56 protein-coding genes and 1 pseudogene (1 of these 57 cut by a window edge) are annotated in these 55,864 nt (G+C 63.6%); 23 read left to right on the top strand and 34 right to left on the bottom strand.

Translation table 11 applies throughout. The annotated features are described in order from the left end of the window. From HNQ95_RS20645 to HNQ95_RS20630, 4 genes are all read right to left on the bottom strand, one after another. Positions 1-498, bottom strand: partial view of a type II and III secretion system protein family protein gene (locus HNQ95_RS20645; protein WP_067965729.1) — the 5' end (the start) only. The gene continues 1,023 nt to the left of window position 1, outside the view; 498 of the gene's 1,521 nt are visible here — the first part of the coding sequence; its start codon is at positions 496-498; its stop codon lies beyond the left edge, outside the window. Next, on the bottom strand, positions 495-1,310 hold the full coding sequence (gene cpaB / locus HNQ95_RS20640; RefSeq protein WP_067965731.1) for a Flp pilus assembly protein CpaB: 816 nt from the start codon (positions 1,308-1,310) through the stop codon (positions 495-497). The genes HNQ95_RS20645 and cpaB overlap by 4 nt, the downstream gene beginning before the upstream one ends. Positions 1,311-1,437: 127 nt before the next feature. Next, positions 1,438-1,959, bottom strand: a complete 522-nt coding sequence (locus HNQ95_RS20635; RefSeq protein WP_067965732.1) for an A24 family peptidase — start codon at positions 1,957-1,959, stop codon at positions 1,438-1,440. 175 nt (positions 1,960-2,134) lie between these two features. Continuing rightward, positions 2,135-2,308 carry a Flp family type IVb pilin gene (locus tag HNQ95_RS20630; protein ID WP_083948712.1) on the bottom strand — a complete coding sequence of 58 codons (174 nt, stop codon included), beginning with the start codon at positions 2,306-2,308 and terminating at the stop codon, positions 2,135-2,137. A gap of 364 nt (positions 2,309-2,672) precedes the next feature. On the opposite strand from HNQ95_RS20630, the gene HNQ95_RS20625 reads away from it, so the two are divergent. The 14 genes from HNQ95_RS20625 to HNQ95_RS20560 all read left to right on the top strand — a co-directional run bounded on the left by HNQ95_RS20625 (position 2,673) and on the right by HNQ95_RS20560 (position 15,785). Beyond that, complete coding sequence (locus HNQ95_RS20625; RefSeq protein WP_067965734.1) at positions 2,673-3,098, top strand: pilus assembly protein N-terminal domain-containing protein; 426 nt, start codon at positions 2,673-2,675, stop codon at positions 3,096-3,098. Between the two features lie 203 nt (positions 3,099-3,301). Continuing rightward, positions 3,302-3,811, top strand: coding sequence for a TadE/TadG family type IV pilus assembly protein (locus HNQ95_RS20620; protein WP_246340914.1), 510 nt, complete (start codon positions 3,302-3,304; stop codon positions 3,809-3,811). A gap of 74 nt (positions 3,812-3,885) precedes the next feature. Then, complete coding sequence (locus HNQ95_RS20615) at positions 3,886-4,482, top strand: TadE/TadG family type IV pilus assembly protein (RefSeq protein ID WP_246340911.1); 597 nt, start codon at positions 3,886-3,888, stop codon at positions 4,480-4,482. A gap of 106 nt (positions 4,483-4,588) precedes the next feature. Next, positions 4,589-5,827: a phosphopentomutase gene (locus HNQ95_RS20610; protein WP_067965739.1), complete on the top strand. Its 1,239-nt coding sequence runs from the start codon at positions 4,589-4,591 to the stop codon at positions 5,825-5,827. Next, positions 5,820-6,710 (top strand): bifunctional DNA-formamidopyrimidine glycosylase/DNA-(apurinic or apyrimidinic site) lyase, encoded by an 891-nt coding sequence (gene mutM / locus HNQ95_RS20605; protein ID WP_154385933.1) that lies wholly within the window; start codon positions 5,820-5,822, stop codon positions 6,708-6,710. Before HNQ95_RS20610 ends, mutM begins: the two co-directional genes overlap by 8 nt. A 50-nt stretch (positions 6,711-6,760) precedes the next feature. After that, positions 6,761-7,534, top strand: a complete 774-nt coding sequence (locus HNQ95_RS20600; RefSeq protein WP_154385934.1) for an enoyl-CoA hydratase — start codon at positions 6,761-6,763, stop codon at positions 7,532-7,534. A gap of 134 nt (positions 7,535-7,668) precedes the next feature. Next, positions 7,669-7,935 carry a 30S ribosomal protein S20 gene (rpsT, locus tag HNQ95_RS20595; protein ID WP_067965745.1) on the top strand — a complete coding sequence of 89 codons (267 nt, stop codon included), beginning with the start codon at positions 7,669-7,671 and terminating at the stop codon, positions 7,933-7,935. An 835-nt stretch (positions 7,936-8,770) separates the two neighbouring features. Then, a complete protein-coding gene (dnaA, locus tag HNQ95_RS20590) occupies positions 8,771-10,306 on the top strand; it encodes a chromosomal replication initiator protein DnaA (protein ID WP_067954401.1) in 1,536 nt (511 codons plus the stop codon). Positions 10,307-10,508: 202 nt separating this feature from the next. Continuing rightward, complete coding sequence (gene dnaN, locus HNQ95_RS20585) at positions 10,509-11,627, top strand: DNA polymerase III subunit beta (protein WP_067954407.1); 1,119 nt, start codon at positions 10,509-10,511, stop codon at positions 11,625-11,627. 49 nt (positions 11,628-11,676) lie between these two features. Beyond that, positions 11,677-12,828 carry a DNA replication/repair protein RecF gene (gene recF, locus HNQ95_RS20580; RefSeq protein ID WP_182575145.1) on the top strand — a complete coding sequence of 384 codons (1,152 nt, stop codon included), beginning with the start codon at positions 11,677-11,679 and terminating at the stop codon, positions 12,826-12,828. A 52-nt stretch (positions 12,829-12,880) separates the two neighbouring features. Next, complete coding sequence (locus HNQ95_RS20575) at positions 12,881-13,639, top strand: molybdopterin-synthase adenylyltransferase MoeB (RefSeq protein ID WP_154385935.1); 759 nt, start codon at positions 12,881-12,883, stop codon at positions 13,637-13,639. Positions 13,640-13,642: 3 nt separating this feature from the next. Beyond that, a complete protein-coding gene (locus HNQ95_RS20570; protein WP_154385936.1) occupies positions 13,643-14,125 on the top strand; it encodes a GNAT family N-acetyltransferase in 483 nt (160 codons plus the stop codon). Beyond that, a complete protein-coding gene (locus tag HNQ95_RS20565; RefSeq protein ID WP_182575141.1) occupies positions 14,122-15,375 on the top strand; it encodes an aconitase X in 1,254 nt (417 codons plus the stop codon). The genes HNQ95_RS20570 and HNQ95_RS20565 overlap by 4 nt, the downstream gene beginning before the upstream one ends. After that, a complete protein-coding gene (locus HNQ95_RS20560; protein WP_067954414.1) occupies positions 15,372-15,785 on the top strand; it encodes an aconitase X swivel domain-containing protein in 414 nt (137 codons plus the stop codon). Before HNQ95_RS20565 ends, HNQ95_RS20560 begins: the two co-directional genes overlap by 4 nt. Positions 15,786-16,005: 220 nt before the next feature. On the opposite strand, the gene HNQ95_RS20555 is transcribed toward HNQ95_RS20560, so the two are convergent. Next, the gene (locus HNQ95_RS20555) at positions 16,006-17,007 is read right to left on the bottom strand and encodes a 2-hydroxyacid dehydrogenase (RefSeq protein WP_067954416.1); all 1,002 of its coding nucleotides are present in this window, start codon (positions 17,005-17,007) and stop codon (positions 16,006-16,008) included. A 160-nt stretch (positions 17,008-17,167) separates the two neighbouring features. Between HNQ95_RS20555 and HNQ95_RS20550 the strand changes: the two genes are divergently transcribed. After that, entirely contained in the window at positions 17,168-17,725 is a 558-nt protein-coding gene (locus HNQ95_RS20550; RefSeq protein WP_182575142.1) for an SH3 domain-containing protein, read from the top strand. An 80-nt stretch (positions 17,726-17,805) separates the two neighbouring features. Here the strand turns inward: HNQ95_RS20550 and irrA are convergent, their stop codons facing one another. Continuing rightward, positions 17,806-18,204 (bottom strand): iron response transcriptional regulator IrrA, encoded by a 399-nt coding sequence (gene irrA / locus HNQ95_RS20545; protein ID WP_371746543.1) that lies wholly within the window; start codon positions 18,202-18,204, stop codon positions 17,806-17,808. A gap of 273 nt (positions 18,205-18,477) precedes the next feature. Here irrA and fabA point away from each other — a divergent pair, with 273 nt between their 5' ends. From fabA to HNQ95_RS20525, 4 genes are all read left to right on the top strand, one after another. Then, a complete protein-coding gene (gene fabA, locus HNQ95_RS20540; RefSeq protein ID WP_067954422.1) occupies positions 18,478-18,996 on the top strand; it encodes a 3-hydroxyacyl-[acyl-carrier-protein] dehydratase FabA in 519 nt (172 codons plus the stop codon). Positions 18,997-19,027: 31 nt separating this feature from the next. Next, the gene (gene fabB / locus HNQ95_RS20535; RefSeq protein WP_154385938.1) at positions 19,028-20,251 is read left to right on the top strand and encodes a beta-ketoacyl-ACP synthase I; all 1,224 of its coding nucleotides are present in this window, start codon (positions 19,028-19,030) and stop codon (positions 20,249-20,251) included. A gap of 10 nt (positions 20,252-20,261) precedes the next feature. Then, positions 20,262-21,074, top strand: coding sequence for an enoyl-ACP reductase FabI (fabI, locus tag HNQ95_RS20530; RefSeq protein WP_067954426.1), 813 nt, complete (start codon positions 20,262-20,264; stop codon positions 21,072-21,074). Positions 21,075-21,271: 197 nt separating this feature from the next. Beyond that, positions 21,272-22,810: a putative bifunctional diguanylate cyclase/phosphodiesterase gene (locus tag HNQ95_RS20525; RefSeq protein WP_154385939.1), complete on the top strand. Its 1,539-nt coding sequence runs from the start codon at positions 21,272-21,274 to the stop codon at positions 22,808-22,810. Between the two features lie 59 nt (positions 22,811-22,869). Here HNQ95_RS20525 and HNQ95_RS20520 read toward each other — a convergent pair whose 3' ends face one another. The 12 genes and pseudogenes from HNQ95_RS20520 to rimP form a co-directional block, all read right to left on the bottom strand. After that, positions 22,870-23,886 carry a class I SAM-dependent methyltransferase gene (locus HNQ95_RS20520; protein ID WP_154385940.1) on the bottom strand — a complete coding sequence of 339 codons (1,017 nt, stop codon included), beginning with the start codon at positions 23,884-23,886 and terminating at the stop codon, positions 22,870-22,872. Between the two features lie 64 nt (positions 23,887-23,950). Beyond that, positions 23,951-24,367: a hypothetical protein gene (locus HNQ95_RS20515; protein WP_154385941.1), complete on the bottom strand. Its 417-nt coding sequence runs from the start codon at positions 24,365-24,367 to the stop codon at positions 23,951-23,953. Positions 24,368-24,494: 127 nt separating this feature from the next. Next, entirely contained in the window at positions 24,495-26,636 is a 2,142-nt protein-coding gene (gene pnp / locus HNQ95_RS20510; RefSeq protein WP_154385942.1) for a polyribonucleotide nucleotidyltransferase, read from the bottom strand. Between the two features lie 368 nt (positions 26,637-27,004). Next, a complete protein-coding gene (rpsO, locus tag HNQ95_RS20505; protein ID WP_154385943.1) occupies positions 27,005-27,274 on the bottom strand; it encodes a 30S ribosomal protein S15 in 270 nt (89 codons plus the stop codon). A 163-nt stretch (positions 27,275-27,437) separates the two neighbouring features. Next, positions 27,438-28,352: pseudogene (gene corA / locus HNQ95_RS20500) on the bottom strand (magnesium/cobalt transporter CorA); the annotation flags it as partial. A gap of 36 nt (positions 28,353-28,388) precedes the next feature. Further along, a complete protein-coding gene (locus tag HNQ95_RS33745; RefSeq protein WP_246340913.1) occupies positions 28,389-28,532 on the bottom strand; it encodes a hypothetical protein in 144 nt (47 codons plus the stop codon). Positions 28,533-28,593: 61 nt separating this feature from the next. Further along, positions 28,594-29,541: a tRNA pseudouridine(55) synthase TruB gene (gene truB / locus HNQ95_RS20495; protein ID WP_067954437.1), complete on the bottom strand. Its 948-nt coding sequence runs from the start codon at positions 29,539-29,541 to the stop codon at positions 28,594-28,596. 1 nt (position 29,542) lies between these two features. Next, positions 29,543-29,950: a 30S ribosome-binding factor RbfA gene (gene rbfA, locus HNQ95_RS20490; protein WP_067954438.1), complete on the bottom strand. Its 408-nt coding sequence runs from the start codon at positions 29,948-29,950 to the stop codon at positions 29,543-29,545. Between the two features lie 114 nt (positions 29,951-30,064). Continuing rightward, positions 30,065-32,743, bottom strand: coding sequence for a translation initiation factor IF-2 (gene infB, locus HNQ95_RS20485; protein ID WP_154385945.1), 2,679 nt, complete (start codon positions 32,741-32,743; stop codon positions 30,065-30,067). After that, complete coding sequence (locus HNQ95_RS20480) at positions 32,740-33,390, bottom strand: RNA-binding protein (RefSeq protein WP_067965752.1); 651 nt, start codon at positions 33,388-33,390, stop codon at positions 32,740-32,742. The genes infB and HNQ95_RS20480 overlap by 4 nt, the downstream gene beginning before the upstream one ends. A gap of 32 nt (positions 33,391-33,422) precedes the next feature. Beyond that, positions 33,423-35,015, bottom strand: a complete 1,593-nt coding sequence (gene nusA, locus HNQ95_RS20475) for a transcription termination factor NusA (RefSeq protein WP_182575143.1) — start codon at positions 35,013-35,015, stop codon at positions 33,423-33,425. A 51-nt stretch (positions 35,016-35,066) separates the two neighbouring features. After that, on the bottom strand, positions 35,067-35,699 hold the full coding sequence (gene rimP / locus HNQ95_RS20470; RefSeq protein ID WP_067954445.1) for a ribosome maturation factor RimP: 633 nt from the start codon (positions 35,697-35,699) through the stop codon (positions 35,067-35,069). 272 nt (positions 35,700-35,971) lie between these two features. On the opposite strand from rimP, the gene HNQ95_RS20465 reads away from it, so the two are divergent. Then, positions 35,972-36,136, top strand: coding sequence for a hypothetical protein (locus HNQ95_RS20465; RefSeq protein WP_169808283.1), 165 nt, complete (start codon positions 35,972-35,974; stop codon positions 36,134-36,136). A 202-nt stretch (positions 36,137-36,338) separates the two neighbouring features. On the opposite strand, the gene HNQ95_RS20460 is transcribed toward HNQ95_RS20465, so the two are convergent. The 4 genes from HNQ95_RS20460 to HNQ95_RS20445 form a co-directional block, all read right to left on the bottom strand. Then, the gene (locus HNQ95_RS20460) at positions 36,339-37,853 is read right to left on the bottom strand and encodes a tripartite tricarboxylate transporter permease (protein ID WP_182575144.1); all 1,515 of its coding nucleotides are present in this window, start codon (positions 37,851-37,853) and stop codon (positions 36,339-36,341) included. A gap of 27 nt (positions 37,854-37,880) precedes the next feature. Continuing rightward, complete coding sequence (locus HNQ95_RS20455) at positions 37,881-38,369, bottom strand: tripartite tricarboxylate transporter TctB family protein (RefSeq protein WP_067954448.1); 489 nt, start codon at positions 38,367-38,369, stop codon at positions 37,881-37,883. Further along, entirely contained in the window at positions 38,366-39,310 is a 945-nt protein-coding gene (locus HNQ95_RS20450) for a Bug family tripartite tricarboxylate transporter substrate binding protein (protein ID WP_154385947.1), read from the bottom strand. The genes HNQ95_RS20455 and HNQ95_RS20450 overlap by 4 nt, the downstream gene beginning before the upstream one ends. Positions 39,311-39,622: 312 nt before the next feature. Further along, positions 39,623-40,687: an ABC transporter substrate-binding protein gene (locus HNQ95_RS20445; RefSeq protein ID WP_154385948.1), complete on the bottom strand. Its 1,065-nt coding sequence runs from the start codon at positions 40,685-40,687 to the stop codon at positions 39,623-39,625. A 119-nt stretch (positions 40,688-40,806) separates the two neighbouring features. Here HNQ95_RS20445 and HNQ95_RS20440 point away from each other — a divergent pair, with 119 nt between their 5' ends. Then, positions 40,807-41,481: a response regulator transcription factor gene (locus tag HNQ95_RS20440; RefSeq protein WP_154385949.1), complete on the top strand. Its 675-nt coding sequence runs from the start codon at positions 40,807-40,809 to the stop codon at positions 41,479-41,481. Next, a complete protein-coding gene (locus HNQ95_RS20435) occupies positions 41,481-42,872 on the top strand; it encodes a sensor histidine kinase (RefSeq protein WP_154385950.1) in 1,392 nt (463 codons plus the stop codon). The genes HNQ95_RS20440 and HNQ95_RS20435 overlap by 1 nt, the downstream gene beginning before the upstream one ends. A gap of 266 nt (positions 42,873-43,138) precedes the next feature. Here HNQ95_RS20435 and trmB read toward each other — a convergent pair whose 3' ends face one another. From trmB to miaB, 8 genes are all read right to left on the bottom strand, one after another. Further along, positions 43,139-43,840, bottom strand: a complete 702-nt coding sequence (gene trmB / locus HNQ95_RS20430) for a tRNA (guanine(46)-N(7))-methyltransferase TrmB (RefSeq protein ID WP_154385951.1) — start codon at positions 43,838-43,840, stop codon at positions 43,139-43,141. Between the two features lie 19 nt (positions 43,841-43,859). Beyond that, on the bottom strand, positions 43,860-45,143 hold the full coding sequence (gene metK, locus HNQ95_RS20425) for a methionine adenosyltransferase (RefSeq protein WP_067954457.1): 1,284 nt from the start codon (positions 45,141-45,143) through the stop codon (positions 43,860-43,862). A 233-nt stretch (positions 45,144-45,376) separates the two neighbouring features. Further along, positions 45,377-45,796: a helix-turn-helix domain-containing protein gene (locus HNQ95_RS20420; RefSeq protein ID WP_067954459.1), complete on the bottom strand. Its 420-nt coding sequence runs from the start codon at positions 45,794-45,796 to the stop codon at positions 45,377-45,379. Positions 45,797-45,936: 140 nt separating this feature from the next. Then, a complete protein-coding gene (gene lnt / locus HNQ95_RS20415; protein WP_154385952.1) occupies positions 45,937-47,529 on the bottom strand; it encodes an apolipoprotein N-acyltransferase in 1,593 nt (530 codons plus the stop codon). 87 nt (positions 47,530-47,616) lie between these two features. After that, positions 47,617-48,687: a hemolysin family protein gene (locus HNQ95_RS20410; protein WP_182585823.1), complete on the bottom strand. Its 1,071-nt coding sequence runs from the start codon at positions 48,685-48,687 to the stop codon at positions 47,617-47,619. A gap of 26 nt (positions 48,688-48,713) precedes the next feature. Continuing rightward, entirely contained in the window at positions 48,714-49,226 is a 513-nt protein-coding gene (gene ybeY, locus HNQ95_RS20405; protein WP_154385954.1) for an rRNA maturation RNase YbeY, read from the bottom strand. A gap of 18 nt (positions 49,227-49,244) precedes the next feature. Beyond that, a complete protein-coding gene (locus tag HNQ95_RS20400; protein WP_371746544.1) occupies positions 49,245-50,237 on the bottom strand; it encodes a PhoH family protein in 993 nt (330 codons plus the stop codon). A gap of 74 nt (positions 50,238-50,311) precedes the next feature. Continuing rightward, positions 50,312-51,712 carry a tRNA (N6-isopentenyl adenosine(37)-C2)-methylthiotransferase MiaB gene (gene miaB, locus HNQ95_RS20395; protein WP_154385955.1) on the bottom strand — a complete coding sequence of 467 codons (1,401 nt, stop codon included), beginning with the start codon at positions 51,710-51,712 and terminating at the stop codon, positions 50,312-50,314. 252 nt (positions 51,713-51,964) lie between these two features. Between miaB and HNQ95_RS20390 the strand changes: the two genes are divergently transcribed. Then, positions 51,965-52,675: an outer membrane protein gene (locus HNQ95_RS20390; RefSeq protein ID WP_154385956.1), complete on the top strand. Its 711-nt coding sequence runs from the start codon at positions 51,965-51,967 to the stop codon at positions 52,673-52,675. Positions 52,676-52,783: 108 nt separating this feature from the next. Here the strand turns inward: HNQ95_RS20390 and olsA are convergent, their stop codons facing one another. The 4 genes from olsA to HNQ95_RS20370 form a co-directional block, all read right to left on the bottom strand. Continuing rightward, positions 52,784-53,584, bottom strand: a complete 801-nt coding sequence (gene olsA / locus HNQ95_RS20385) for a lyso-ornithine lipid O-acyltransferase (RefSeq protein ID WP_154385957.1) — start codon at positions 53,582-53,584, stop codon at positions 52,784-52,786. A 32-nt stretch (positions 53,585-53,616) separates the two neighbouring features. Then, positions 53,617-54,105: a GNAT family N-acetyltransferase gene (locus HNQ95_RS20380; RefSeq protein ID WP_154385958.1), complete on the bottom strand. Its 489-nt coding sequence runs from the start codon at positions 54,103-54,105 to the stop codon at positions 53,617-53,619. Further along, entirely contained in the window at positions 54,102-54,785 is a 684-nt protein-coding gene (tsaB, locus tag HNQ95_RS20375) for a tRNA (adenosine(37)-N6)-threonylcarbamoyltransferase complex dimerization subunit type 1 TsaB (RefSeq protein ID WP_154385959.1), read from the bottom strand. The genes HNQ95_RS20380 and tsaB overlap by 4 nt, the downstream gene beginning before the upstream one ends. A 281-nt stretch (positions 54,786-55,066) precedes the next feature. Then, on the bottom strand, positions 55,067-55,864 hold a 798-nt coding region (locus HNQ95_RS20370), incomplete at its 5' end, for an aldolase/citrate lyase/malate synthase family protein (RefSeq protein ID WP_512747406.1).

Genomic DNA, 55,864 nt, shown 5'->3' with positions numbered 1-55,864 from the left:
TGTCACGAAGATCGTCGCCAGGTCGACGGCGCGCTTGGCATCGAGCGGGGTGTCGACGGTGCCGGTCAGCACGACGTTGTCGTTCAGCAGTTCGACCTTGATGTCGGCGCTGGGGATGAAGCGCTTGATGTAATCCTCGAGGCCGGCAACGTCGCGCTCGACAGAGAGATCGAGGCTGACGATCTGCTCGCCATTGGGGCCAAAAACGAAGATGTTGGTTTCACCGACCGCCTTGCCGAACAGGTAGATGCGCCGCGCCGTACGGGTGACGGCGTCCGCAACGGCCGGGTTGGCGACGAGGATGTCATAGGCGTCGCTCGGCAGGTCGATGACAACCGATTTGTTGAGACCTAGCTTGACGCGCTGGCTGTTGGTCGTGTTCGAGCCGATCTTGGCCTGGGCTGCGGAAGCCGGGGCGAGATTGGCAACAAGGGAGCCGCCGGCCAGGATGCCAAGGGCTGTGGCAGCGGTCGCCAGAAGTCTGATGCAGGACCTCATTTCCGTGCTCCCGATTCAGAAATCTCGCCAGATTTGATGAGCCGCACCGTTCCGCGCTTGCCTGAGCCGGAAACCAGATAATCGGCCTCGGCGAGGTTCTTCTGCTGGGTGTCGGCAACCGAACGCAGCGCCAGTGTCAGTCGGTCAGCCATCTGCTGCGCCACGGTGATGATTTCGGCCTGCTGCGGCGTAAGCTCGAGCGTGGCGGTTTCGCCAACCTTGACCTTCTTGCCTTCCTCATCCTCCTGGATGGCCTGATCGATGGCCAGGACGCGGATGTTACTGAGAATGGTTTCGGTGGTGAAGCCGCCGCCGGATTTCGATGCGTCGGTGCGGCGCGTCATGATGACGTCGACATAGTCGTTGGGCAGGATGAAACCACCAGCCGAAGTGTCGGCGGAGATCGTGGTGGCGACAGCGCGCATGCCGGACGGCAGGACCGCCGACATGAAGCTCTGGCCTTCGCCGATCAGCTTGGACTTGCGCAGCGGCTCGCCACTGTACATGGCAAGTCGCGCCACTGAGGCTTTGAACTTGTCGAGCGCTTCGGGCTCGGCATCCCGGGTAATGAAATTGGGATTGACGCCGTCACTGGGCCAGGGCTGCCAGCCGATGTTGTTTTCGACGGTGCCACCCATGGGCACGTCGGCGGTCAGCACCAGAACATCCGTAAGGGCAATCTGTGGCTGTTGTGGGCCGGACTCGACAATGACCTCGGCCGGCGGCGGTGCCGACATGTTCTTGGCGACAAAACCGGCGCCGCCTGCGGCAGCGACCGCTACGCCCAGTATCATCAGTCGCGATGCAGCCATTTGTCCGAAACCTCGCCCTGGCACCCCATCAAGCCAAGCCGGACTTTGCATAGGCAATCGTCAACTTATGGTTAATGCAGTCCTTACAAGCGTGATTAATTGTTTCTTACGCGTGGTGTCTGCAGGGCTATTGTGACGCCAGACGCTCCACTGCCCAGACCGCCAGCGGCGAGGCCGGGTAGGTGACGAGCCCGCCGAGCCCAAGGGCAATGCCATAGGGCACGCCGCCTGCGTCTTCGGAGAAGTTCTTGAGGAACATGTTCTGGCTGACGACGCGAGACAGCAACGAACTCCGGAAAGCCAGGATCGAGAGCGTCAGGACACCACCAAGGATCGTCGAGGTGAGCAGATACTCCATCAGGGGCATACCTAGCCCCATCCAGACGCCGGTGGCAGCGATCAGCTTTGCGTCGCCGCCGCCCATGCCGCCAAAGGCAAACAAAGCAAATGTAACCGTCAGCAGCAAGGCACCGGCGGCAAGATGCAAACCGATATCCGCCCACGCCATTCCAGTTAGCGGTGCAACAACGAGGAACACACCGAGCAGCAGCAGCGGCACACGATTGGCGATCGTCATCGACAAGGTGTCGGAGACGGCTGAAAAGACCATGCAGAAGGGAAATACGACAAAAATCAACGCTTCAAGCATGGCTACATCTCCGCCATTCACACCACATGGGTCGAAGCTAACGAAGCGGCATTAAGCTTCGATGAACCGGCGGCGGGATCCATCGATTGCCGCCCGAAAGCAAAAAGGCTGCTCAACGCGAGCAGCCTTCCGTGAACCTTACCGACTGAAGCGCCGGAGAGGCTTTGCGCCCATATTACGGGGCGGGCGTCAGCGCCGTTGCGATGGCGTCGAAGCGTGCATCCAGCTGCGTGCCGACGCTGCCGGCGGCAACGATGATGGCAAGCGCGATAAGCGTGGCGATCAGACCGTATTCGATGGCGGTCGCGCCGGATTCGTCCTTCACAAAACGTGCGATGAGGTTCGACATGATAAGCTCCTTGCTCCGTGTTACAGCACTTCCGCCAACATTTCTTTGTCGTCGATCGGATGACTGCAACCTAGCGGGGAGCTCTTTCGATCGACTTAAGAAACAGCCTTACCGAATCCTTTCGTGGCGGCTTGGCTCCATTTGGTTAACTGCGAACTAAGCGCAGCCCAACAATTGTCAGGGATGGCCCCTGCCTCGGGAAGGCGTTCTTCGGCGCCGGCAACGTGACATGAAGACTGTTCGAAAGGGATGCCGCCTCGCCCTATGGTTGTCACCATGCAACGCTTAACCGTTGGTTCACCAAAGTCGTTCATCTTCCATTGAACAGTGGACCGACACCGACAGCCGCCGAGGGGGCGACGACATGGCCAAGCCAAACCTTTATGTCCTGGGAACCTGCGCCTGGCTGGCATCTCTCGCGGCCGCAACATACGCATATGCCGGCGCGGGCATTGAAGTGACGATGAACCAGGCCAAGATCGTGCGGCTCACGCGCCCGGCCGATACCATTGTGGTCGGCAATTCGGCGATCGCCGATGCTGCCATACAGGACGCCTCGACCATCGTGCTCACCGGCAAGGGTTTCGGAGTCACCAACCTCGTGGTGCTCGATGCCGACGGCAGCCCGATCGTCGACGAGCAGGTGACGGTTATCCGCCATGACGCCTCATCCGTCCGCATCTACCGGCGTTCGGAGATCCAGACGCTGTCCTGCACGCCCTATTGCGAGAGCTCCTACAAGAGCGATGCCGAGCGGATGTCCGAGAGCGAGATGAACGCCAGCCAGTAGGTGTCGATGCGTGACACTGCGCCGCGTGGTTAGCCGCGGGTAAACCGGATTCGCACAATTTTCCCGGTCATTCAAACCGGACCTCAACAGCTTTCCCTTATACGTCGACGCGAACCACGGAACGCGGTCGGGACATGAGCGCAGCAGCGGTTGCAGAAGGCATTGATGTGAACGGATCCAAGCCAAGCCACCTCATCAGGTTCATGCGGAACCGGAGCGGCAGTACAGCGATCGAATTCGCCGTGCTGGCGATCCCGTTCTCGCTGCTGGTCTTTGCCATCCTGGAAAGCTGCATTGCGTTTGCCGGGCAACAGGTGCTCGCCAATGCCGCCGACGAAGTTGCACGGCAGTTGCGCACGGGCCAGGAAAAGGCGGCAGGTTTCACCGAGGACAAACTGAAGAACAAGATTTGCGAGAAGCTTGCAGTCCTGGTCTCGAAGGACTGCAAGGCCCAGCTTATCGTCGATCTGCGCAGCTATCCGACCTTTGCCGAAGCGGCAAAGGTCAAGCTCAAACTGACCAGCGACAGGGATGTCGACACGACAGGCTTTGCCGTCACACCAGGCCCTTCGATGTCCAAGAACATGCTGCAGGTCATCTACAAGTGGCCTGTCATCACAGATTTCATGCGGGCATCGATGTCGAACCTCAAGGACGGCAAGACCCTGCAATACGCGACCGTCACCTGGCAGAACGAACCGTTTAACGACTGAGTGAACCGATCGGCCACGAGAGCCGCGGACCTGGGAAAAGGGGCAACATGTCTTTCTGCGCGGGAGCACGATCCTTGCTGGAGCAATGGCGGTGTCGCGCTCGCGCGCTGGTCGGTGACAGGCGCGGTATTGCCGCCGTCGAATTCGCCATCATCGCGCCGCTGCTGTTGTCGCTCTACTTCGTGACCATGGAGGTTTCGCAAGGGATCGAGACCAACAAGAAGGTCAGCCGCGTCGGCTCGATGGTCGCCGACCTCGTCACCCAGCAGCAGACCACCACCACGGCCGAGATCGATGCGATCATGAAGATCGGTGAATCGATCCTGCAGCCCTACAATCGCAGTGTCGGCAAGATCGTGATCACCGCGATCGAGATAACCGATGAACCGACACCTGTCGTAAAGGTGGCCTGGTCACGCAAACTCGTGAACGGCACTGCCTCGATGGACGCCCCCAAAGACGCTCCGGCAACGGTGCCGACGGCACTCAAGATCAGAGGAACCTTCCTCATCCGCGTCGAAAGCAACCTCGACTACCTGCCCGTCATCGTCTGGACACCCACAAGCAAACAGACGCTTGGCCTGGGCGCGGCTTTCGCCAGTATCCCGATGTCGGAAACCTACTATCTGCGCCCCCGCATGAGCGCATCGGTTCCCTGCACGAACTGCTGAACCGGCACAGCCCTGTGCCGCGAAGCTGTCAGCTGTCGCCGGATAATTGCCAACGTCCGCGACTGATCCTATGTCTGGCGGACCGGCAATTGAGAGCCCCTTGTAGATGGCGCGTGCATTCCTGTTTGTTCTGGATTCCTTCGGCATTGGCGGGGCGGCCGACGCCGCGCACTTCGGCGACGTCGGTTCCGACACGTTCGGGCACATTGCGAGCGCCTGCGCCGAGGGCCGCGGCGACCGCGTCGGTTTGCGCAGCGGCCCGCTAGAGGTGCCGAATATGGCATCGCTCGGGCTTGGCCTCGCCGCCAGGCGGGCGACAGGGTTCGAATTCGCCGCCGGCACGCCGCTACGTGCCGGCGCCTTTTTCGGTGCGGCACAGGAAGTTTCGAGCGGCAAGGACACACCTTCCGGCCACTGGGAAATCGCCGCCCTGCCCGTCACTTTCGACTGGGGTTATTTTCCGCAGACTGTTCCGGCCTTCCCCGCCTCGCTGACCGAAGCGATATCCAGGGAAGGCAAGGTTCCGGGCATTCTGGGCGACTGCCACGCCGGCGGCGTCGAGATCATCGAACGGTTCGGCGAAGAGCATGTCAGAACAGGCAAGCCGATCTGCTACACCTCGGTGGATTCGGTGCTGCAGATCGCAGCACATGAAACGCATTTCGGGTTGGAGCGGCTCTACGAGCTATGCCAGGTCGTCCGCCGCCTCGTCGACCCGCTGAAGATCGGCAGGGTCATCGCCCGACCCTTCCTGGGCGAGAGCAAGGCAACGTTCCAGCGCACGCCCAACCGCCGCGACTATGCCACCCCGCCCCCTGAGGACACGTTGCTCGACCGCCTCACCGCACGCGGCAGCAAGGTGATCGGCATCGGCAAGATCGGCGACATCTTCGCGCATCGCGGTATCAGCGAAATCCGCAAGGGCGTCGGCAACATGGCGATGTTCGACAAAGCGCTCGGTGCCATGGACGACGCCCGGGACGGCGACCTGGTGTTCGCCAACTTCGTCGACTTCGACACGGAGTTCGGCCATCGCCGCGACGTGCCGGGTTATGCCGCAGCCCTCGAGGCCTTCGACAGGCGCCTGCCCGAGGCTTTTGCGCGGATGAAGCCGGGCGACCTGCTCATCCTCACCGCCGACCATGGCAACGACCCGACCTGGCCAGGCACCGACCACACGCGCGAGCGCATCCCGGTGATCGGTATCGCTGCGGGCGGTTCCGGCGGGGACATCGGGCTGAGGCTTACCTTCGCCGACATCGGCGAAACGGTGGCGGCCCATCTCGGCCTGGCGCCCGGCCGCCATGGCAACTCCTTCCTGGAGACGGTCGCCAGCCATGCCTGAATTGCCCGAAGTCGAAACCGTGCGGCGCGGACTGCAGCCGGTGCTGGAAGGCGCGCGCATCGAGCGCGTCGAGACCCGCCGCCCCAATCTGCGCTACCCCTTCCCCGACAGGTTCGGCGAACGCCTGGAAGGCCGCAAGATCACCTCGCTCGGACGGCGCGCCAAATATCTGATCGCCGATGTCGAGGATGCGCCGCTGCTGATCTGCCATCTCGGCATGTCCGGCTCGTTCCGCGTCGAAACCGACGAGGGCTCTGCCGCCCCAGGCAATTTCCACCACGAGCGCTCGAAGTCCGAGGCTCACGACCATGTCGTCTTCCACGTCGCGGATCCAAAGGGGGTTTCGGCGCGAGTCGTCTTCAACGACCCCAGGCGGTTCGGCTTCATGCTGTTTGCCGAGCGCAACGGCACCGAGCATCCGATGCTGCAGGGACTTGGCGTCGAGCCGACGGGCAATACGCTTGACGGTGAACTGCTCGCCCATCTGTTCGAAGGCAAGAAGACTCCACTGAAGGCGGCCCTGCTCGACCAGCGGCTGATTGCCGGACTGGGCAACATCTATGTCTCCGAGGCACTTTGGCGCGCCGGGCTGTCGCCGACGCGGGCCGCAGGCACAATCGCCGACAATGGCAAGGTGGCGAAGGAGCGGGCTACGCTTCTGGCGACATCGGTGCGGGAAGTCATTGCCGATGCGATCGCCGCCGGCGGGTCCTCGCTGCGCGACTATGTCCATACCGACGGCTCGCTCGGCTACTTCCAGCACTCCTTCTCCGTCTATGACCGCGAGGGCGAACCTTGTGCGCACAGCGGCTGTGCGGGCCACATCGAGCGCATCGTGCAGAGCGGGCGCTCAACCTTCTATTGCCGCCAGTGCCAGCGCTGAGTTAGAGCAAAGCCTCATTGGTGACGCTGCGAGAGAGGGAGAGCCGCAAGATGGCCTATGAAACGATCATCGTCGAAACACGCGGCAAGGTCGGGCTGATCACGCTCAACCGCCCGAAGGCGCTCAACGCGCTCAATTCTCTTGTCCTGGCCGAGCTCCTCGCCGCCACCGGCACTTTTGAAGCCGACCAGGGCATCGGTGCCATCGTCATCACCGGCTCGGAAAAGGCCTTCGCGGCCGGCGCCGACATCAAGGAGATGCAGGGCAAGACCTATGTCGACGCCTATATGGAAGACTTCTTCTCCGGCTGGGAGGCCTTTGCAGCCAACCGCAAGCCGATGATTGCAGCTGTCGCCGGCTACGCCCTGGGCGGCGGCTGCGAACTCGCCATGATGTGCGACTTCATCATCGCCGCCGACTCGGCCAAGTTCGGCCAGCCCGAGATCACGCTCGGCGTCATGCCCGGCATGGGCGGCTCGCAGCGCCTGACCCGTTTCGTCGGCAAGTCGAAGGCGATGGACATGTGCCTGACCGGCCGGATGATGGATGCGGCCGAAGCCGAGCGCTCCGGACTCGTTTCGCGAGTCGTGCCCGCGGCCGATCTGATGGAAGAGGCGATGAAGGCGGCGGCAAAGATCGCCGACTTCTCGCTTCCGGCTGTCATGATGTGCAAGGAAGCGGTCAATCGTTCTTATGAAGCAACGCTGTCCGAAGGCCTGCGCTTCGAGCGCCGCGTGTTCCATTCGATGTTTTCACTCGACGACCAGAAGGAAGGCATGGCGGCCTTTGCCGAGAAAAGGACTGCGAATTTCCGCAACCGCTGACCTGAATCGCGTTGACGTTGGCGGCAAGCTGAACTATAAGCCGCACCAACTGAGGCGCCCCCAGGGACGCCCGATTTATTTTTGCGCTCTACGGATACCCGCGGGCGCCCACCTAGAGACCAAAGAGAGGCACCATGGCCAATACCTCCTCGGCCAAGAAGGCAACGCGTAAGATCGCCCGCCGCGCAGCGGTCAACAAGAACCGCCGCTCGCGCGTCCGGACTTATGTCCGCCAGGTCGAAGAGGCACTGGCCTCGGGCGACAAGGCAAAGGCGGAAGCCGCCTTCAACGCCGCCCAGCCGGAACTGATGCGCGCCGCCACCAAGGGCGTGCTGCACAAGAACACCGCCTCGCGCAAGGTTTCGCGCCTGGCACAGCGGCTCAAGGCGCTTTCCGCCTAAGCCCTGCAAGCAATTGGATTTCTGATCAACCCGGCCTAACCAGCCGGGTTTTTCTTTTGCCGGATGGGGGCCGAAAAACCCATCCGAAGGGCCGTCCAAGCAGGGTCTGCAGGGGGTCGAAATTTTGCCGGCATATGCGGCTATTCTGATAACTACAACTGTTAGAAGTAGCCCTACAACCAGACTCGGGCTGGCAGAAATTACCTATCAATTTCAAAGACTTGCGAATGGTCATCCACAGCTTGTTCAAGCTGCCCGCAGGGCTCGGGGGACAAGTTGGTGTCAAGCGGATTCTTTTAAAAATATTTCGGCCGGCGTGCGGTTTTTTTCGATCCCCGGAAAAGGGTTTGAATCACAACGGCTTTGTCCCTTTGAGGGGTACCGGCAAGCTTTGAATCCGGAGCCGAGGTAAGCAGATTCATTAAAAACGGGTTAGACTCGGCCTTGCCTCGTCCACAGCGATTTTTGTAAGGTCTTTTTATCGAAGGGACGGGCAGCAAGCCCTCTGCAAAGCCACAAAATCGGCGGCGTTCTCGGCGTGGATGGAATCCGCGTCCGGGGGAGGTATGCCCACTTCGAAGTATACTTGGGGCGTGTGGGGATACACGGCATGGTGACTTTGCATCGCACCGGCGATTTCGCCGGGTGGCTACGCATTTGCCTGGTGCTGCCGCCCCCGCGGCACTGGCCTTCCGAAAGCGCTGCATGGCGCTAGGCGAAGGTGACTGGGGCTCCGCCGGAAACGGCAAGCATCCCGAATGAACATACACCGATGGAGACGCGAGCGGCGCGTCCCCATTCGGCAACGAGGACCGAAGGTTAGGGATTGCAAACAATGCAAAGCGGCATCGAAAGGGAAGCAAATGCGGGCTTTCTTTTTACCGGCGAACTGATCGAGGGCAATGAAGTGGCAGCAACCAGCGCCGCAGAGAAGAATTTTGACCGGGTCAAGACGCAGCTCCAGGTACGCCTGGGCAGCGAGGTCTTCTCAAGCTGGTTCGGCCGCATGAAGCTTGCGGAGACCTCGAAGGGCATCGTGCGCCTCTCGGTGCCGACGGCTTTCCTGCGCTCCTGGATCAACAGCCATTATCTCGATCTCATTTCCGAACTCTGGCGCCAGGAAGAGCCTGGGCTGCTGAAGCTCGAGATCATCATCCGCACGGCAACCCGCACGGCGCGCCCCGGCGTGGAAGCCGACACGGCTGCACTGCGCAAGCCGGTGCGCCAGGCGCAGACCGCCCTTGCCACCAGCACCGTGGCTGCAGGGCGCGCTGCCGAGCGCCCTGCCCCGGTGCGCAACGGCACCGCCGACCAGGAATTCAAGCAGAGCGTGCTCGGCTCGCCGCTCGACCCGCGCTACACCTTCCAGTCCTTCGTCGAAGGCCCGTCCAACCGGGTGGCCCTTGCAGCGGCGCGTGCTGTGGCGGAATCGAACTCGCGCTTCAACCCGCTGTTCCTCCACGCCACCGTCGGTCTCGGCAAGACGCACCTGTTGCAGGCAATCGCCGCAGAATCGCTGCGCCAGAACCCGAAGTCGCGTGTCGTCTACCTGACGGCCGAATACTTCATGTGGCGCTTTGCGACCGCGATCCGCGACAACAACGCGCTGACGCTCAAGGAACAGTTGCGCGACATCGACCTGCTCATCATCGACGACATGCAGTTCCTGCAGGGCAAGTCGATCCAGCACGAGTTCTGCCATCTCATCAACATGCTGCTCGATTCGGCCAAGCAGGTGGTGGTTGCGGCCGACCGGCCGCCGGCGGAACTGGAATCGCTCGAGCCGCGCGTGCGTTCGCGCCTCAATGGCGGCGTGGCGCTCGAAATGTCGGCACCGGACTTCGGCATGCGCCTTGGCATGCTCAAGCTGCGCTTCGCCGGCGCCAAGCACGAAGACCCCAACCTTGCCATGGACGAGGAGATCCTCACCCATGTCGCCCGCACCGTGACCGGCTCGGGCCGTGAGCTGGAAGGCGCCTTCAACCAGCTGATCTTCCGCCAGTCGTTCGAGCCGCAGCTGTCGATCGAGCGCATCGACGAGATTCTCGGCCACATCTACCGCTCCGGCGAGCCGAAGCGCGTGCGCATCGAAGACATCCAGCGCATCGTGGCGCGGCACTACAACGTGTCGAAGACCGAGCTTCTGTCGAACCGCCGCACCCGCACCATCGTCAAGCCGCGCCAGATCGCGATGTATCTGTCGAAGGTGATGACGCCGCGTTCGCTGCCCGAGATCGGCCGGCGTTTCGGTGGTCGCGACCACACCACGGTGCTGCATGCCGTGCGCAAGATCGAGGATCTGTCGGGCGGCGACAACACGCTCGCCCAGGAGCTCGAACTGTTGAGGCGGCTGATCAACGACCAGGCCTGACGGGCTGCAAACGCAGGCGACGGATTGACGCCTGCGACTTATCCCCAGAACGCCCGCGCCACGGCCGCCAAGTCGTCGCGCGGGCTTGCCTTTCCGCCGTTTTTCCTGTCAGACTCAGGTGAATTCCGATCGTGTTGCGGGCTTTCCCGGGCGCATTCGAGCCCGCGAGCCCGCACCTTCAAACAAGCGAGCCTGTTTCGTCATGCGTGTTATCCTGGAACGCTCCAACCTGTTGAAGTCCCTGAACCACGTGCACCGCGTGGTCGAGCGCCGGAACACCATTCCGATCCTGTCCAACGTGCTGCTGCAGGCCAATGGCGCGAGCCTCGAACTGAAGGCGACCGACCTCGATCTCGAGATCTCGGAAGCAACACCGGCCTCCGTCGAACAGGGCGGCGCGACCACGGTTCCCGCGCACCTGCTCTACGACATCGTGCGCAAGCTGCCTGACGGCGCCGAAGTGATGCTGAAGACCGACGAGGACGGCAACGCCATGTCGGTGGTGTCTGGCCGCTCCAGCTTCCGCCTCCAGTGCCTGCCGCAGTCGGATTTCCCCGAGCTTTCCGCCGGCACTTTCTCCCACATCTTCCGGCTCGACGCCAACGCGCTCAAGGGCCTGATCGACAAGACCCAGTTCGCCATCTCGACCGAAGAGACGCGTTATTATCTCAACGGCATCTACCTGCACACGCATGAGAGCGGCGGCAAGCTGATGCTGCGCGCGGTCGCCACCGACGGCCACCGCCTGGCGCGCGCCGAGGTCGAGGCGCCGGCCGGCTCCGAGGGCATGCCGGGCATCATCATTCCGCGCAAGACCGTTTCCGAGCTGCAGAAGCTGATCGACGATCCGGACGTCGCCGTCACCACCGAGATTTCCGACACCAAGATGCGCCTGACCATCGGCGGCGTGATCCTGACCTCGAAGCTGATCGACGGAACCTTCCCCGACTATCAGCGCGTCATTCCGAGCGGCAACGACAAGAAGCTGATCATCGACCGCCAGAGCTTTGCTGCTGCCGTCGACCGTGTCTCGACGATCTCGTCCGAGCGTGGCCGCGCGGTGAAGCTGTCGATCGCCGACGGGTTGGTGACGCTGGCCGTCAACAATCCCGATTCGGGCAGCGCCGTCGAAGAGCTGGCCGCCGACTATTCCTCGGACCCGATCGAGATCGGCTTCAACGCCAAGTACCTGCTCGACGTTGCCGCCCAGCTCAAGGGCAGCGAAGCCCGCTTCATGCTGGCCGATGCCGGGTCGCCCACGCTCATCCACGACACAGCCGACGAGAACGCTCTCTACGTGCTGATGCCGATGCGCGTGTAGCGCCCACACGCCCGTGTTGGAGCCAGATACGGGGGAGACGCGGAAGCGCATCCCCTCGACGCATATCGGTAAGCTTCAGCTTACCGACTTCCGCAATTACAGCTCGCTCTCGCTCGACCTCAGGCCGGGCGCGGTGGTGTTCACCGGCGAGAATGGTGCCGGCAAGACCAACCTTCTCGAAGCCATCTCCTTCCTGACGCCGGGACGCGGCCTGCGCCGTGCGCCCTATCCCGACGTCGCCCGCGAAGGCAGCGCGGGTGCCTTTGCCGTGCATGCGGCGATCGAGGGGCCGTTCGGAGATGCCGAGCTGGGCACGGGCACGACGCCGGACGCTGTAGGCGAGGCCGGGCGCCGCGTGCGCATCAATGGTGCCGCCGCCAAGGCCGACGACATGCTGGAATGGCTACGCGTGGTGTGGTTGACGCCGTCGATGGACGCGCTGTTCACCGGGCCGGCCGGCGACCGTCGCCGTTTTCTCGACCGGCTGGTGCTGGCGATCGACCCGGCGCATGGCCAGCGCGCGCTCGACTATGAAAAGGCGATGCGCGGCCGCAATCGCCTGCTGTCCGAAGACCGGCGCGACAACGCCTGGTTCGATGCGATCGAGATCCAGATGGCCGAGACGGGTGCCGCGATCGCCGCCGCGCGCGTCGAGATGGTGCGACTTCTGACGGCGATGATCGGGCGAATGCCGGAAACCGGCCCTTTCCCGCAAGCCGAGCTGAGTTTGGCCGGTACGCTCGAACAGAGCATCGGCGACATGCCGGCGGTGGAGCTGGAGGAGCGTTTCCGCCAGGCCCTGGCCGGCGGGCGCGAGCGCGACCGCGCGGCGGGACGCACGCTCGAAGGCCCGCACCGCTCCGATCTCGTCGTGCGCCACAAGCCGAAATCCATGCCGGCGGAGCTGTGCTCGACCGGCGAACAGAAGGCCTTGCTGGTCGGCATCGTCATTTCGCATGCCCGCCTCACCGGCGAGATGGCGGGTGCTGCTCCCATCCTGCTGCTAGACGAGATCGCCGCCCATCTCGATGCCGGACGGCGCGCGGCACTGTTCGAAATCCTCGAAGAGCTCAATTGCCAGGCCTTCATGACCGGCACCGAGCCCAGCCTGTTTTCAAGCCTCGCCGGCCGGGCGCAGTTCCTGACCGTCGACCATGGCAGCGTCAGCGAAACGCCGTTGCCCGATAGTCTGGACCGATAGTTCGCGCGGCTATCCGACTGACAAGCACAAGCCGTGGCGATATGGTAGCGCCATGAACCAGCCAGCCCCGCTCTCCCCTGAAGAACTCGAACGCTACGCTAGGCATATCGTGCTGCCGGAGATCGGCGGGCCGGGCCAGCAGAAGTTGAAGCGCGCACGCGTGCTGGTGATTGGTGCCGGCGGGCTCGGCGCCCCGGTGCTCGAATATCTCGCAGCGGCCGGCGTCGGCACGCTTGGAATCGTCGACGACGACCATGTCTCGTTGTCCAACCTGCAGCGCCAGGTCATCCACGCCACTGATTCAGTCGGCATCTCCAAGGCTGACAGTGCCGCCGCAACCATTGCCCGCATCAACCCGCATGTGACGGTCCAATTGCACAAGCTCAGGCTGACCTCGGCGAACGCTGCCGAGCTGATCGCCGGTTACGACATGGTCATCGACGGCTCCGACAACTTCGAGACGCGTTATGCCGTGGCCGATGCCGCAGCCGAGGTGAGGCGGCCGCTGGTACATGCCGCTGTGGGACGCTTCGACGGTTCGATCACCGTTTTGAAGCCGTTCGAGACGAACGCCGAAGGCCGCAAGAACCCGACCTATCGCGACCTCTTTCCCGAGCCGCCGCCGGCGGGGCTGGTGCCGTCCTGTGCCGAGGCCGGCGTGCTCGGCGCGCTGACCGGCGTGATCGGCACGCTGCAGGCAATGGAGGCGATCAAGCTTATTACCGGCATCGGCGAGCCGCTTGTCGGCCGGCTTTTGCTCTACGATGCGCTCGGTGCACGTTTCGACACCGTGCGCTACAAAGCCTCCTGAACCATGGCAGGCAAAGCTGACATCGCGCGGCTGACGCAGGCTTTCGACCGCTGGGACGAGTTGCTCGGCCTGATCATGCGCGCCTTCGCCTATATGGACGGCGTCATCGACCCGCCGTCCTCGGCGCATCGGCTGACTGCAGCCAGTCTGCGCGACAAGGCCGGGGATGAGGTCGGCTTCATCGCCACCCTGGACGGACGGCTTGTCGGCTGCATCTTCGCCGCCGAGCGGGACGATGTCATCTATGTCGGCAAGCTTGCCGTCGACGACAGCGCTCGCGGCCTTGGCATCGGCCGGGCGCTGATGCTGGCGGCCGAGCGCCATGCCGCAGAGCGGGGCAAGCCGGTGCTCGAGCTGCAAACGCGAATCGAGATCGCTGCCAACCACGCTACCTTTGCCAAAATGGGCTTCGTCGAGTTCGAGCGTACCGCGCATGACGGCTTCGACCGCCCGACCTCGATCACCTTTCGAAAGACGCTTCGGTGAGTCTCGCTCTCACCGCCGACGAACGGAGAATCGCCGGCGGGGCCGATGGCGCTGCCATGGCGATGCGCATCGTCGCCGAAAGTGCGTCCCTTCTCGGCGCGCCCAGGCTGATCCCAATCGCCTCGGCGCATATAGACGGTGCGCTCTATCACGGCGATTCGGGCACGCTGTTCGCCGAACGGCTGGTCGAAGGCGGCGCCCAAGTGGCTGTGCGCTCGACGCTCAATGTCGGCGCGCTCGATCTCATGGGCTGCTCGCGCGTGCGCCTCGAAGAGCCGCAACGGTCGATGGCGCGTCGGATGATGGAGGCCTACCGCAAGCTCGGCTGCGAGCAGAGCTGGACCTGCGCGCCCTACCAGGCCGGCCACCGCCCTGCCTTCGGCAGCGACGTCGCCTGGGGCGAATCGAACGCTGTCGTCTTCTGCAACTCGGTGCTTGGCGCCCGCACCAACCGCTATGGCGACTTCCTCGACATCGCCTGCGCGATCTCGGGCCGCGCGCCCGACTATGGCCTGCACCTCAAGGAGAACCGCCGCGCGACGCTGGTTTTCGATGTTTCCGCCCTGCCCCCCGAATTCCTCGCCTCTGAAATCGCCTGGCCGGTGCTCGGCAGCCTTTATGGCCGCGAGGCCGGCAATGCCGTCGGCGTGGTGACGGGGATACCACGAAACCCCGGCGAGGACGCGCTCAAGGCCTTTGGTGCTGCGGCCGCATCGTCTGGTGCGGTCGGCCTGTTCCATATTGACGGCGTCACCCCGGAAGCGCCCGATGCCGAAACGGCGCTGGGCGGCATCACAGCCGAGATCACGATCCTGGTAACGGCCGCCATGGTCGCCTCCGCCCAGGCCAGGCTTTCGACAGCCGGCAACACCGAGCGCATCGACGCCGTCGCCATCGGCAGCCCCCATCTGTCGCTTGACGAGTTCGGCGCGCTGCAACGGCTGATGGCTGGTCGGCGGCTTGCCGTACCGATCCATGCCTGCACCGGCCGACATGTGCTGGCCGAGCTCGACCGCAACGGCCAGCGCAAGGCGCTGGAAGCGCTCGGCGTGGTCATCGTCACTGATACCTGCGTGGTGGTGACGCCGATCCTGCCTGACAGTGCCGGCGGCGTGCTGATGACCAATTCGGGAAAGTTCGCCCATTATGCACCCGGAAACACCGGCTACGCCGTGCTCTATGGCTCGCTCGCCGACTGCGTCGAAAGTGCCGTCACCGGGCGGCCGGTGTTTGCGAGGCTCGGCTCGTGAGCGCACGCGGCAACATCCTCGTCGCAGGCAAGCCGGGTCAAGGCCCGGCACTGGTGCTGTCGGCGCCGATCAGCTTCTGGGGCGGCGTCGATCCAAAATCCGGGCGCATCGCCGACGTACGCCATCCCGAATGCGGTCAGAGCATGTCGGGCAAGGTGTTGTTTTTGCCTGGCACTATCGGCTCTTCGTCGGCATCAGCCGTACTGATGGAACTTGTCCATGCCGGTCATGCGCCGGCGGCACTGGTGCTGCACGAGCCCGACGCCATCCTCCTGCTCGGGCTGATCGTGGCGCGAGAGATGGGTTGGGAGACACCGGTGGCGGTGAGGCTGCCGCGGGAGATGTTCGCCGCGTTCGAGGGAAGGCAGCTGCAGGTTGGTGCTGATGGGGCGATCAGCGTTTCCAACTGAAGCGGGCGGCTGGGCCGTGCGTCCTTCGAGGCCGCCGCCAGCCCATAGCCCCAACCATGCAAGGTGGATGAGGGCTCGCACCTCTGGATGGGGCAGTCGGAGCACTCCGCACCAAGTTCTGGACCATCGAGGCGGCAAGCTGAAAAGCGACGACCTTCCTCATCCAGAGGTGCGAGCCCAAGAGGCGAGCCTCGAGGGACGCAGCGAAAATCGCGTCCGCTCAGGTCCTCAGCGGCAGCACCCGGTCCGGCGGGCGGTGGCCGTCGACGTGAGCGCGGATGTTGATGATGACCTTTTCGCCCATGTCGATGCGGCCCTCGATGGTGGCCGAGCCCATATGCGGCATCAGCACCACCTTGCCGCGGGCGGCAAGCTTGAGCAGCTTGTGGTTGACCGCCGGCTCATGCTCGAAGACGTCGAGGGCGGCCCCCGCAAGCTTGCCGTCCTGCAGCATCTTGACCAGTGCGTCCTCGTCGATGATGTCGCCACGGGCGATGTTGACGAGATAGGCGTGCGGCTGCATCAGCGCCAACCTGCGGGCCGACAGCAGATGGAAGGTCGCCGGCGTCGACGGGCAGTTGATCGAGATGATGTCCATGCGGGCGAGCATCTGGTCGAGGCTTTCCCAATAGGTCGCCTCCAACTCGTCTTCGACCGACTGCAGCACACGGTGGCGGTTGTGGTAATGGATCGACAGACCGAAGGCTTTGGCGCGGCGGGCAACCGCGGTGCCGATGCGCCCCATGCCGACGATGCCGAGGCGCTTGCCGCCGATGCGGCGGCCGAGCATCCAGGTCGGCGACCAGCCGGCCCATTTCTTGTCGCCGGTGAGAACACTGGCGCCCTCGGTCAGGCGGCGTGGAACGGCGAGCATCAGCGCCATCGCCATGTCGGCGGTGTCTTCGGTCAGGACGTTCGGCGTGTTGGTGACGGTGATGCCGCGCTTGGCGGCGGCGGTGACGTCGATCTTGTCGACGCCATTGCCGAAATTGGCGATCAGCTTGAGGTTGGGGCCGGCCTGCTCGATCAGGGCGGCGTCGATGGTGTCGGTCACAGTCGGTACCAGCACGTCGGCTTCCTTGACCGCCGCCACCAGCTCCGGCTGGCTCATCGGCCGGTCGTCGACATTCAGCCGCGCGTCGAAGAGTTCGCGCATCCGCGTCTCGACCTGGTCGGGCAGCTTGCGCGTAATGACGACGAGAGGCTTTTTTCGACCGGCCATTCTATCCTCGACGAAGATCTCGTTGAGACCTCTTTAACCAAGACCGGCGAAACTGCAATCCGATCCATGAGTGGTAATCTGTGTAACAAGCAGTGCCGCCGAAGACAAAGAAAAAGGGTGTCCGCCTAAAGGGCACCAAGTTCAAACAGAGGTTACGGAAGTGTCTGGTTTCGCGTCGCTCCGTCTGGCCGTCAGCGCTGCCCTGATCGGCCTTGCTTTCGTTTCGCCCGATAGCGGTTTCGTCGGCCCGGCCACGGCCGCCCCGAATGGGACGATCGGCCCCAGCGGCCTGCCGTTGCCGCGATTCGTCAGTCTCAAGTCGGGCAAGGTCAATTCGCGCATCGGTCCCGGCGTCAACTATCCGGTCGACTGGCTCTATATGAAGCCGGGCCTGCCGATGGAAATCATCCAGGAATATGACAACTGGCGCCGCGTGCGCGATTCCGAAGGTGCAGAGGGCTGGATCAACCAGTCGCTGCTGTCTGGTCACCGCACCGCGATGACGGCCCCCTGGCAGCGTGGCAAGCCGGCGCAGCTCAACCTGCTCGCCAAGCCCGAGAACGGCGCGCGCACTGTCGCCATCATCGACCCCGGCGTCGTCGGCTCGATCAAGCAGTGCAACGGCACATGGTGCGAGATGTCGTTTGCCGGCACCAGCGGCTGGCTCAACCAGTCGCAGGTCTGGGGCGCCTACCCGGGCGAAAGCATCGAGAACTGATCGTCGACGCCCGGCTGTCTCCGGGCGCGCGGCGAACGCGGCTGAGCGATCAATCGAAAAGAGCGGCTGCAGGCTCCCGGTCAGGCCGGGCGCTTGGGCCTCAGCCTGACCACGATATCGACATTGGCGATTTCCATGCCTTCCGGAGGTTCCGGCAGGTTGGACACACAAACCGAATTCGACTCGATGTCGAAGATGCGGTTCTCGCCCTCGATGTAGAAGTGGTGATGGTCAGAGGTGTTGGTGTCGAAATAGGTCTTCGACCCCTCGACGGCCAGGATGCGCAGAAGGCCTGATTCCGTGAACTGGTGCAGCGCGTTGTAGACGGTCGCAAGCGACACCGGCACACCGGCCGACAAGGCTTCTTCATGCAGTTCCTCGGCGGAAAGGTGCCGGTCGCCCTTGGCAAACAGCAGTTCAGCCAAAGCGATACGCTGACGCGTGGGCCTCAGCCCCGCGTCGCGGACACGCATTTCCACAGCAATGCTTGCCTTGTGGGAATCCACTCGTCGCCTCGTCGAAGTTTTGCCTTCGCCCCATATCAAGCCCGCAAGCGCGCAAAATCTGATCGGCAGCCGGCAAGCTATGGTTGACATATATTCTGTAGCTCAAATGCGATCAATAGCGCGCATTGACCCAGGCGGATGGGCGCGTTAATCGCAAACGCCGGTTTCCGGCTTGAGACAGTCTGTGCTAGTGAGAGCACACAAGAAGGGCGTGGCACCGCCCAAAACGATGACGGGAAGGTGTTCATGGCCGAACAGAAATCCAGCTACGGCTACGAGGAGCTGCTGGCTTGCGCCCGCGGTGAGCTGTTTGGACCCGGCAATGCCCAATTGCCTGCTCCGCCGATGCTGATGTTCGATCGCATCACCGAGATCAGCGAGACCGGCGGCGAGTTCGACAAGGGCTTTGCCCGCGCCGAGTTCGACATCAAGCCGGACCTTTGGTTCTTCCCTTGCCACTTCATCGGCAACCCGATCATGCCGGGCTGCCTCGGCCTCGACGCCATGTGGCAGCTGACCGGCTTCTACCTCGGCTGGCTCGGCGAGCAGGGCAAGGGCATGGCCCTTTCCACCGGTGAGGTGAAGTTCAAGGGCATGGTGACGCCTTCGGTCAAGAAGGTTGAATACGGCATCGATTTCAAGCGCGTGATGCGCGGCCGCCTGGTCCTGGGCATCGCTGACGGCTGGTTGAAAGCCGATGGCGAGACCATATACAAGGCCACCGACCTCAAGGTCGGGCTCTCGAAGCAGGAAGCCGCGGCCTGAGGCCGCCGGACATTCTGAAAGGAAAATCTGAATGAGACGCGTCGTCGTAACGGGCCTTGGTATCGTATCGTCCATCGGCAACAATGCCGACGAGGTCACGGCATCGCTGCGGGACGCCAAGTCCGGCATCAGCTTCTCCAACGATTTCGCCGAACACGGCTTCAAGTGCCAGGTCTGGGGCGCGCCCAATCTCGACACGACCGAGCTGGTCGACCGTCGCGCCGCCCGCTTCCTGTCGCAGGGCGGCATGTGGAACCATGTCGCCATGAAGCAGGCGATCGCCGACAGCGGCCTCGAAGAGAGCGTCGTCTCCGGCAACCCGCGCACCGGTATCATCATGGGCTCGGGCGGTCCGTCGACGCGCACCATCGTCGAAGCGTCGGAAATCACGCTCAAGAACAATTCCCCCAAGCGCATCGGACCGTTCGCGGTGCCGAAGGCGATGTCGTCGACCGCTTCGGCGACGCTCGCCACCTGGTTCAAGATCCACGGCGTCAACTATTCGATCTCGTCGGCCTGCTCGACCTCGGCGCATTGCATCGGCAATGCTGCGGAGATGATCCAGTGGGGCAAGCAGGACGTCATGTTCGCCGGCGGCCACGAGGACCTCGACTGGACCATGTCGAACCTGTTCGACGCCATGGGCGCGATGTCGTCCAAATACAATGACCGCGCCTCGGTCGCTTCACGCGCTTATGACCTCAACCGAGACGGCTTCGTCATCGCCGGTGGTGCCGGCGTGCTGGTGCTCGAAGAGCTCGAACATGCCAAGGCGCGCGGCGCCCAGATCTATTGCGAACTGGTCGGCTACGGTGCGACCTCTGACGGCTACGACATGGTCGCGCCGTCGGGCGAAGGCGCGATGCGCTGCATGCGCCAGGCGCTGTCGACGGTGAAGGGTGAGGTCGACTACATCAACACCCACGGCACCTCGACGCCAGTGGGCGATTCGAAGGAAATGGGCGCCATCCGCGAAGTCTTCGCCGGCAAGCTGCCGAACATCACCTCGACCAAGTCGCTGACCGGTCACTCGCTGGGTGCAGCCGGCGTGCAGGAATCGATCTATTCGATCCTGATGATGCAGGGCGGCTTCATCGGGGAAAGCGCGCATATCGAAGAGCTGGACCCGGAATTCGAAGGCATGCCGATCGTGCGCAAGCGCATCGACGACGCCAAGATCGACACCGTGCTGTCCAACTCCTTCGGTTTCGGCGGCACCAACGCCACGCTCGTTTTCCAGCGCCTCTCGGCATAGGGACACCGACATGGACGGATTGATGAAGGGCAAGCGCGGGCTCATCATGGGCGTCGCGAACGACCATTCGATTGCCTGGGGCATCGCACAGAAGCTTGCCGAGCATGGCGCCGAACTCGCCTTTACCTATCAGGGCGAAGCTTTCGGCCGCCGGGTCAAGCCGCTGGCAGAAAAGGTCGGCGCCGAGATCCTGGTGCCGTGTGACGTCGAGGACAGCGCTTCGGTGGCTGCCGCCTTCGAGACGCTCAGGGAAAAGTGGGGCGGCATCGACTTCCTGGTGCACGCCATCGGCTTCTCCGACAAGAACGAGCTCAAGGGCCTTTACGCCGACACCACGCGCGAGAACTTCGTGCGCACCATGGTGATCTCGTGCTTCTCCTTCACCGAGGTCGCCAAGCACGCGGCGGCGCTGATGAACGACGGCGGCTCGATGATCACCCTGACCTATGCCGGCTCTGTCCGCGTCATGCCGAACTACAACGTCATGGGCGTCGCCAAGGCTGGCCTCGAGGCCAGCGTCCGTTACCTCGCCAACGACTACGGCCCGCGCGGCATCCGGGTCAACGGCATCTCGGCCGGACCGGTGCGCACGCTTGCGGGTGCCGGCATCGCCGATGCGCGCCACATGTTCACCTATCAGCAGCGCAACTCGCCGCTGCGCCGCACGGTCAGCCTCGAAGAGGTCGGCGGCTCGGCGCTGTACCTGTTGTCCGACCTGTCGTCGGGCGTGACAGGCGAGATCCACTACGTCGATTCGGGCTACCACATCGTCTCGATGCCGACGCTGGACGAGCTCAAGCAGATGGATGGCGGGCGCGACTAGCGCCCTCCCCTCGAAAATCGGCGTCGATTTTCGAGCATGGTCGAGCTCGACTTCAGGATATGCGGCGCCATTCTCGCATCCGGACGGGGCGCGTGGCGCGGAAACAAAAACGCCTGCTGGTAAAATTGTAGACAATCGTCAAAATCGATCTTAACGAGCGAATCGGTAGAAATGCCGCGCAAGTTAGGAAAATCAGCATGCCTGCCGCCAGGAATCCCCGTCGAAGCTCCACGTTTCGGCTCATTACCATCGCCGCTTCCGGCATGGGCAGCTTTGTGCTGGGCCTGTGGGTCCTGAGGCTTGGCCTTGGTAACAATGTCGGCGACATGTCGGGCGACGCGATCAGCGCTGTTATCGCAGCCCTTTGCGCGCTTGCCGCCTCGATCGCCGCAATGTCGTTCTTCGCCGGCGTCGACGAATCGGCTGATTTCGTCTTCAACGAAACGCATTTCGACAAGCTGACCGGGCTTCTGGCGCGGCCCGCGATGGTCGGCAAGATCGCCGAGGCAGCGTCGTCCACGGCCCGTACCGGCAAGCCGATGTTCCTTATCGACATCGATATCGACCGCTTCAAGCAGATCAACGACGCCATCGGCTACAGCAATGGCGACGCGCTGATCCGCGCTTTTACCGCGAGGCTCAAGGCGGCTTTGCCGCGCGACATGGTCATCGGTCGTATCGGCGCCGGCGAGTTTGCCATCCTCTATCCCGACCAGATGCTGCGCTGTTCGCTCGACACGCTGATCGGGCGCCTGATCCACGACCTGATGCGGCCGTACCAGCTGCCGTCGCACCAGCAGTCGGTCAACGTCTCCGTCGGCGTCGTGGCCATGCCCAAGGACGGCTACGACCCGGTCGTACTCCTGCGCCGCTCGAACCTTGCGCTGCAGAATGCGCGCGCCAGCGGCATCGGCGACTGGGCCGTGTTCCAGCCCGAAATGGGCCGGGTAGCCGACCACCGCCGGTGGATCGAATCGGAGCTGCACGGCGCCTTCGAACGGGGCGATTTCGACCTGCACTACCAGCCGCAGCTCGACCTGACGTCGGGCCGCGTCGTCGGCTATGAGGCGCTGATCCGCTGGCGCCACCCCGAGCGTGGCATGATCCCGCCGGTCGAGTTCATCTCGGTCGCCGAGGAGACCGGCATGATCGCGCCGATCGGCGAATGGGTGCTGCGCAAGGCCTGCACCGACGCCCGCCTGCTGCCGGAGGATTGCTTCGTTGCCGTCAACATTTCGCCGGTGCAGTTCATGACCCGCGATTTCGTCGGCATCGTCGAGCGCATCATCAAGGACACCGGCATCGAGCCGAAGCGGCTTGAACTCGAACTGACCGAATCGGCGATGATGCAGGACCGCGATCGCGCGGCGTCCATCCTGAAGCAGCTGACCGCCATGGGCATCTCGGTGGCAGTCGACGATTTCGGCACCGGCTACTCGAACCTCGCCTATCTGATCGACTTCTCGTTCCACAAGCTGAAGATCGACCGTTCTTTCGTCAGCCGCATGGAGACCGACAGCAATTCGGGCGCCGTGGTGTCGACGATCGTCGGCCTGTCCAGGGCACTCGGCGTGCGCACCATTGCCGAGGGCGTGGAGACGGAGACACAGGCGACCCTGCTGAGGGCTGCCGGCTGCCAGGAGGTCCAGGGCTATTTCTACGGGCGGCCCGCGCCGCTCAGCCTCGGCGACCCGGCACTGACCCAGGGCACCGAAGGCATCGCCCATCTGCACTGACCCCCCGTCAGCGCGCCGTGGCCTGATGGCGGTTCCGTGCCTGGCGCCGATGCCCAACCTCAACGCTTGGCGGAATAGACCCTGAAGGCGTTGTCGACGGCGATTTCCTCGACCGAGAAGAAAGCCTGCGCCAAAACGGGCATGTAGGGCAGGTGGCGGTTCGCCACCATGAACAGCCGCCCGCCCGGCTTGAGCGCCGCGGCCGCCGCCTTGATCATGCGATGGCCGATCTCGGGATCGGCGTCGCGATCCTGGTGGAAGGGCGGGTTCATCACCACCACGTCGTAGCGCCGCTCGACAGGCTCCTTGGCGAGGTCCTGCCAGTGGAAGCCAGGCTGGACGGATGTGGCCGCCACGTTGGACCTGGCTGCCTCCAGTGCCTCGAAATCGGCTTCGAACAGGTCGAGCGCCTTGAGCTCCTTCGCACGCGAAACCACCTCCGCCGCGACATAACCCCAGCCGGCGCAGAAGTCGGCGACCTTGCCCTTGATGTCGGCGGGCAGGTTGTCGACCAGAAGGCGCGAGCCTGCGTCGATGCGCTCGAAGGAGAACATGCCGGGCGCGGTGCGGAAGCGGCCCTCGACCAGCACTTCGGGATTGTCGGCGCGCAAGGTTGCTGCGGCCGCCTCGGCCTGGGCGGTTCGGTGGAACCACAGCGCCGTGCCGTGATATTTGGGCAAATGGTCCTCGATCTCGAGCAAACCGCCAAGGCGCTTGCGCAAGCTCGAAATGCCGTCCTCCTTGCCGCCGGCAACGACGATCAGCCCGCCCGGCGCAACGCGTTCGATCGCCTCGGCGACACGCAGCTCGTTGAGCCCGCGATGACGCCCGGCCAGCACCAGGGTAATGTCGAAGCCGTTGTCCTCGGCGCGCGCCGCAACATCGTGTCCGGCCGCCGCCAGGGCGAGCACATGCGGGCGGAAGCCCTGGACAAGGGAAAGCCTGGCGTCGAAGCCCTGCGGCTTCCTGAAGCCCGGCTCAGCGCCAATGAACAGGGCACGCATGCCCTGCCCCGGCATCGCCAACAGCTCGGCCTCGAAGGGATAGAACAGGGTTTTCAGTGCGTCGCGTGGCATGGCGTTTTCCAGGTGTCTGGGAGTTCGATCAGCGGCCAGTCCGGGACCGCCACCAGGCTATCGCTTAGCCGTTCTTTGTCTGACCGCCAACCTCGGCAAAAAGCAAGCCACGCAACTCTCCACGCAGGCACTTCACCTCCGGCGCGCGTGAGGCCACGAACTCCAGGACGGAGTCGTGGAATGCGAAGACAAAATGACGATAGCGTGCAAACAGCGCGTCCGAATGCTGTCGATGTACGCGATTGGCCGTCCTCATTTCGTCGATCCACTCCGAGTCCAGCACCTCATAGGCTTCGTAAGCCGCAAGCCCCAAGGGCGCATAACGATGCCCGCCCAGCACCTCGTCGTTGGGATAGCCGAATTTGAGGGCAAGATACGGACCGGCGCTGACAATCGCGCATGTCTCGAACAGCACGCGTCCGGAAGCCTGTAGGTAGTAACCGAAGAGCAGACCTTCTTCATCGGCGACTACCATCGGCATGGGCGCTCCAGCGTCGCATGCCGGAACATCGATCCGTCTCAAGCTTGTCATTCGGTCGCCCCTTCCCCAAACAAAAAGGGCGCAGCCATGCGGCTGCGCCCTTTTCATGATTACATCAAGCAGAAGCTCAAGCGGCGGTTTCTTCGCCTTCGGCCTTCTTGACGATTTCCTTGCCGGTGGCCTGGTCGACGACCTTCATCGACAGGCGGACCTTGCCGCGCTCGTCGAAGCCCATCAGCTTGACCCAGACCTTGTCGCCTTCCTTGACCACATCCGAGGTCTTGGCAACGCGGTCGTTGGCAAGCTGCGAGATGTGGACGAGGCCGTCGCGCGGGCCGAAGAAGTTGACGAAAGCGCCGAAGTCGGCGGTCTTGACGACCGTGCCTTCGTAGATCTCACCGACTTCCGGCTCGGCCACGATGGTGTGGATCCACTTCTTGGCCGCCTCGATCTCCTTGGCGTTCGACGAAGCGATCTTGACCGTGCCGTCGTCCTCGATGTTGATCTTGGCGCCGGTCTTCTCGACGATCTCGCGGATGACCTTGCCGCCCGAACCGATGACTTCACGGATCTTGTCGGTCGGGATGTGCATGACCTCGATGCGCGGAGCGAATTCGCCGAGTTCCTTGCGGCCTTCCGACAGAGCCTTCGACATTTCGCCGAGGATGTGCAGGCGGCCGTCCTTGGCCTGGCCGAGCGCGATGTTCATGATCTCTTCGGTGATACCGTCGATCTTGATGTCCATCTGCAGCGCAGTGATGCCGTTGGTCGTGCCGGCAACCTTGAAGTCCATGTCGCCGAGGTGATCCTCGTCGCCCAGGATGTCGGAGAGGACGGCGAAACGCTCGCCTTCCTTGATCAGGCCCATGGCGATGCCGGCAACCGGCTTCTGCAGCGGAACGCCGGCATCCATCAGCGCCAGCGAGGTGCCGCAGACGGTGGCCATCGACGACGAGCCGTTCGACTCGGTGATCTCGGAGACGACGCGCAGCGTGTAGGGGAACTGCTCGGCAGCCGGCAGCATCGGGCGGACAGCACGCCAGGCGAGCTTGCCGTGGCCGATTTCGCGGCGGCCGGGCGAACCCATGCGGCCGGTTTCACCAACCGAGTAGGGGGGGAAGTTGTAGTGAAGGAGGAACTTCTCCTTGTACATGCCGGTCAGCGAGTCGACATACTGCTCGTCTTCGCCGGTGCCGAGCGTGGCAACGACCAGCGCCTGGGTCTCGCCCCGGGTGAACAGCGACGAGCCGTGGGTGCGCGGCAGGACGCCGACTTCGGAGACGATCGCGCGGACCGTCTTGAGGTCGCGGCCGTCGATGCGCGAACCGGTGTCGAGGATGTTCCAGCGCACGATCTTGGCCTGGAGCTCCTTGAACACGGTGGCGACCTTCTCGGACGACCACTTCGGAGCTTCCTCGCCTTCAGCGGCAAACGCTGCCTTGACCTTGGCCTTGACCGCGTCGACGGCGGCGTAGCGGGCCTGCTTGTCGGTGATCTTGTAGGCGTCGCGCAGTTCGCCTTCGACGATCTTCAGCATCTCGGCTTCGAGATCGGAATTGTCGGGCGAGGTGAAGTCGCGCGGGTCCTTGGCGGCCACTTCGGCCAGCTTGATGATGGCGTCGATGACCGGCTGGAAGCCGCGGTGACCGAACATGACGGCGCCGAGCATCACGTCTTCAGCCAGTTCCTTGGCTTCCGACTCGACCATCAGCACGGCGGCGTCAGTGCCGGCGACGACGAGGTCGAGCTTCGATTCCTGCATCTCGTCGATGTGCGGGTTGAGCACGTATTCGCCGTTGATGTAGCCGACGCGCGCGCCGCCGATCGGGCCCATGAAGGGCACGCCCGAAAGCGTCAGCGCAGCCGAGGTGGCGACGATCGACAGGATGTCAGGGTCGTTCTCGAGGTCGTGCTGGACGACGGTGACGACGACCTGGGTGTCGTTCTTGTAGCCTTCGGCGAAGAGCGGGCGGATCGGACGGTCGATCAGGCGCGAAACCAGCGTTTCCTTCTCGCTCGGGCGGCCTTCACGCTTGAAGTAGCCGCCAGGAATCTTGCCGGCTGCGTAGGTCTTTTCCTGGTAGTTGACGGTCAGCGGGAAGAAGTCGAAGCCCGGCTTCGGCTCCTTGGCCGAAACGACGGTGGCGAGGACGACGGTTTCGCCATAGGTGGCGAGCACGGCGGCATCGGCCTGGCGCGCGATCTTGCCGGTTTCGAGGATGAGCGGACGGCCGCCCCATTCGATTTCAACTTTGTGGTGATTGAACATATTCTGTCCTTCGTGGCGGGAACGGTCGACGCCGCATCTCGGCGCGCCAATTCCCTGGCTTGTTCGGCGCGCCATAGGAAAACCTCCTGGTCTTCCGCTCGCGCCTTGGCTTCGGTTTGGCCAGCCACGGGCAAGACAACAAGAAGCTCGGCGGGAGAAATGGCCGCAAATGCGGCCGGCCGAACGTCCTGCAATCCTGCCCCATGACCGTCCATGGGCGGTTCGGGCGCGTCGCTGCGGCGCTCCGGAACCTTTTTCAGCGCGACCCCGCCCCTGTGGCGAGATCGGACCGATGGACCACCGATGAGGATGGCCCGAATGCGCGACCGGCGGGTCCTCCCCTGGGGGAGAACCCGCCGGTCAATTCATCAGCGGCGCAGACCGAGCTTTTCGATCAGCGTCTGATAGCGTGCGTCATCCTTGCGCTTGAGGTAGTCAAGCAGCGAGCGACGCAGGGAGACGAGCGCCAGAAGACCACGACGGGAGTGGTTGTCCTTCTTGTGGTCCTTGAAGTGCTCGGTCAGGTTCTTGATGCGCTCGGAGAGGATGGCAACCTGGACTTCCGGCGAACCGGTGTCGCCTTTGGCGGTTGCGAACTGAGCCATAAGCTCGGCCTTGCGCTCTGCAGTGATCGACATCGTGTTTTCCTTTCAATCTGGAGGAAACGGGACGCCCTCGGCCGGGATGTCGTCCAGCTGGGGCCAATGGAACAAGGCGCTCAAAAGCGCGATGTTGCGGCGCATATAGTGGAATTTGGCAACAAAAGCCAGTCCCATTCGCAAGCCGGCTCCGGGCCGCGCTTCAGAGCCATTTGCGCCAGCGGAAAAACAGCACCAGCGAGATCGCGACAAAGGCCATGAAGCCAAGCGCCGCCGGATAGCCGTAGGGCCATAGCAGCTCAGGCATGTTCCAGGGCGAGCTGGCGGGGTCGAAATTCATGCCCCAGATGCCGGCGAGGAAGGTCAGCGGGATGAAGATCGCCGAGACGATGGTCAGCACACCGATGATCTCGTTGGTCCGTGACTGCGATAGCGACAGCTGCATCTCGATCAGGCCGATCATCGTTTCGCGCTGGGATTCGACCGTTTCGGCGAGACGGATGGCATGGTCGAGCGTGTCGTTGAAATAGACCTTCGTCTCGGCCGTGATGAAGGGGGCATCGGAGCGGATGAGTGTCGTCAGGGCGTCGCGCAACGGCATGATCGTGCGCTTGAGCAGGCTGGTTGCCCGGCGCAAGCCGTGCAGCTGGCTGATGTGCTGCTTCCTGGGCGCGGCTAGCAGCTCGTCCTCGATGGCGTCGACCTTGTCGCCGGTGGCATCGACAATCGGGAAGTAGCTGTCCACCACCGCATCGATCAACGCATAGGCAAGATAATCGGCCTTGCGATTGCGCAGGCGGCTCGGATTGGAGGTGCGGATGCGCTGGCGCACCGGCTCGAACGGGTCGCCCTCGCGCTCCTGGAAGGTGACGACGAACTTGTCGCCGAAGAAGAACGAAATCTGCTCGTAGCGGCTGGTCCTGGCGTCGTCGATCATCGACAGTACGAAGAAGGCATGCTCGTCGAAGAAGTCGGCCTTGGAGCGCTGGCCTGTGTTGACCACATCCTCGAGTGCCAGCGTGTGCAGGTGGAAGATCCTGCCGATCTCCTCGATCAGGCCGATATTGGCGAGCCCGACGCAGTCGAGCCAGATCAACGGCCAGTTGTTGCAAGCCGCCTCGACGTCATCAAGGCTGGCGTCGTCGACGAACTCTCAGGTATCAGGTGAGATCAGCGTCAGGTTCAGCGCCGACTGGCGCGCCGACGGATCGGCGATCAGCGTGCCGGGTGACGCGCCGACCGGCGGCCGTGCGTGCTGGCGATGGCGACGATTGCCGTTGGGTTCAGCCAGTGCCATTTCGCCTCGCTCGCGGAATCATGTCAGCGATCCAAGCGGAAACGGCACCGGCAGACAAGCGTCAGGCAGTGAACACCCGCTTGGGCTTGAACATGCCCTGCTCGATGGCGCCGATGGCGACGAGCTTGCCGCGCGCGGTGGCGCAGGCTTCCTCGGCCTCGACAGGGGCATCGCGGCCGCGAACGATGACCGGGTTGCCGAGCCTGATCTTGGAGGCGGCTTCGTCGGTCACGGCGACCTGCGGCAGGCAGTCGAGTGCCGCCGAGGTGTCGACGACAAATTCATCGATCGCTGTGAAGTCCCATTTGCCCTCTTCGCCTTCCGGCTGGCCGGCGGTGCGAGCCGCCTCGAGCTCGGCAATGGTGACGAAGTCCTCTGCCGTGAAGGGGTCGACTTCGGTGCGGCGAAGCTCGGAGATGTGGCCGAAGCAGCCGAGATCCCGTCCCATGTCGCGGGCAAGCGAGCGGACATAGGTGCCCTTGCCGCAATCGATCTCGAATACGGTGCGATCAGCACTGTTTTCGATGATCTCGAGACGGCCGATCTCGACCTCGCGGGCCGGAATGTCGACGGTCTCGCCCTCACGGGCGAGGTCATAGGCGCGTTCGCCTGCGATCTTGATCGCCGAGAACTGCGGCGGCGTCTGCATGATGACGCCGGTATATTTCGGCATGACGGCGCGGATCTCTTCCTCGGACGGACGCTTGTCCGAGGTCTTGGTCACCGGTCCTTCCAGGTCATCGGTCGAGCGCTCTTCGCCCCACGAGACGGTGAAGCGGTAAACCTTGGCGCCATCCATGACGTAAGGCACGGTCTTGGTGGCTTCGCCGAGCGCGATCGGCAGCATGCCGGAGGCGAGCGGGTCGAGGGTTCCGGCGTGTCCGGCCTTCTCGGCGTTGAACAGCCACTTGATCTTGGAGACGGCCTCGGTCGAGCCCATGCCCACCGGTTTGTCCAGCACCAGCCAGCCGGAGACGGGCCGGCCTTTCTTCTTGCCGCGACGCGACATGTCAGTCTTCCTTGTCTTCTTCGCCGTCGAGGTCGCGCGCCACTTCGGGCGAGCGCAGCAGATCGTTGATCTTGGCGAAATTGTCGTAACTGGTGTCCAGCCGGAAACGGAATTCCGGCATGTATTTCATCTGCTTGAGGGCAAATGAAACGCGGCCACGGATGAATTTGGCGTATTTGTTGAGTGCCGAGATGACCGCGTCCGGGTCCTTGGCGCCGATCGGCGACACGAAGGCTGTGGCGATCTTGAGATCGGGCGACATCCGCACCTCGGTGATCGAGATGACTGTCGTTTCGATCACCGGATCGATGATTTCTCCGCGCGGGAGCATTTCGGACAGCGCATGACGCACCTGCTCGCCGACGCGAAGCTGGCGCTGGGATGGGCCTGAACTCTGAAAACGCGACATGGTCCTGAAAATCCATATGTCGCAGGAGGCGGAATGGGACCGCACATCCTGCTGCACGAAAACGGACGGCGGCCGAACGGCCACCGTCCAAATGACTAGACTAATGCCAGAGGCTTAGAGCCTCCGGGTAATCATCTCGACGCGGAAGCACTCGATGATGTCACCCTGACGCATGTCCTCGTAGTTCTGGAAGGCCATACCACATTCCTGGCCGACCGGCACTTCGGAGACTTCGTCCTTGAAGCGCTTGAGCGTCTTGAGCGTGCCTTCGTGGATGACAACGTTGTCGCGGATGAGGCGAACGCCCGCACCACGTTCGACCTTGCCTTCGGTGACACGGCAGCCCGCAACCTTGCCCGTCTTCGTGATGTTGAAGACTTCGAGGATTTCGGCGTTGCCGATGAAGGTCTCGCGACGCTCCGGCGACAGCAGGCCCGACATCGCATCCTTGATGTCATCCACAAGGCTGTAGATGATGTTGTAGTAGCGGATCTCGATGCCCTGCTGCTCAGCGGCGTGACGTGCCTGCGCATTGGCGCGGACGTTGAAGCCGATGATTGCAGCACCCGACGTTTCGGCGAGCGTGACATCGCTTTCGGTGATCGCGCCGGCGCCCGAATGGACGATGCGCGCACGCACCTCGTCGGTGCCGAGCTTGTCGAGCGCTGCGATGATCGCTTCGACCGAGCCCTGCACGTCACCCTTGATGATGAGCGGGAACTCCTTGAGGCCGGACGACTGCAGCTGCGACATCATCTGCTCGAGCGAGCCGCGCTGGGTGGCGTGCTTGGCGACAGCCTTGTCGCGCGCCAAACGCTGGCGGTACTCGGTGATCTCGCGGGCGCGGGCCTCGTTGTTGACGACCGCGAAGCGGTCGCCAGCCTGAGGCGTTCCCTGGAGGCCGAGAATTTCGACCGGCATCGACGGCGGAGCTTCTTCGAGGCGGTTGCCACGATCGTCGACCAGGGCACGGACACGGCCCCACTGGTCGCCGGCGACGAGGATGTCGCCCGGCAGCAGCGTACCGGTCTGGACGAGCACGGTCGCAACCGGACCACGGCCCTTGTCGAGCTTGGCTTCGATGACCACGCCCTCAGCCGTACGGTCGGGGTTGGCCTTCAGGTCGAGAACTTCGGCCTGCAGCAGGATCGCTTCGAGCAGCTTGTCGAGATTGGTGCCGTTCTTCGCCGAAACCTCGACGTCGAGAACTTCACCGCCCATCGATTCCACAAAGACTTCGTGGCGCAGCAGCTCGGTGCGGACCTTCTGGGCGTTCGCCGACGGCTTGTCGATCTTGTTGATCGCAACGATGATCGGCACGCCGGCAGCCTTGGCATGGCTGATCGACTCGATGGTCTGCGGCATGACGCTGTCGTCGGCCGCAACCACCAGGATCGCAATGTCGGTCGCCTGGGCGCCACGGGCACGCATCGCCGTGAAGGCGGCGTGGCCGGGGGTGTCGATGAAGGTGATCTTCTGACCGTTCTTTTCGACCTGGTAGGCGCCGATGTGCTGAGTGATGCCACCGGCTTCGCCCGACACGACATTGGCATTGCGGATGGCATCGAGCAGCGACGTCTTGCCGTGATCGACGTGGCCCATGATGGTGACCACAGGCGGACGCGACACAAGCGTCGTGCTGTGATCGGCGATGTCGAACAGGCCTTCTTCGATGTCGGACTCAGCAACGCGGCGGACCGTGTGGCCGAACTCGCCAGCCACCAGCTCGGCCGTATCGGCGTCGATGACGTCGCCCGGCTTCAGCATCTGGCCCTGCTTCATGAAGAACTTGACGACCTCGACGGCGCGCTCGGACATGCGCTGGGCCAGTTCCTGGATCGTGATGGTCTCAGGAAGGATGACCTCGCGCACGATCTTTTCGCGCGTCTCCTGGTGCATCGCACGCTTGAACTTCTCCTGGCGGCGACGCATCGCCGACAGCGAACGCGAACGTGCGTCGCCATCCGCGGAAGACAGCGCCGTGTTGAGCGTCAGCTTGCCACGACGACGGTCGTCCTCGGTCTTGGTCTTGGCCGGACGGGCGATCTCCGGGGTCGCAACGCGGCGGATCGGCGATGCGGTTGCAGCACCGGGTCCAACGCGGCCCTTCGGCTTGGCTTCCACTTCGTCAGGCACATTGGCTTCGAGGGCAGCGGCCGGCGCACGGCGGCGGGCTTCGTCCTCGGCGCGGCGGCGGGATTCAGCCTCGGTCTTGAGGCGGGCTTCCTCCTCCGCCTGGCGGCGAGCCGAATCCTCGCGCTCCTTGCGGCGGCGCTCGTCTTCTTCGGCACGGCGGCGTGCGTCTTCGGCAGCACGGGCGCGATCTTCCTGTTCTCGCGCGACCGAGCCTTCGAGCGCACGACGACGGGCGTCCATCTCGCTGCGCGACAATGAGTTCAGCACCATGCCCGAGCGCTCGGGCTGGCGCGGCGCAGGCCGCGGTGCCTCTTTCGCGACGGGCGCGGGCGTCGGGGCAGGCCTGGGCGCAGGAGCTGCCGCGACCGGCGTCGGAGCAACAGGCGCTGCTGCCACGGGCGCAACCGGAGCTGCCGGCGCGGGCGCTGCCGGCTGGGGCTTGGGCGCGAAAACAGTCTGTGCCGTCGGCGTCGGCTCGTGCTTGTCGCCGGGCATGGAGAACTTACGCTTCTTCGTCTCCACGACGACCTGCTTGGTGCGGCCGTGCGAGAAGTTCTGGCGTACCGTTCCCTGCTCCGATCCCGGGCGCTTCAGCGTCAAGGTCTTCTTCGGAGTGACGCTCAACGTGTTGTCATCGCCCGATTTGCTATCGCTCATTCCATATCCTCTGCGGCATCATCGTCGTAGGCAATCGCCGCAATCATTGCCAGATCATCCGGGGATCCGCCCCGATATCGGTCAAGCGCAACCATGCGCTTCGCGACCGCCTTGCCCGCTTCTCCCGCGAGGACGGCAGCATGTATCACATTTGTTGCCCCCAATGCCAAACCCAATTCCGCTTCCGAAAAAAGTTTGTAGGCGGGCGTGGCAGGCCCGCCGATATGCACTGTGGCCTTGCGGGCCTGGGTGATCTTGCGGACGCCATCCTCGGCGCCCTCGTAAGCATGGAGTACCAGAAGCGCCTTGCCGGCACGGACCGTGGAGTCGACCTTGGCGGCACCTAGTGCCACCAGACCGGCCTTGCGGGCAAGCCCAAGCGAGCCAAGTGCTGACCGGGCGAGCAGATTATCCACCATTGCGCCCAGATCGGGCGGCACGACGACCTGCGCCTTGAAGGCACGGGCGAACATGCCCTTGGCCGCCGCCTTGTCGATATGTAGGCGGTCGGCCGTCACCCAGCAACCGCGGCCGGGCAGATTTCTTTTGAGATCGGGATAGACGGCCGAATCCGGGCCGACGACGAAACGGATCAGATCATCCGGTTCGGCGCTTTTGCGCGTGACGATGCAGGTGCGATCGTTCATCTCGTCCAACAGATTCCCCGGCCGGCCTCACGTCACTCACCGGCGACGTCGGCAGGCACTTCCTCGGACGCAATCTCGTCCTCAGCGATCCAGCCAACCATGCGTCGGGCAGCAACAACCATCTGTTCCGCGTCGGTGCGCGAGACGCCGAAGTCGGCGAGCACGCCCGGGAAGAACTTGGTCTCTCCGTCCTTGCGTTCCTTCCAGCCGACGAGATCGTCGGCGGCGTAGCCGGCGAAGTCCTCGACAGTCGTGACACCGTCATTGCCGAGCGCCACCAGCATCGCGGTGGTGATGCCGGGAATCTCGCGCAGTTCGTCTTTCACGCCGAGCGACTTGCGCTTCTCGTCGTGCTCGGCCTCGATCTTGCCAAGATATTCGCGGGCGCGGGTCTGGATCTCGGAAGCTGTGTCCTCGTCGAAGCCGTCGATCGATGCGATTTCGTCTGCATCGACGTAAGCCACTTCCTCAACCGAGGTGAACCCTTCGGAGGCCAGAACCTGGCCGACCATCTCGTCGACGTCGAGCGATTCCATGAACAGGGTCGAACGCTCGACGAATTCCTTCTGGCGGCGCTCCGACTCTTCCTGCTCGGTCAGGATGTCGATGTCCCAGCCGGTCAGCTGCGAAGCCAGGCGCACGTTCTGGCCGCGGCGGCCGATGGCCAGCGACAGCTGATCGTCCGGCACCACGACTTCGATGCGCTCGGCGTCCTCGTCGAGAACGACCTTGGCGACTTCAGCCGGCTGCAGCGCGTTGACGATGAACGAGGCAGCCGAAGGCGACCACGGAATGATGTCGATCTTTTCGCCCTGGAGCTCGCCGACGACGGCCTGGACGCGCGAACCGCGCATACCGACGCAGGCGCCGACCGGGTCGATCGAGCTGTCACGCGAGATGACGGCGATCTTGGCACGCGAACCGGGGTCGCGGGCGACCGACTTGATCTCGATGATGCCGTCGTAGATTTCCGGCACTTCCATGGTGAACAGCTTCGCCATGAACTGCGGGTGCGTACGCGACAGGAAGATCTGCGGGCCGCGCTGCTCGCGGCGCACGTCGTAGACGTAAGCGCGGACGCGGTCGCCATACTTGTAGTTTTCGCGAGGGATCAGCTCGTCGCGGCGGATGATCGCCTCGCCACGGCCGAGGTCGACGATGACGTTGCCGTATTCGACGCGCTTGACCGTGCCGTTGACGATCTCGCCGATGCGATCCTTGTATTCGTCGTACTGGCGATCGCGCTCGGCTTCACGCACCTTCTGGACGATGACCTGCTTGGCCGACTGGGCGGCAATGCGGCCAAAATCCATCGGCGGCAGCTGTTCGGCGATGAAGTCGCCGAGCTGGGCGTCGGGGTTGCGCTCGCGTGCCGAGGTCAGGGCGATCTGGGTGGCATAGTCTTCGACCTTGTCGACGACTTCCATCAGGCGCTGCAGCTTCATCTCACCCGTGTTGGGGTTGATGTCGGCGCGGATGTTGGTCTCCTGACCATAGCGCGAGCGCGCTGCCTTCTGGATCGCGTCGGCCATGGCGGCGATGACGATCGACTTGTCGATCGACTTCTCGCGGGCGACCGCATCGGCGATCTGCAGCAGTTCGAGCCTGTTGGCGCTTACAACCATTGTCTTTCTCCCGGAGCGTCCGGCCGGATCAGGTCCAGCCGTTCGGCTCTATCAATCTTCCGTTTCGGTTTCTTCGTCTTCCGGCGCATCTTCGGGTTCGCCGCGACGCTTCCGTGCTTCCTTGCGCGCCTGATTGTCCTTGCTCAGGGCATCGCGAATAAGATCGTCGGTGAGGATCAGCCGGGCATCCGAGATCGCCTCGAAAGGCACGCGCACGGTCGGCTCCTCGCCGTAAGCAGCCTGGTCGCGCTGGATCAGGACGCTCTCTTCGTCGACTTCGGCGATCTTGCCGCGGAAGCGCTTGCGATCTGCAACCATGACCGAGGTCTCCATCTTGACGATGTGACCGATCCAGTTGCCGAAATCCGACTTGCGGACCAGCGGCCGGTCGATGCCCGGCGACGAGACTTCGAGATGATACGCCTTTTCGATCGGATCATCGACATCGAGAGCAGGCGAAACCGCGCGGCTCACCTCTTCGCAATCCTGGACGGTCATGGTGCCGTCTTCGCGCTCGGTCATGATCTGCAGCGTCAGCCCGTTCTGGCCCGAGAGGCGGATGCGAACGAGGCGGAAGCCGATCGCGCGAAGGACGGGCTGAACGATCAGGGCGATGCGGGCGTCGATGCCGGTCTCGCGAATGATGCGGTCGTCGCCTGTCTGTTCGACTGCGTTTTCGGTCATTGGTTCTCCAGACGGTCGGCAGGTAACAAAAAAGAGCGGGACCGGGTGGACCCACTCTTCGTCATACCGACCAAGAATTTGAGGCTGATATAGCCGAAGGCGGCGCGCCTTTCAAGTCCTGTGGCCGGTTGCGTCCACTGGCAGCTGTTTAGCCGACCATTGCAGCAGATGCATGGCAAACATGCGCGGACACCCCTACCGCTTCTCTCTGCGTCACCTATATTTGGTGCGTTGCACAAAAATGATGATGCAGTGCAAAAGAGGACACCGAGATGAGCACCCGCAAGCAATTTGGCCGCATTGGCGTACTGGTTCGCACCTTTGGTAGCGCCGTCGCTGCAGCAGCAGCCGTCGAGCGCGGTCATCGCCCAACCAACCAGGACCTGGTGATGCTCGGCATCGATCCGATGCACTTCGACCGCATCCGCAAATACTGATCAAGGCATTCAGGGTAGAGAGCGCACCGCTGGCCGGTCATTGGCGATAGCCGAGACGGGCCAGCCGGGCAGTGCTCCGGAGCGGCCGGTTATTCTGACCGTCGCTCTGTCCCTGGGTACTCAGCCTCCCCATTGAGGCAAAGAAAAGCCGAGGCCGGGATTCCGGGCCTCGGCTTTTTTCGTTTCAGAGGACGAGACGAACTCAGTCCTCGTTGGCGCCCAACTGGGCCAGCACCTTGCCCCGGCCACGGGCACGCAGATACAGCGGCAGCAGGACGGCGGTCGCCGCAAGCAGCAGCAACACGATCGCGATCGGCGAATGCACCAGGATCGTCGGGTCGCCCTGGCTGATGGCCAGCGCGCGGCGAAGCTGCTGCTCCGCCATCGGCCCAAGGATCAGACCGACAACGACGGGCGCGATAGGATAGCCGAAGCGGCGTAGACCATAGCCGAGCAGACCGAATGCCAGGAGCATGCCAAGTTCGAAGGTCGAGGGGTTGGCGCCAATGGTGCCGAGCGTCGCAAACAGCAGGATGCCCGAATAAAGCCAGGGCAGTGGGATGGTCAGCAGCCTGACCCAGACGCCGACCAGCGGCAGGTTGAGCACCAGGAGCATCAGGTTGGCGACCAGCAGCGAGGCGATCAGGCCCCAGACGAGCTGCGGGTTGGTCGCAAACAGTAACGGTCCCGGTTGCAGGCCGAATTGCTGGAAACCGGCGAGCATGATGGCAGCGGTCGCCGTCGTCGGCAGGCCGAGCGTCAACAGCGGCACCAGCGTGCCGGCCGCGGAAGCATTGTTGGCCGCCTCGGGGCCCGCGACGCCTTCGATGGCACCATGGCCGAACTCTTCCGGCTTCTTGGCCAGGTTCTTTTCCACCGAATAGGACAGGAAGGTGCCGATTTCGGCGCCGCCGGCCGGCATGGCGCCGATCGGGAAGCCGATTGCGGTGCCGCGCAGCCATGGCTTCCATGACCGGCTCCAGTCCTCGCGCGTCATCCACACCGAACCCTTGATCGCCTGGATGGTCGAATCGCCGCCCCTGCTGGCAGCGACGCTGAGCGCTTCACCGACGGCGAAGAGCGCAACCGCAAGCGTCGTCACCTCGATGCCGTCGAGCAGGTCGGGAATGCCGAAAGCCAGGCGCGCCTGGCCGGTCTGCAGGTCGATGCCGATGAGACCAAGGCCGAGGCCGATGAACAGCGCCGTCAGTCCGCGCAACGTCGAATCGCCGAAGGCGGCGGAGACGGTCATGAAGGCCAGGATCATCAGCGCAAAATATTCGGCCGGGCCAAAGGACAGCGCCATCTTGACGACCGTCGGCGCGACAAAGGCGAGACCGACCGTGGCGATCAGTCCGGCGACGAACGAGCCGACGGCGGCCGTTGCCAGTGCCGGGCCGCCTCGCCCGGCACGCGCCATCTTGTTGCCTTCGAGCGCGGTGACGATCGAGGCACTTTCGCCAGGCGTGTTGAGCAGGATCGACGTCGTCGAGCCGCCATACATGCCGCCGTAGTAGATGCCGGCGAACATGATCAGCGAGCCCGCGGGATCAAGCTTGTAGGTGACCGGCAAAAGCAGGGCGACGGTCAGTGCCGGGCCGATGCCGGGAAGAACGCCGACAGCCGTGCCGAGCGTCACGCCGATCAGCGCATAAAGCATGTTCATCGGCTCGAGTGCCGTGAGCAGTCCCTGGGCGAGCAGACCGAAGGTATCCATTTAGAGCCGAGCTCCCTTGATAATCGCTCAGAACAACAGATGTTCGAGCGGGCCGGCGGGCAGCGAGAGCTGCAGTCCCTTGGCGAAAATGATCCAGACGACGAATGCAAGCACGATGCCGATCGGGATCGTCTTCCACAGCGCTCCGCGGCCAAAAGCTCTTGCCGTTGCGGCAAAGAGCAATCCGGTGGCGATCGAGAAGCCAGCTGTCTTGAGCAGCAGCATCTGGGCGGCAAGACCGCCGACGATCCAAAGGATCGGGCTGATCTCCTGCTTTTCGCGCTCGGGGAAGTCGCCACGCCAGGCTTCGAAGAACGTCCAAATTGACAGGCCGAAAAAGGCCACAGCAATTACATAGGGAAACGTTGTCGGGCCGACGCGGGCATAGTTGGCGCCGGCGCCATGGCTGGCTGTGCTCCAGGCAATGATCAGAGACACCACCATCAGCAGGGCGGCGATGACAAGCGCCGCCCGATCGGGGCGGCGCCTTTCTTGTTGCTGGTTGTCCAGGCTCATTTCACCAGGCCGATGTCTTTCAGGATGGCGGACGTCGCCTCGGTGTCCTTCTTCAGCTGGGCTGCGAAGTCGTCGCCGGCGAGATAGGTATTGGCCCAACCCTTGTCGGCGAGGATCTTGGTCCACGAGGCCGAGGTCACCATCTTTTCGACGTCGGCGAGGACGGCCGCCTTCTGCTCGGCCGAGATGCCGGGAGCAGCAGCGACCATGCGCCAATTCTGGATCGAGACGTCAACGCCGCCTTCCTTGAAGGTCGGGGCATCGATGCCTTCGACCTTGGCATCCGACGAGATGCCGATGATGCGCAGCGTGCCGGCCTTGATCTGCTCGGCAAATTCGCCGTAGCCGGATATGCCGACCGTCACCTGGCCGCCGAGGATGGCAGCGAGAGCCTCGCCACCGCCGGAATAGGCGATGTAGTTGACCTTGGTCGGGTCGACGCCGGCAGCCTTGGCGATCAGGCCGGCCGTGATGTGGTCGGTGCCGCCGGCCGAGCCGCCGCCCCAGGAAACCGAACCCGGATCAGCCTTCAGCTTGGCGACGAGGCCAGCCATGTCCTTGATGTCGGAAGCGGCCGGAACCACGAGCGCTTCATATTCGCCGGTCAGGCGTGCGATCGGGGTGACCTGGTCGAGCGTGACGGGCGAGGCGTTGGTCAGGATGGCGCCGACCATGACGTAGCCGCCGACGATCAGCTGTGCCGGGTCGCCATTGGCCTGGTTGACGAACTGGGCGAGACCGATGGTGCCGCCGGCGCCCGGAACGTTGTTGACCTGGACCGAGCTGGAGATCTTCTCGTCCTGGAGCGCGGTCTGCATCGAGCGCGCGGTCTGGTCCCAGCCGCCGCCAGGCGCTGCCGGAGCCATGATCTTGTAGTCGGCCGCGGCGGCCGGCAGGGCAAGCGCGCCCGCGATGATGGATGCCAATACGAACTGCTTCATTGCTGTTCCTCCCTTGCCCGCATGCGCGGGACAGAATGCTTTTTTCAGTTTCGGAGCCCGCGCCTGAGGCAACGTCCCGGAACCTGGGGAGAAAGGAACTGGCCGGCTTAGGGGCCTGCCATCACAGCAGCGTTTCCCGGCCCCCCTGCGCGGCGGTGAGAACCGCCGTCGGGTAGCCTTAGCGGAAACGTGTTCGAAGTCCTCCCGAACTTTCCGAGCCTCGCCGCCTCCAACGGATGGGCCAAAACTTCCCTATCGCAGCAACCTGACATCAGACTGACACCGATGCAACAGCTTGGGTACATCCTGTCGTCAGGGACTGCGCAGCGCCTCGTTCCAGCGCTCGATGACGCGGGAACGCTTGACCTGATCGAGATAGACCATCAGGCCTGGACTGACCGGCACCGGGCGCAATTGCCCGCCCAGAACCTCCTGCATCCGGTTGGCGGTGTTCTCGCCGGACACCTCGGGATTGACGGCCGCGATATGCAGCTGCCGCGCCATGACCGTCTGGCCTTCGGCCGACATGAAATATTCGAGATAGCGGCGGCCAAGGTCGGGCGACTTGGCGGCCGCCGGCACCAGGCCGATGCGCGACATCACCACCGTGTAGTCCTTGGGCAGGACGATGCCGACATCCGGGTTGCGCGCCGCCCAGTCGGCGGCATAGGAGCCGAGGATGTTGTAGCCGAGCACGAAGCGGCCGTCGGCGATTCGCTCAAGGATGGCCCCGCTCGTCGAATAGAGCTTGACGCCCCCCGCCCCCATGGCCCGGATCACCGACCAGATGTCGGGATACTGTTCCTGATCACGAGCCATGAACATGAAGCCGACGCCGGAGCGCTCGATGTCGTAGGTGGCGATGCGGCCATAGACCCTGTCGCCCTGAGACTTGAGATAGTCGACGAACTGGCCACGCGTCGCCGGCGGGTCGACGTCCTTGAAGCTCGGTTTGTGGTAGACGAACACCGCCGGCTCGTAGGTCAAGGCATAGGCGGTGTCGCGCCAATTGGCCCAGCTCGGCCAACGATCGGACAAAGGCAGCCGGCTTTCCTGGGCGTAGCCGTCATTGGCGAGCTTGACCTGCAGGTCCATCGCCGAGGAAAAGGCGATGTCGGCAGTGCCCTTGCCGGCGTCGGTCTCGGCCAGGACACGGTCGTAAATGTCGACCGTTTGCAGTTCCTCGTAACGAACGGCGACGCCGGGATTGGCCTTCTGGAAGCCGGCGATCATCGGATTGTTCAGCGGCGCATCAAGCGAGGAATAGACGACGAGCGTGCGGGCGTCCGACGCACCGTTGAGAGCTGGAAAAACGGTGACTTCCGCTTGCACGGGCGCAGAAAGGCAGACAAGGGCGGTGAGAATGGCTAGGCGCATGATCGCCGGACCATGCCTCAGCGCGCCGGACGACACAACGGGCGGATGCGTCGAACGGCCTCTGGACCTTTGCCCGGCGAATGGGCATCGTTCGGATGGGGCGGGCAAGGAGAACAGGGTTGCGCATTCTGGTGGTCGAGGACAACGCGACGCTGGCCGGGGGGCTGGCGGCGGTGCTCAAGGGCAGCGGCTATGCCGTCGACGTGGTCGGCGACGGCGCGTCCGCTGTCGCGGTGCTCGCCACCGAACGTTTCGATCTCGTCATCCTCGACCTCAATTTGCCAGAGATGGACGGGATCGACGTGCTGCGCACCATGCGCGGGCGCCAGCACGACGCCGCCGTGCTGATCCTGTCGGCCAGGCATTCGCTCGACGAGCGGGTCAAGGGCCTCGACCTCGGCGCCGACGATTACATGGTCAAGCCCTTCGACGTCGGCGAGCTGGAGGCGCGTGTCCGCACGCTGCTGCGCCGCCGCGCCGGGTTGAAGGCCGCCACAGTCAGCTTCGGCGAGGTCCAGCTCGACCTCAACACACGCAGCTTCTCCTCGAACGGGGCGGCCATCGACATCCCGGCGCGGGAACTGGCACTGCTCGAAACTTTGTTCATGCGCGCCGGCAAGGTCGTCGCCAAGCAGGCGATCATCGAATCGCTGGCCGGTTTCGACGAGGACCTCAGCGCCAACGCCATCGAGCAATATGTCAGCCGCCTGCGCAAGCGGCTGGCGCCCTATGGCCTGACAGTCAGGACCGCGCGCGGCATCGGCTATTATCTCGAAAAGATCCAAAACCCCTGATGGCGCGGACGCGGCCCTATTCGCTCCGCCGGCGGCTGTTGCTGTGGCTCCTTGTGCCGCTGGTCGCCCTCGGCCTGATTGCGCTGGCCGACACCTACAACGAAGCCGTGGAAACGGCCAACGCCGTCTCCGACCGCGTGCTCGCCGGCTCGGCGCTGGCAATCGCCGAGCGCGTGGTGGTGGCCGAGGACGGGGCGCTGGAGGTCGACATCCCCTATGTCGCGCTCGAAATGCTGACCTCGGCGGCACAGGACCGCGTCTTCTACCGCGTCGACGGCCCCGACGGCTTCATCACCGGCTACCAGACGCTGCCCGTCATCGACGGGCTGGAGCTCGAAGAGAGCGGGTATGAAGATGCCAGCTTCCGCGGTGAGCCGATTCGGCTCACTTCACTGTCCCGCGCCGCCTCGACGGGTGCGACCTCGATCCCGTTCGTCGTCACCATTGCCGAAACGACGATCGCCCGCACCCAGCTTGCGCAGACAATCCTGCTGCGCTCGGCGCTGAGACTCGCCATCCTGATAGGCAGTGCGGCGGCGATCGTCTGGTTCGCCGTCACCTTCTCGCTCAGGCCGCTCTACCGGCTGCGCGACGCCATTGCCGAGCGCAATCCCGACGACCTGCACCCGATCGAGCAGTCGGTGCCGAAGGAGGTGCGTGGACTGGTCGACACGGTCAATTCCTTCATGGGCCGGCTCGGCTCGGCGCTCGGTGCGATGCGGCATTTCACCGGCAATGCCAGCCACCAGCTGCGCACGCCGCTGACCATCATCCGCACCCAGCTGGCGCTCGCCTCGCGCGCCCATTCGCTGGAAGAGGCGCGGCAGGCGGCCCGGATGGGCGACGAGGCGGTGGCCCATGCCGAGCGCGTCATCGCCCAGCTGCTGTTGCTCGCCAAGGTCGACGAAGCGGCATCCGACCGGCTGAAGAACCTTGGCGCGGTCAACCTGACCAAGCTTGCCCAGCAGCTCACCGCCGACCGCGTCACCCAGGCGCATGCCGCCGGCATCGACCTTGGTTTCGAGGGCGAAGAGCCGCTGTTCGTGCGCGGCGAGCCGATGCTGCTCGGCGAAATGATCCGCAACCTGATCGAGAACGTGCTTGCCTATGCCGGCAGCGACGCCGAGGCGACGGTCAAGGTGCTCGACGGCGGCACCGAGGTGGTGCTGGAGGTCGAAGACACCGGTCCGGGGATCGCGCCCGCCGATCTTGAAGGCGTGCGACAGCGCTTCGTCCGCGGGCGAGCCGGCGACAAGCCCGGCGCCGGTCTCGGCCTGCCGATCGTCGAGGAAATCGCCTCGCTGTTCGGCGGCCGGCTGGAGTTGTTGGCCGGGGCCGATGGCCGTGGGCTCAGGGTCAGCGTGGCGTTGGGGAAGGCCGCCGACGCCTAGCAGCCCGAGCAGGAGCGCTCGTCATCCCGAAAACCGGAGCGAAGCGCAGGTTGTCCGGGAGCATTGATGAGCACGACCGGGATCTGGCTTGCGGTTGCATCCATGAAGGCCAACGAAGCATGGACTTGGCCGCCCATCACGATGATCCAGTCAATGGGTCCCGGCTCTCGCTCCGCTCGGCCGGAATGACGTCGCCGCGCTTCATCCAACACCCCTCATCCGTCCATTGGGGGCATCTTCTCCCACAAGGAGAGGACGGATCGCGCCTACGTCCTGACGAAGGTCAGATAGGCCGGAGTGCGGTTCTCGCGGATGGCCTTGGCTTCGTAGCGGGTGCGGGTCCAGCCTTCGTAGGGGGTGTGCCAGTCCTTGGCATCAGCGGCCTGCCAGTCGAAGGCAGGGTGGGCGCGGCAGTGCTGCAGGGTCCAGTTGACATAGGTGTCGATGTCCGAGGCGAAGCGGAACTTCGCGCCGCTTTTCAGCACGCGGGCGAAGCGGTCGAGATTGACCGGGCTGACGAAACGGCGCTTCCAGTGCTTTTTCTTGCGCCACGGGTCGGGATACAGCAGGTCGATGCCGTCGACCGAGGCCTCCGGCAGCCAGTCGAGCAATTGGGTGGCGTCCTCGTCGTAGAGCCGGATGTTGGCGAGCGGCTTTTCATGCAGCGCCGCAGCCATCTTGGCCATGCCGTTGACGAAGGGCTCAATGCCGATGAAGCCGTCATCGGCATTGTTCGCAGCGATATGGCGAAGATGTTCGCCGCCGCCGAAACCGATCTCGAGCCTGACCTTTGAAACCTCGGCTTCGAACATGGTGCGAAGATCGGCAGGAGCGGCCACGCCCAGGTCGATGCCGAGGCGTGCCAATCCTTGCTCAAGCGCCTCCGCCTGATAGGGGCGGATGGGCTTGCCGCGCCGACGCCCGAAGAAGGCTTCCGTCGAGCGGCTGCGGCGCGGTTCCTGTTCCATTGGTGGTCCTACGGTCGCCTCAGGCGGCGACCGCTTCCTTGCCGGCAACGGCGTCCTTGAGTGCCTTCACCAGATCGGTCTTCTCCCAGGAGAAGGAACCGTCGCGACCGGCCTTGCGGCCGAAATGGCCGTAGGACGAAGTCTTGGCATAGATCGGCTTGTTGAGGTCGAGGTGACGGCGGATGCCCGACGGCGACAGGTCCATGACCTGGCGCAGCGCATCTTCCAGCACCGCCTCGTCGACCTTGCCGGTGCCGTGCAGGTCGACATAGACCGACAGCGGCTGGGCAACGCCGATGGCGTAGGACAGCTGGATGGTGCAACGGTCGGCAAGCTTGGCCGCAACGACGTTCTTGGCGAGGTAGCGCGCGGCATAGGCTGCGGAGCGGTCGACCTTGGTGGTGTCCTTGCCGGAGAACGCACCGCCGCCATGCGGGGCAGCGCCGCCGTAAGTGTCGACGATGATCTTGCGGCCGGTGAGGCCGGCGTCGCCGTCAGGACCGCCGATGACGAACTTGCCGGTCGGGTTGATGTACCAGTTGCAGTCGTTGGCGATCTCGAGGTCGCCAAGGGCTTCGCGGATGTAGGGTTCGACGACCTTGCGGACCTTGCCCGAATCCCAGCTGCCGTCGAGGTGCTGGGTCGAAAGCACGATCTGAGTGACTTCATGGGCCTTGCCGTCCTGGTAGCGCACGGTGACCTGGCTCTTGGCATCCGGACCGAGCTTGCCGACATCGCCCTGGCCCTCGTGGCGGGCCGAAGCCAGCAGTTCGAGAATCTTGTGGCTGTAATAGATCGGCGCCGGCATCAGGTCGGGCGTTTCGCGGCAGGCATAACCGAACATGATGCCCTGGTCGCCGGCACCCTCTTCGCCCTGGCGGTCGGCGGCGCTGTCGACGCCCTGGCCGATGTCGGGCGACTGGCCGTGCAGCAGCACGTCGATGCGGGCGGTCTTCCAGTGGAAGCCGGCCTGCTCGTAGCCGATGGCGCGGATGGCCTTGCGGGCCACCGACTTGAACTTGGACGGATTGACGACCGGATGACCGGCGGCGTCCTTCACGACCTGGCCGTTCTTGTCTTTCTTCAGCAGCGTGTCCGGCACGCGAACTTCGCCGGCGATCACGACGCGGTTGGTGGTTGCCAGGGTTTCACAGGCAACGCGGACCTTCCACGGATCCATGCCGGTCTTTTTGGCTTCACGATAGACGAGATCGACGATCTCATCGGAAATGCGGTCGCACACCTTGTCGGGGTGACCTTCGGATACGGACTCGGAGGTGAAAAGATAATTCTGCCGCTGCACGGGATGTCCCCTCTAGAAAGCGATCGGCGCGATGCCGATCATTTGGCGCGACACGTGTTAGCGAAGCCTGCCAGACCTCGTCAAGCAGGCTTCATCGCGGAAGCGCTGTTAATGCAAGGGAGTTGCGACGGCGCATCGCCGTCGCACTCGCGCATCGGCCCGAAGATCAGAAGCGATTTTCGGGCAGTCGGGGCGCGGCTCGCGCATCCGGCGGGACGCGCAACGCTGCGCTGCTACTGGTCTTCGTCGTCGGCCAGGACCTTAGCCAACTCGATAACCTTGCGCCGAACCTTGGGGTTGGAAATCCGGGCAAAAGCGCGGTTGAGCTGGAGGCCTTCGGCGCTCGAGAGAAAATCGACCACAAAAGACGTGGACGAATCTTCCGACAGCCCCTTGTGCTCGCCGCCCTCGGCGCCGGGGGCGTCCTCGAAGAAGAAAGCAACCGGAACGCTCAGGATGGAAGCGATGGCCTGAAGGCGACTCGCTCCGACACGATTTGTTCCTTTTTCATATTTCTGGATTTGCTGAAAAGTAATGCCGAGGCTCTCTCCAAGTTTCTCCTGGCTCATTCCAAGCATATTGCGTCGCAGGCGAATGCGTCCGCCGACGTAGACGTCGGTCGGATTTGGCTTTTTCTTGTTCTCTTTTTCCACTGTCTTTCCTCGCCGGATTTTTCCAGCTTATTATTTGGGCAGGCACCCCATTCAGGGCAGTTTATTGCGTCCGGGTGCAGACGTTGATTGGCACAGCTTCTGGCTGCGCGGCGACATATGAGTTTCTAACAAGCGCAGTGTCAATTCGCCCTGAGCCTCTGTCTGAGCTTCAAGCCACTTGCCGCTACGGCAATCAACAACATGATCAGGAAAGCGTTAACGCGCGAAAACGGCGGCGAGGCAGCGCCAATAGCGGCCACCGGAAGCGAGACATCGATGGTGCCGCGAACATTCATCGCAAGTGCATCCACAACTCGCCCGCTCGGGTCGACAATGCCGGAAATTCCTGTGTTGGCCGCGCGCAGGACCGGCAACCCGTTTTCGACCGCGCGGACCTGCGACTGCCGGAAATGCTGGTAGGGGCCCGGAGTGTCGCCAAACCATGCGTCGTTGGTCACGTTTACAATAATCCCAGTTGACGCTGCGTCAACTGCAACCATGCGGGGAAAGATAATTTCATAACAAATGAAGGCTGATGCCTTGATGCCGCTGGGCAGCTCGAGCGGTCGCCGGTCGGTGCCGGCGGAGAAGTTCATCGGCCCGGCGACGAGCTGCGTCAGCCCGATCCGCTCCATCAGTCCGGCGAAAGGGATGTACTCGCCGAAGGGTACGAGATGGACCTTGTCGATGGCATCGACGATCTCGCCCTTGTCGTTGATGGAGACGACGGAATTGTAATAGCGGGTGTCGGCGCCGGCTACCGATTCGCCTTCGGCGCGCACTGTGCCGGCCATCAAGGTTTGGCCGTCGCCCAGCATGTCGCCGATCGCCACCAGCGCATCCGGCCGTTCGGTGAACAGGAACGGCACCGAGGTTTCGGGCCAGATGATCAGGTCCGGCTTTTTCGCTCCCGGCTGGGGCGCCTCGGCCGAGAGCTGCAGCATGCTGGCAAAGATGCGGTCGCGGACGCGGCCATCCCATTTTTCGCTGAGGTCGATGTTGGGCTGAACGACGCGGACATTGAGCGTCCGCCCGGCAGGCTGTGCCGGCCTGGACAGCTTGAAATAGCCATATCCGGCATGGGCCGCGACCAGCACTGCGGCAAGGGCTGTGCCGAGCTTGAGGTTACGCCGGTCGGCGAGCAGCGCCGGCATGGCAAAGACGAAGACCGCCAGCACGTTCATGCCGGTGACGCCTGCAATCGTCACGCTCTGCATGAACAGAGGCACGGGCATGGCCGCGAAGCCGAGCGGATTCCACGGAAAACCGGTAAACAGGAAGGTTCGCAGCCACTCGATCAGGCCGAAGGCGAAGGCAAGCGCTGCAATGCGGCCAATGCCGTCGCTCCACAACAGCCGCGCCAGCGCGGCAGCGAAGCCGTAGAAAAAAGCCAGGATCAGAGGGATGCCGACGACGGCGAAAGGCAGCGCCCAGGCAAAACTCTCGGCTTCGACCAGCAATGCGCCGCCGACCCACCACAGGCCGGCGAGGAAATAGCCGAAGCCGAACCACCAGCCGGTGGAAAAGGCCGGCATGAGGCGGCGGATGAAACCCGCCGGCCTGTCGGCGACGGCGCCGTCGAGCAGCCAGACCAGGATCGGGAACGAGACGAAGCAGGCGGCGAAGAAATCGTAAGGCGCTTGACCGAGGACGGCAAAGGCGCCGGCCACAAAGGCGACAAGCGCCCTTTTCCATCCCCACAGCAGAATTATCCGCCCAGCATGACGCTCCATCCGTGCCCTCGTCGCAGAATCACGGATCGAAGGTGTAGCAGCACCGCAGGGCGGCACCAAATGGCGGACCGCCCGGCGGGAACAGGCTCACGCCTGTTCAGCCTTGGCGCGACGGCGGCGCTCGCTCTTGACGCTGTGGACGATGCGGACGCGCTTGACGCGGCGCGGATCGGCGTCGAGCACATGGAACTCGAAGCCTGGGATCGCCTGCACCACTTCACCGCGCGCCGGCACGCGGCCGAGGGCGTTGAAGATCATGCCGCCAATGGTGTCGACATATTCGCTGTGTTCGCCGGGCGAGAACTCCTCGCCGAGAACCTTGGCGACTTCCTCGATCTCGGCCTTGCCGTCGACGACATAAACGCCATCGCCGGCTTGGGTGATCATCGGCTCGTCGTCGTCATCCTCGTCCTCGATGTCGCCGACGACCATCTCGACGATGTCCTCGAGCGAGACGAGACCATCGGTGCCGCCATACTCGTCGATGACCAGCGCCATCTGGGTGCGCGTCGCCTGCATGCGGCTCATCAGGTCGGAGGCCAGCATCGACGGCGGCACGAACAGCACCGTGCGGATCAGGTTGAGGTCGCCGATCGTGCGCTTAAGGTCGACCTGGGCGAGATCCAGTTGCATGTCGGCGGCTTGCGTCTTGCGCGCCCTGCCCTTCTTGACACGCGCGCCACGGGTGATGTGAGCCAGCACGTCGCGAATGTGGACCATGCCGCGCGGATCGTCGAGCGTCTCGACATAGACAGGCATGCGCGAATGGCCCGACTGCTCGAACACCGAAAGCAATTCGCCGAGGGTCGTCGACAGCTCGATCGCCTCGACGTCGGCTCGCGGCACCATGACATCCTCGACCCTGACTTCGCGGAGCCGGAGGATGTTGTTGAGCATGGCACGTTCGCCGGGCGAAAACGAATCGACGTCGCTGCCGGTTTCGGCCAGCGCATCGACAATTTCCTCACGGATATTGGTGCCGTTGCTGCGGTGGCGGAAAAACCGGCTCAACCGCTCGATGAATGTTGGCCGCTCGGCCTGGGGGTCGTGCGTCGCTTGTAACGGCGCACTGCTACTAGGTCCGTCCTCGGTCTGGTCGGAGGCCCTTGCCGCGGTTCCCGTGTCGGGCGTGGCGGCAGTCTCTTGCTTGTCGTTCATCGTCGTCCGGTCGTTGTTCGTCCCTGTTACGCGTAGGGATCGGGAATGGCAAGCCTCGCCAGCGCCTGGCGTTCAAGCGCCTCCATTTCCTCGGCCTCCTCGTCGGTCTCGTGATCATACCCCAAAAGGTGCAGGAGTCCGTGGATTATGAGGTGGGTTATGTGGTTTTCGAGCGGCTTGCCTTCAAGCTCGGCCTCGCGCTTCACCGTCTCGTAGGCAAGTACGATGTCGCCGAGCATCGGCGGCAAAGCGTCGCCCGGAGCCATCGGGAAGGCCGGAAAGGACAGCACGTTCGTCGGCTTGTCCTTTTCACGCCATTCCGCGTTGAGGCTTTGGATGGCGTCGTCGTCGGTGAAAACCAGGCTGAGCTCGACGCCGTCGACGATTTTGACCTCTGCCTCGGCCAAGGCAGCAGGCACCGCCCGGTCGACGATTGCGCGCAGCGTATCTTCGTTCGGCCAACCGCCTTCCTCGATCATCAAGTCAATGTCGAGAGCGCCCGCCGCAACGGCGGACGCCGGTGTTTTCTTGTCAGGCATGACCAAAACTTTTCCCGATCAACCCTCGGTGCCAAGGCCGCGCGCGACCTTGCCGTCGCGGTCATAGGCTCTGACGATCTCGGCGACCAGCGGATGGCGAACGACGTCGGCGTCGTTGAAGCGCACGGTCACAGCACCCGGCACACCGTCGAGGATGCGCAGCGCCTCGACCAAGCCCGACTTGGTGTTGGGCGGCAAGTCGATCTGCGTCGGGTCGCCCGTGATGATCATGCGCGAGCCCTCGCCGAGACGGGTCAGGAACATCTTCATCTGCATCGAGGTGGTGTTCTGCGCCTCGTCGAGGATGACGGCCGAATGGGCCAGCGTGCGGCCACGCATGAAGGCCAGCGGCGCGATCTCGATCACTTCCGCGGCAATGGCGCGCTCGACCTTGTCGGCCGGCATCATGTCGTAGAGCGCGTCATAGAGTGGGCGCAGATAGGGATCGACCTTTTCCTTCATGTCGCCGGGCAGGAAGCCAAGGCGTTCGCCCGCTTCGACCGCCGGACGCGACAGGATGATGCGCTCGACCATGCCGCGCTCGAGCAGCATGGCGGCATGTGCCACCGCCAGATAGGTCTTGCCGGTACCGGCAGGGCCAATGCCAAAGACGAGCTCGGCGCGCTCCAGCGCCCGCATATAGGCGTCCTGGTTGAGCGAGCGGGCATAGATGGTGCGCTTGCGGGTCGAAATCTGGGCGGCGGCCATCTTGCCCTTGCGCTCCAGCGTCGGCAGCGTCAGCTGGTCGTCGGGAGCAACCGCCATGCGCACGGCGCCGTCTACGTCGGATTGCGCCACTTCGCCGCCTTTCTGCAGGATGGCATAGAGATGATCGAGCGCCCGTCGCGCCTGCTCGGCAGCAGTCGCGCTGCCCTTGATGGTCAGCTGGTTGCCGCGCGAGCGGATGTCGACGCCGAGTTTCTGTTCGAGACGGGCCAGGTTCTCGTCGAACTGGCCATAAAGCGCACTGGCTAGCTTGTTGTTGTCGAAGGTCAGTACGATGTGCGCCATGTCAGACGCCCCGGAGGGCAGGTTCTTGAGTTCAGCAGCGCTCAACCGTCTCTCCTCATCTGCCGTACGGCCGATCAGACCGCCTCGGCGAACAGGCTGTTGGTGCCTGTCTTCGTGATTCGCACATCAACAATGTCACCGATTTCGCCGGCCTTTTCATCAACAATAACCGGCTGCAGCCATGGCGACCGTCCGACGATCTGCCCAGGCTGGCGACCCGGCTTTTCGATCAGCGTCGAAATCGTCTGTCCGACCAGCCCGTCGGCGAAGGCGTGTTGCTGCTCGGTGATCAGCTTTTGCAGCCGCTGCAGGCGCTCGTCCTTGACCTTTTCCTCGACATGGCCGTCCATGTCGGCGCCCGGCGTGCCGGGACGCGGCGAATATTTGAACGTGTAGGCCGAGGCGTAATTGGTCTGGCGCACGATCTCCATTGTAGCCTCGAAATCGGCATCCGTCTCGCCGGGAAAACCGACGATGAAATCGCCCGACATGGCGATGTCGGGACGGGCAGCGCGGATTCGATCGATCAGCTTGAGATAATCAACCGCAGTATGCCTGCGGTTCATCGCCTTGAGTATGCGGTCCGAGCCAGACTGAACCGGCAGATGCAGATAGGGCATCAGGGCGCGCAGGTCGCGATGGGCTGAAATCAGCTCGTCGTCCATGTCGCGCGGGTGGCTGGTGGTGTAGCGCAGCCGGGCAATGCCGGGGATTTCCGCGAGCCGGTAAAGCAGGCGGCCAAGCCCCCACTCCTTGCCGTCGGCGCCCTCGCCATGCCAGGCGTTGACGTTTTGCCCAAGCAAGGTGACCTCGCGCACGCCGGCCTCGGCCAGCCTTTCGGCCTCGGTGACGATCTGGGCGACCGAGCGCGACACCTCAGAGCCCCTGGTATAGGGCACCACGCAGAAGGTGCAGAACTTGTCACAGCCTTCCTGGACGGTCAGGAAGGCGGTGACGCCACGGCGGGCGACCTCGGCCTTGCGCGGCTGCGGCAGGTGCTCGAATTTGTCCTCGAGCGCATATTCGGTCTCGACCACCTTCTGGCCGCCGCGTGCCTTCTTCACCACCTCGGGCAGGCGGTGATAGGTCTGCGGCCCGACGACGAGATCGACCGCCGAAGCACGGCGGATGATCTCGCGACCCTCGGCCTGGGCGACGCAGCCGGTGACGCCAACGATCATCTCGCGCCCGGCCTCGGCCCGCTCGGCTTTGAGCTGGCGCAGGCGGCCAAGCTCCGAATAGACCTTCTCGGCGGCCTTTTCCCTGATGTGGCAAGTGTTGAGCAACACCAGGTCGGCGTCGTCGATGGTCTCGGTCGCGGCGTAGCCATCGGCAGCGAGCGCATCGCTCATGCGCTGCGAGTCGTAGACATTCATCTGGCAGCCATAGGTCTTGATGAAGACCTTCCTGGCAGCGCCCGTTGCGGCGGCGGCAGTGCCGGCCGGATTGATTTCAGCGATATCGTCGATTTCCATGCGGCGCCTCTTAGCGCTTTTCCCAGGCAAAAAACAGACGGTTTGGGTCGCCAGCCCTAGATGGAGGACGTGGCAGCGCGACCTCCCGCGAGGCAAGACCGCTGAGGCTCACATGCAGCAACTGCCGACGGAACTTGATGTGGCAGGAAAGCAACAATCATCGCCCCTTTGCAACCTGTGAGAAAGCAAACGCTTTCTCTCAACCACGCAGGTATGTACATCTAGGTCAGCTTGAGTTGTGGGGGCTTTTCGATGAGACAGATTCTTGCGGCAACTGTGGCGATGCTGGCAATCGTAACCGCAGCTGGTGCTGCCGACAGCGTGGCACCCGAAGCAGGCTCCGCTACGTACAACTGGTCAGGGTTCTATGCCGGCGTGTTGCTCGGTTATGGAACTGGAGACTCTTCCGCGATCAGCGATAACGGCTTCGATGGGTCCGCGCCCGAAGATAGAGCCGACCTCAGCCCCAAGGGTTTTGCCGTGGGAGCCGTAGCCGGCTACAACTGGCAAAGAGATCAGTTGGTCTTTGGTGTGGAAAGCGAGGTTGGCTATCTCGGTGCCAAGGATGACTTCTGGTTTCCAGATGGCGATGACTACTTTGCCCGCAGCGAGTATGGACTGTACGGCAGTCTGGCAGGCCGTCTTGGTTTCGCCATTGACCGGACCCTTATCACTGCCCGGGCCGGTGTAATCGTTGCCGACATCGACTATGGCTATGGCGACATAGACGGCGGCGTGAACGGCGAGCCTGATCCTGACTCCTCGATCTTCGGAGACGGTGCCCGTGCAGGATTCACGATCGGCGCGAGCATCGAGCATGCATTCGCGGGAGATTGGGTCGGGCGCCTGGACTATGCTTACTCGGACTTTGGCTCCCACATCGAAACCGATGGTTTCGATGAAACTTATGACGTGTCCGACAACCTTCACATGATCCGGATAGGCCTCATCAAGAGGTTCTGATCGACAGCAAACAATCAGACCCCCGGCTCCGGTCGGGGTTTTTGTCTGTTTGCGTTGGCCCAGCCTGCACCTTTCGAAGGGCCACGAGGCCTGTTGACCGGCGGATGCTCAGCGCACCGGCAGCGGCTGACCGAGCGACTGTTGCATCATGTCGCGGACGCGCTCTTCCATCAGCCGCGTCGCTTCCTTGCGGCTCGACCTGGCGGAAAAGTCGATCGGCTCGCCGAAGCGGATCTCGACGTCGAGCCCGCCTTCGGCGAGCAGCTGACCGACATGCGGCACCAGATCCATGTCGCCGATCCAGCTGGCAAGCGGGCGATGCTGGCGTCCAAGCGGAATGCCATGGATGCGGGTATAGGCGATCGACACCGGCTGGATGACGACATGTTCGGCGGCCCCTTCGGCGATTGCCATCGAGGCTGCGCCGAACAGCGTGCTCTTGAACGGCAGCAGCATGTTGCCGTCGCCGGTGCTGCCTTCGGCAAACAGCACCATGGCGTTGCCGGCGGCAAGGCGCCGGGCAATTTCGCTGGCTTGGTCGCCCGACTTGCGCTTGCGTTCGCGCTCGATGAAGACGGTGCGCTGCAGCCGCGACAGGAAGCCGAAGATCGGCCAGCCGTTCAGTTCCGATTTGGCGATGAAGGTGACGTCGAATCGCGACCCCATCGCCATGATGTCGGTCCAGGAGATGTGGTTGGAGGCGATCATCAGCGGTCGGGTCTTCACCATCTCACCGACGACATGCACGCGCATGCCCAGCGCCTTGAGCATGGCGCGGTGCCAGATCTTTAGGATCACGGTTTCCGGCCACAGGCCGGTCTTCATCGAGATCACCTGCAGCGGCACCAGCACCAGCGAGGCCGCTACCATCCAGAAGAGCGCGAGCCCTGTGCGGATTTTTCCGATCATGTAGCCCTCAAAGCCCCCGAACGGGCCTCTGGCTAGCGAAGATCGAGCCGCATGACAAGCGCGCCCGTCGCCCCTTGCGCCGACTGATAGTAGTTCGGACGCTTGCCGACCTCGTGGAAACCGAACTTGCGATAGAGACCGATCGCTGGCGCGTTGGTCTCGTCGACCTCAAGGAACAGCGCTTCGGCGCGCTGGGCGTGCAGTTCGCGCAGCACGGCATCCATCAGCCGCCAGCCGAGGCCATGGCGGCGGTGCGACCGCGAAACCGCAATCGTCAGGATTTCCGCCTCGCCCGCCGCAAGCCTGGCGAGCACGAAACCGGCGGGGGCCTCGGCGCCATGACCGATCTCGCGGACGGCAAAGCCGAACACCGTGTCCTGTTCGAGAAGTGCCGAAAACTCTTCGCCCGACCAGGGCCTGACGAAATCCTCGCGATGCAAGGGAGCGATGGCGGCGCTGTCGCCAATGGTCAGGAGTTCGAGGGCGTAGTCGCGCTTCAGCGGCCAGAACGGCAGTTTCATTTCTGTTCCCTAGGCAGCACGAAGCCAGCCTGCGGCTTGGCATCCGGTGCTCTCAGATAAATCGGCTTCGGCCGCTCGCCATCGCCAGCCTTGCCGGCGGCGATACGGGCATAGGTACCGATGTCGGCGGTGGCCGACACGGGCCCTAATGTGATGTCCATGCCGGCGGCAGCGCCGGCGATCAGCTTCGCCGCGGTGCCGGCCAGCGCCATCGTTTCCGCTGCGGCGATGGTTTCGGCCTCATCGAGCGTGAGGACCGCCGGTTCATGAACCGCTTGTCCGTTTTCATCATAGACGGCGGCATGCAGTTCCGCACGCCCGGCATCAAGGGCAGCAAGCACCTTGCATGGCCCCAGCGCCGCGCGCGTTTCGGCCGCCAATGCCTCCAGCGTCGTCACGCCGACTGCCGGGATTTTCAACGCCAGCGAGAAGCCACGCGCCGCCGATACAGCAACCCGCACGCCGGTAAACGAGCCGGGGCCGATGGAAACGCCAATGCGCCCGAGGTCGGAATATGTCTTGCCGGCCTGCGCCAACGCCTCGTCGATGACGGCCATCAGATGCTCGGCATGGCCCTTGCCGAGGTCGCGCACGGAGCGACCAAGCTCGCGGCCGGCGCCGACATCGTAGACGCTGGCGGCACAGAGGCTGGCGGCACAGTCGATGGCGAGCAGGATCATGATGCCCAGTACCTTGCGGGTATGGCGAGCTCTTTCGCGCCCCCCTCTGGCCTGCCGGCCATCTCCCCCACGATGGGGGAGATCAGCAAGTGCTGCCTACCGCGCGCTCTGCAAGGTCTTAAGAAGTTTCCTTTGCGTCGCAGTTGATTAGCTGAGGCGGGCATGAAGGCCTGATCTCCCCCCTTGTGGGGGAGATGCCCGGCAGGGCAGAGGGGAGCGTGAAGAAACGCTGTCATACGAGATAGGCTACCACGGACTGCTTAGCATTCCGTTGGCAATGATCAGCCCCGTTCCTTCGCCTTGAGTTCGAGCCTGCGCTTGTGGAGGACCGGTTCGGTATAGCCGTTGGGCTGGGCGCGGCCTTCGAAGACGAGGTCGCAGGCAGCGCGGAAGGCGGTCGACTGGTCGAACTCCGGCGCCATCGGCTTGTAGAGCGGATCGCCGACATTCTGCCGGTCGACGATCGCCGCCATGCGCTGCAGCGAATCCATCACCTGGATGTGCGAGCAGACGTCGTGGCGCAGCCAGTTGGCGATGTGCTGGGACGAGATGCGCAAGGTGGCGCGGTCTTCCATCAGCCCGACGTCGTTGATGTCGGGAACCTTGGAACAGCCGACGCCCTGGTCGATCCAGCGCACGACATAACCCAGGATGCCCTGCGCATTGTTGTCGAGCTCACGCTGGATCTCGTCGGGCGTCCAGTTGGGACGGACGACCACAGGCACCGACAGGATGTCGTCGAGCCGCGCCTTGGGCCGGCTCTTCAGCTGATCCTGCACCTGGTGCACGTCGACCTTGTGGTAGTGGGTGGCATGAAGCGTCGCCGCCGTCGGCGACGGCACCCAAGCGGTGTTGGCGCCGGCCTTGGGGTGAGCGATCTTCTGCTCCAGCATCGCTGCCATCAGGTCGGGCATCGCCCACATGCCCTTGCCGATCTGGGCATGGCCCGACAGGCCACATTCGAGCCCGGTGTCGACGTTCCACGCCTCATAGGCATTGATCCATGGCGCCTGCTTCATGTCGCCCTTGCGCACCATGGGGCCGGCTTCCATCGAGCTGTGGATTTCGTCGCCGGTGCG

The organism is Aminobacter ciceronei (genome assembly GCF_014138625.1).
In the GTDB taxonomy this organism is placed as follows: Bacteria; Pseudomonadota; Alphaproteobacteria; order Rhizobiales; family Rhizobiaceae; genus Aminobacter; species Aminobacter ciceronei.
The sequence above is the reverse complement of the archived record's forward strand: the minus strand, read 5'-3'. Positions and strand labels throughout refer to the sequence as shown.

Bases quoted from the DNA above. Each gene is read 5' to 3' on its own strand.
- cpaB (WP_067965731.1), bottom strand. From the start codon at position 1,310: ATGGCTGCATCGCGACTGATGATACTGGGCGTAGCGGTCGCTGCCGCA.
- HNQ95_RS20635 (WP_067965732.1), bottom strand. From the start codon at position 1,959: ATGCTTGAAGCGTTGATTTTTGTCGTATTTCCCTTCTGCATGGTCTTT.
- HNQ95_RS20630 (WP_083948712.1), bottom strand. From the start codon at position 2,308: ATGTCGAACCTCATCGCACGTTTTGTGAAGGACGAATCCGGCGCGACC.
- HNQ95_RS20625 (WP_067965734.1), top strand. From the start codon at position 2,673: ATGGCCAAGCCAAACCTTTATGTCCTGGGAACCTGCGCCTGGCTGGCA.
- HNQ95_RS20620 (WP_246340914.1), top strand. From the start codon at position 3,302: ATGCGGAACCGGAGCGGCAGTACAGCGATCGAATTCGCCGTGCTGGCG.
- HNQ95_RS20610 (WP_067965739.1), top strand. From the start codon at position 4,589: ATGGCGCGTGCATTCCTGTTTGTTCTGGATTCCTTCGGCATTGGCGGG.
- mutM (WP_154385933.1), top strand. From the start codon at position 5,820: ATGCCTGAATTGCCCGAAGTCGAAACCGTGCGGCGCGGACTGCAGCCG.
- HNQ95_RS20600 (WP_154385934.1), top strand. From the start codon at position 6,761: ATGGCCTATGAAACGATCATCGTCGAAACACGCGGCAAGGTCGGGCTG.
- rpsT (WP_067965745.1), top strand. From the start codon at position 7,669: ATGGCCAATACCTCCTCGGCCAAGAAGGCAACGCGTAAGATCGCCCGC.
- dnaA (WP_067954401.1), top strand. From the start codon at position 8,771: ATGCAAAGCGGCATCGAAAGGGAAGCAAATGCGGGCTTTCTTTTTACC.
- dnaN (WP_067954407.1), top strand. From the start codon at position 10,509: ATGCGTGTTATCCTGGAACGCTCCAACCTGTTGAAGTCCCTGAACCAC.
- HNQ95_RS20575 (WP_154385935.1), top strand. From the start codon at position 12,881: ATGAACCAGCCAGCCCCGCTCTCCCCTGAAGAACTCGAACGCTACGCT.
- HNQ95_RS20570 (WP_154385936.1), top strand. From the start codon at position 13,643: ATGGCAGGCAAAGCTGACATCGCGCGGCTGACGCAGGCTTTCGACCGC.
- HNQ95_RS20555 (WP_067954416.1), bottom strand. From the start codon at position 17,007: ATGGCCGGTCGAAAAAAGCCTCTCGTCGTCATTACGCGCAAGCTGCCC.
- fabA (WP_067954422.1), top strand. From the start codon at position 18,478: ATGGCCGAACAGAAATCCAGCTACGGCTACGAGGAGCTGCTGGCTTGC.
- fabB (WP_154385938.1), top strand. From the start codon at position 19,028: ATGAGACGCGTCGTCGTAACGGGCCTTGGTATCGTATCGTCCATCGGC.
- fabI (WP_067954426.1), top strand. From the start codon at position 20,262: ATGGACGGATTGATGAAGGGCAAGCGCGGGCTCATCATGGGCGTCGCG.
- HNQ95_RS20525 (WP_154385939.1), top strand. From the start codon at position 21,272: ATGCCTGCCGCCAGGAATCCCCGTCGAAGCTCCACGTTTCGGCTCATT.
- HNQ95_RS20520 (WP_154385940.1), bottom strand. From the start codon at position 23,886: ATGCCACGCGACGCACTGAAAACCCTGTTCTATCCCTTCGAGGCCGAG.
- HNQ95_RS20515 (WP_154385941.1), bottom strand. From the start codon at position 24,367: ATGCCGATGGTAGTCGCCGATGAAGAAGGTCTGCTCTTCGGTTACTAC.
- pnp (WP_154385942.1), bottom strand. From the start codon at position 26,636: ATGTTCAATCACCACAAAGTTGAAATCGAATGGGGCGGCCGTCCGCTC.
- rpsO (WP_154385943.1), bottom strand. From the start codon at position 27,274: ATGTCGATCACTGCAGAGCGCAAGGCCGAGCTTATGGCTCAGTTCGCA.
- HNQ95_RS33745 (WP_246340913.1), bottom strand. From the start codon at position 28,532: ATGGCACTGGCTGAACCCAACGGCAATCGTCGCCATCGCCAGCACGCA.
- truB (WP_067954437.1), bottom strand. From the start codon at position 29,541: ATGTCGCGTCGCGGCAAGAAGAAAGGCCGGCCCGTCTCCGGCTGGCTG.
- rbfA (WP_067954438.1), bottom strand. From the start codon at position 29,950: ATGTCGCGTTTTCAGAGTTCAGGCCCATCCCAGCGCCAGCTTCGCGTC.
- infB (WP_154385945.1), bottom strand. From the start codon at position 32,743: ATGAGCGATAGCAAATCGGGCGATGACAACACGTTGAGCGTCACTCCG.
- HNQ95_RS20480 (WP_067965752.1), bottom strand. From the start codon at position 33,390: ATGAACGATCGCACCTGCATCGTCACGCGCAAAAGCGCCGAACCGGAT.
- nusA (WP_182575143.1), bottom strand. From the start codon at position 35,015: ATGGTTGTAAGCGCCAACAGGCTCGAACTGCTGCAGATCGCCGATGCG.
- rimP (WP_067954445.1), bottom strand. From the start codon at position 35,699: ATGACCGAAAACGCAGTCGAACAGACAGGCGACGACCGCATCATTCGC.
- HNQ95_RS20465 (WP_169808283.1), top strand. From the start codon at position 35,972: ATGAGCACCCGCAAGCAATTTGGCCGCATTGGCGTACTGGTTCGCACC.
- HNQ95_RS20460 (WP_182575144.1), bottom strand. From the start codon at position 37,853: ATGGATACCTTCGGTCTGCTCGCCCAGGGACTGCTCACGGCACTCGAG.
- HNQ95_RS20455 (WP_067954448.1), bottom strand. From the start codon at position 38,369: ATGAGCCTGGACAACCAGCAACAAGAAAGGCGCCGCCCCGATCGGGCG.
- HNQ95_RS20450 (WP_154385947.1), bottom strand. From the start codon at position 39,310: ATGAAGCAGTTCGTATTGGCATCCATCATCGCGGGCGCGCTTGCCCTG.
- HNQ95_RS20445 (WP_154385948.1), bottom strand. From the start codon at position 40,687: ATGCGCCTAGCCATTCTCACCGCCCTTGTCTGCCTTTCTGCGCCCGTG.
- HNQ95_RS20435 (WP_154385950.1), top strand. From the start codon at position 41,481: ATGGCGCGGACGCGGCCCTATTCGCTCCGCCGGCGGCTGTTGCTGTGG.
- trmB (WP_154385951.1), bottom strand. From the start codon at position 43,840: ATGGAACAGGAACCGCGCCGCAGCCGCTCGACGGAAGCCTTCTTCGGG.
- lnt (WP_154385952.1), bottom strand. From the start codon at position 47,529: ATGGAGCGTCATGCTGGGCGGATAATTCTGCTGTGGGGATGGAAAAGG.
- HNQ95_RS20410 (WP_182585823.1), bottom strand. From the start codon at position 48,687: ATGAACGACAAGCAAGAGACTGCCGCCACGCCCGACACGGGAACCGCG.
- ybeY (WP_154385954.1), bottom strand. From the start codon at position 49,226: ATGCCTGACAAGAAAACACCGGCGTCCGCCGTTGCGGCGGGCGCTCTC.
- HNQ95_RS20400 (WP_371746544.1), bottom strand. From the start codon at position 50,237: ATGGCGCACATCGTACTGACCTTCGACAACAACAAGCTAGCCAGTGCG.
- miaB (WP_154385955.1), bottom strand. From the start codon at position 51,712: ATGGAAATCGACGATATCGCTGAAATCAATCCGGCCGGCACTGCCGCC.
- HNQ95_RS20390 (WP_154385956.1), top strand. From the start codon at position 51,965: ATGAGACAGATTCTTGCGGCAACTGTGGCGATGCTGGCAATCGTAACC.
- olsA (WP_154385957.1), bottom strand. From the start codon at position 53,584: ATGATCGGAAAAATCCGCACAGGGCTCGCGCTCTTCTGGATGGTAGCG.
- HNQ95_RS20380 (WP_154385958.1), bottom strand. From the start codon at position 54,105: ATGAAACTGCCGTTCTGGCCGCTGAAGCGCGACTACGCCCTCGAACTC.
- tsaB (WP_154385959.1), bottom strand. From the start codon at position 54,785: ATGATCCTGCTCGCCATCGACTGTGCCGCCAGCCTCTGTGCCGCCAGC.